Below are 54,897 nucleotides of genomic sequence, written 5' to 3'. Positions count from 1 at the left end.
CACGCCGGTGGCTGACCTGGCCCGCGGCGTCGCGGCCCAACTCGTCGAACCGACCGTGCGCATCCGGATCGGCATCGCCGATGCCGACGCGTCGCGAGCCGTGTGCGAACGCGTGCACGCCGCCGTGCTGCAGCATCTGCTGCAGCAGGCGCCCGAGGGCACTCCGTCGTCGGCGCTGCCCGTGATCGCGGTGAGCGTGGTCGCGATCGGCTGAGGCTCCGGCCGATCGCCGGTCGTAGTCAGATCGTGACGAGCAGCGACGGCCGAATTGCGCATATCGCCAGCTACGGCGGGCAGGATAGACGTATGGCTGTTCTGTTCGTGCACACCGATCGACTCGAGATACGCCTGACCCGCGCAGAGAAGATCCTCTCGCTGCGCCGCACGAATATCGATATCCCGCTCGACCGCATCCGCTCCGCCGTCATCACCGAAGACCCGTGGGTGTGGGTGCGCGGAATCAGGGCGCCCGGCTCGGCGGTTCCGCTGACACTGGCCATCGGCACCTGGAAGGTGCACGACGGCAAGGACTTCCTGCTCATCAAGGGCACGCGCACCTCGGTGGTCATCGACATCGATGGCGACGGGTCGGAGTTCATGCGCGTGATCATCACCACGACGCACGCGCTCGAGCTGCTGCGGGCGCTGCGGCTGCCGCCGGCTATCGAAGACCCGGCCAAGGAGATCGCCACCGACTGATTATGTCGCTGGTCGAGTAGGCCGCTCGCGGCCGTATCGAGACCCTCAAGAGTGGTCTCGATACGACGGCTCCTGCGTCGAGCGTCTACTCGACCAGCGCAGAAATGTGGCTACAGCGTCGGGTAGTCCGTGTATCCCGTGGCTCCGGCCCCGTAGAACGTCTTCGCGTCGGGCTCGTTGAGCTCGGCGTCTTCGCGCCAGCGGCGCACCAGGTCGGGGTTCGCGAGAAGCGCGCGGCCCACGACCACCGCGTCGGCGAGTCCGTCGTTGACCAGGCTGCGTGCCTCCTCGCGGGTGGTCGGCGTCGTGAAGCCGTTGTTCAGAATGATCGCGCCTCCGAAGCGACGGCGAAGGTCCTGAACCAGCTCGGAGCCGGGCTCGGGGTGCAGCACGCTGAGGTACGCCAGGCCGAGCGGTGCGATCGCGTCGACCAGCGTCTCGTAGGTGAGGCGGGTCTCGTCGGCGTCCTTCTCGAAGACGTCCTGGATGTTGCGCTCGGGTGAGATGCGCACGCCGACTCGGTCGGCCCCGATCTCCCGGGCCACGGCCGTGATGACCTCGGCGCCGAAACGGGCGCGCTTCTCGGGGGAGCCGCCGTAGCCATCCGTTCTCGTGTTGCTTGTGGGCGACAGGAACTGGTGCAGCAGGTATCCGTTGGCCGAGTGCACCTCGACGCCGTCGAATCCGGCCTCGACCGCGCGGCGGGCCGCGGTGACGTGCTCCTCGATGATGCGCACGATGTCGTCTTCGGTGGCGGCGGTCGGAACGGGGTAGGGGAACGCTCCGTCGGGAGTGCGCACCTCGCCCTCGATGGCGGTCGCGCTCGGGGCGTAGATCGTGAGCCCGCTGTTGATCAGCGGATGAGTGACCCGACCCGCGTGCATCAGCTGCATCACGATCAGGCCGTCTTCGTCGTGCACGGCGGCGGCGACGCGGCCCCACCCTTCGGCCTGTTCCTCGGTCTCGATGCCGGGCTGGCCGGCGTAGGCCTGGGCGCCGGCCGAGGTGAAGGTTCCCTCGGTTGTGACGAGTCCGGCGGTGGCACGCTGCGCGTAGTGCAAGGCGATGAGCTCGCCGGGAACGCCGTGTTCTTCAGCTCTGAGACGAGTGAGCGGTGCCATCACCACACGGTTGTCGAGATTGAGAGAGCCGAGCGAGACGGGGGAGAAAAGCTGCACGACGATGCTTCTTTCGTTCGATGAGGTGTCTGTCGAGGCTAGAGCGCCTCTCTGGCAAACACGTCAGTGTGACGAAATCATTCCTGACGGTCGGCACACGTTTCTGCCCCCCCGTCTCGATTCAGGCGTGCGGACCGTCGCCCTCGAGTACTTCGGGGTCGTCGTCGTCGAGTTCGACGCGCTCGTCGGGGTCGATCGTGTTCGGCACGTCGAGCTCATCGACCTCGAGGTCGACCTCGCGCTCTGCGTCGGGGTCGCGGGCGGGCTCAAGCAGGGGATCAGGCAGGCTGCTCATGAAGAACTCCTTTCGTCGTCCATCCATCCTGCGCTTGCTCGGCGGTGGCCGCAAGCAGCCTGGCGTGCCCGACGAGTGCGTTGTGCCGTCGTCAGGTGACGTCGCGGCGCCAGCTCGTGAACCAGCCCAGAAGGCTTACGACGACGGCGATGCCGAGCAGCACGAGGCCGCCCTGCCACCACTCGAGGCTGGGTCCTCCGGCGCCCCCGGCAAGGGTGAAGAAGCTCGCCCCGACCAACGCGTCGCTCGCCGCGCCAGGAAGGAACTGGCCGATCTGCGCCGTCCACTCCGCGATCGATGAGGCGAGCCGCAGAATGGGCTCGACGAACTGCGTGAAGGCCAGCACGATGACGATCGCGGCGACCTGACTCGGCACCAGCACTCCGAGACCGACGCCGATGGCCGACCACAGGGCCATGGCCAGAATCGACCGCCCGACGAGCGCCCAGGTTGCGGGGTCGCCCAGCTGCGGATCGATACCGAATGCGAGGAGCAGACCCGCGCCCGCGCCGACCGCCGCGACCATGGCCAGCACTCCGTAGACGGCGCCCGCCCCGGTGAGCGCGGCCAGCTTCGCCACGAGTACTCGACCGCGCCGAGGCGTCGCCAAGAACGTCGGAGTCAACGTCTGGTGACGGAACTCGTTCGTCGTGGCCAGGGCGCCGAGCAGCACCGCGAAGACGTAGCCGAGGGTCGGCCCGAAGCTGTAGATCAGGGGAGCCAGGCTCTCACCCGAGATGGAGGGACCGTTCGTGGAACCACCGAGTGCGCCGAAGAGAGCCCCCGCTCCGCCGGCGCACACGGCGACGTAGGCGACCATGATGATCGCGAGGATCCACCACATGCGGGTGGACGTGATCTTGGTGACCTCCGAGCGGAGGGCTCCGCCGAACCGGCTCACAGCGCTCCCTCCTCTCCGACGAGGTGCAAAAAGCTCTCTTCGAGGCCCACGCGTTTCTGCGACAGTGCGGTGACGGGTATCGCCGCGGCGAAGGCGATACGCCCCACGTCTGCGGCCTCGGCGTTCTCGACGAGCACGCCGCCACGCAGGGGGCTCACCGTGTAGCCGGCCGCCTCGAGCGCTGCGGCCAGAGCGGCGCGATCCGTCGCATCCACGATCACCTGCTTCTGTTCGCTCTGGTCGAGACTGGCCAGCGAACCGCGGTGGATGAGCTTGCCGTGCGACACGATGACGACCTCGTCGACGCTCTGCTGCACCTCGCTGAGCAGGTGCGACGAGATGAGCACGGTGCGCCCCTCGTCGGCGAGCTCGCGCAGCAGCAGCCGGATCCACTTGATGCCCTCGGGGTCGAGCCCGTTGATGGGCTCATCGAGCACCAGCACTCGCGGATCTCCGAGCAGCGCGTAGGCGAGACCCAGGCGCTGACGCATGCCGAGCGAATACCCGCCGACCCGTCGATCGCCGTAGGCGCCGAGACCTACGCGGTGCAGAACGAGCTGCACGCGCTCGCGGTCGAGCCCCGCGGCCTGGGTGTAGGTGAGCAGGTGGTTGGCGGCGCTGCGACCCGGGTGGAAGCTGGCGGCTTCGAGCGCCGAACCGACGGTCGCGAGCGGGGTGGGCAGGTCGCGATAGGCGGTTCCGCCGAAGGTCGCGGTGCCGGATGTCGGCCGCACGAGGCCCAGGAGCATACGCAGCGTCGTGGTCTTGCCGGCGCCGTTGGGCCCCAGAAAACCGGTGACCCGGCCGGGCTCGACGGTGAACGACAGATCGGAGACCGCCTTGACCGCCCCGAAGGTCTTCGTGAGGCCGGAGAACTCGATGGTCACGCCCGCGGTCATGGTCGGACTTCGCGGCGGGTGTCAGGGGCGAGTAGTCGAGGCATCCACACCACCCTATTCGGGTGCGCGTGGGAAGTCACCAGTAATAGAGTGTGCATCCTGAGGCTTGTCGAACGTGAGGGTGCGCGCAATGGTGGATGCGACGGGTTCCGTCGTCGTGATCGGCGACGCATTGATAGACGAGTTCCGCACTCCGGAGGGGTCTGAGGATTTCGTGGGCGGGGCTGCGCTCAACGTGGCCGTAGGCCTCGCTCGCCTGGGCGTCGAGACCACCCTCGTGGCCATGGTCGGCGACGACTCCGACGGCGACAAGATCCGAGAGTTTCTCGCCGAGTACGGTGTCGACCTCATCGCGACTCCCAGCGCTCGCGGCACGGCCCGCGCGATCTCCGATCGCACCGACGGCGAGCCGCGCTACAGCTTCAACGAGGCCTCGGTCGAGCGCTTCATCGAGTTCGACGAGCGAGTGCGACGCGCTGTCGACGAGGCCCCCTTCGTGGTGGTCAGCTGCCTGCGCTTCGACTCGGCCGAACAGGTCGCGCTGCTCGAGGACGCGGTGTCTGATCCGCAGAACCGACTGCTGATCGACCCGAACCCTCGCGAGGGCATGCTGCACTCGGTACACGACTTCGTCACCAACTTCGAGCGCGTCGCGGCCACCGCGCTTCTCGTGAAGGTCGGCGACGAAGACGCCGCGCTGCTCTACAACGCGTCGCTGCTCATGCTCACAGAGGGCCTCACCTCGACCGGCTCGCAGACCGTGCTGTCGACGGCCGGCCGCGAGGGCGCATCCATCGCGACGGCATCCGGCGTTCTCGTGCATCAGCCGATCACCCTGATGTCCGAGCCCGTGGTCGACACGATGGGCGCAGGCGATGCGACGCTGGCGAGCGTCGCGGCCAGCCTTGTCGAGGCTCGTCGAGCGGGCGAACTGCCACAGATCGGCGACGAGTGGCAATTGGTTCTCGAGCGGGCGATGGCCGTGGCTGCCGCGACCTGCCGCACCCGGGGCGCGCTGCTGCAGCTGCCGCCGACCGCCGTTCCCGTCGCGGCTGCGTCGGCCTAGTCATGTCGGCGCCGCTCGACGAACTCGAGGCAGACGAGCGCGACGCGAATCCGGATGCCGCGCGCCAGCGCCTCGGAATCGTGCGGCTCTTCGACCGGGCGTTCTTCGTGTTCGGCACGATAGCCACGGCGTGGCTCGGCTACCTGCTCGTCACCGAGTCGTTCACGCGCGGGTGGCAGAACCTCTGGTTCATCCTGATCTTCTGGGTCGTGCTGGCCTACCTGCTGTTGCCGCGCATCCACACGCTGCTCACCGTGATCTACGTGCCCGACTACTTCATCGGTCGCGCCCGCACCCGAGAGGGTCTGCTCGGCGATCCGGTGAATCTGTCGCTCTTCGGCAGCGCAGAGCAGGTGCACGCCGCCATGGCCGCAGCCGGGTGGACTCGAGCCGACGAGGTGAGCCTGACCTCGGCCTGGCGCATCGTGATGTCGACGATCATGCGCCGCAGCTACTCCGACGCGCCCGTGAGCCCGCTCTATCTCTTCGGCACCATCCAGGACTTCACCTACCAGCAGGAGGTCGCCGGCAACCCGGCGCAGAGACATCACGTGCGGTTCTGGCGAGCGCCTGACGGGTGGCTGCTGCCCGGTGGGATCCCGACCCAGTGGCTCGCGGCCGGCACTTACGATCGCAGCGTCGGGCTGTCGCTGTTCACGTTGCAGGTGACGCACAAGATCGACGCTGATACCGATGTGGAACGCGACCACATCGTGTCGACGGTCACGGCGGCCAATCCGGCCGCGGTCGTGTCCGTCATCCGCAATTTCTCGACCGGGTATCACGCCGTGAACGGCGGCGGCGACGCCATTGCGACCGACGGCGACCTTCCGCAGATCGACCTGAGGCAGGTGCCCGTGGTGTCGGGCGCGGCGTCGGGGTCGGGAGCGGGGTCGACGTCGTGAGGCGGCCCATTTCGATCTACCTCGGCGTGCTGCTGATTCTGCTGCGAACCGTCACCACGATCGTGACGGCGGTGAACATCGCCTTCGATTGGAAGAAGGTCGACATCGCGCTCGACGTGGGCACGGGTGCCGATGCAGCCGAGATCTCGAGCATCGTCTTCGTGGTGCTGATGGTCTTCTTCGGCATCGCCGTGGTCATCGACCTGGTGGTGGCACGGCTCATCTTCATGGGCAGCAACCGGGCGCGGTTCGTGGCGATGATCCTTGCCACGATCCTGGTGCTGGGGTCGGCCGCCGACTTCTTCGCCGACGGCACGTCGTTCACGCTTGAGAACGGAGGGCTGCTCGGTCTCTCGCTCGACATCCTCGTGCTGGTCGCCCTCTCCGACTCGGATGCGCGCGACTTCACGACGAGCAATTCGAACGGGCGACGCGACGCGCGCCGCAGCCGGCGGCTTCTGCGCCGCTCATCACGAGCGGCCTAGCGGCCTCGGCCCCGGATGCCTGCAGCTACCCGGCGTTTGCCGCGGCGGCCTCCCGGGCCAGCAGAGAACGCTTGACGGGAACGCCCCAGGCGAAACCGGCCAGTCCGCCGGCTGTGTTGACGACGCGGTGGCACGGCACGAAGAGTGCCGGAGCGTTGCGGGCGCACGCGCTCGCGGCCGCGCGCACCGCGCGGGCATTGCCGCTTCGGGCGGCGAGCTCCGTGTAGGTGATGGGCTTACCGGGATCGATGAGCCGCAGCTCGGCCCACGAGACGGTCTGCAGGGGTGTGCCGAACTGCAGCACGGGCACGTCGTCGATGGCGTGGATGTCGCCCGAATAGAACGCGTCGACGGCCTGCGTATTCTGCGACTGTCCTGCCAGCGCTACGGGCTGGTTGCGAGGAGCCAGCCGAGCCACCACCTCGTCGAAAGACCCCGTCCACCCCGACGACAGCACTCGGCCCTCGTCGTCTTCGAGGATCGTGAACGGCCCGTCTGGCGTGTCGATGGTGTGGAGGAGGGCTGTCGCGGTCATGCGTGTTCCTTCGGAGAGGGAGGCGGGTGGTGAGCGGAAGCGGGTGCCGGTGCGGCCGCCCGCCAGAGGTGCATAGAGAGGTAGCTGCGCCAGGGGGCGAAGGCGGCGGCCTCGGTGGCGAGCGCCGCAGCGCTGTCGGCAAGGCCCAATGATCGTGCGCCCGACCGAATCGCCACGTCGCCGCGCACGAACACATCGGGGTGGCCGAGCGCGCGCATGACCACGTAGTCGGCCGTCCACGGGCCGATGCCCCTGATCGCGGTGAGCCGGGCCGTCACGTCGTCGCGGGTGTCGGAGACATCTATGGCGAGCGACCCGTCGGCCAGCGCCTCGGCGACGCGGCGCACCGTGTCGGTTCGGGCTGCGGGGCCGCGGAGGATCTCGTGCGCGTGTTCCGCGATCGCGGCCGCCGTGGGAAAGAGGCGGCTGCGAGCCTCAACCCCATCGAGGTCGGTATCGCCGGGGCTGGCACTCGCGGGTGCGATCGAGGGCGGCACCTCTTCTCCGAGGGCGTCGACCAGTCGCGCCAGCTGGGTGCGTGCCGACGAGACCGTGACCTGCTGGCCGAGAAGCGCCCGGATCAGCATCTCGCCCGCGTCGAGAGCACCGGGAACCCGGATGCCGGGCACGCGCGCGACCTCGGCTGAGAGGCGCGCGTCTCGGGAGAGGACGGCGTCGACGGCCTGCGGATCCGCATCGAGGTCGAGCAGCCGACGCACTCTGCTGAGCAGGGCCGGTAGATCCGCGAGATTCTCGAACCGGGCGATCGCATCGATGCGGGGGCGGGCTCCGGCGTGCTGTGGTGCGCTTAGATCGACGTCGGCCGCGCCGTGCGGAAGTCGAACGGTGCGGGCGTAGCGGCGTGGACCCACCGTCTCGACCCCGGGCACCGCCCGGGGCGGGAACCAGCCGAAGAGACCGTCGACGTCGAGCGGCTCCCGGTAGGGCAAGGCGAGACGGATCGAACCGGCGACATCCGGCGCACCGGATGTCGAGGTCGTGCGAGATCGAGACCGCAGCGCGGACGGCGTGAGATCGAACACCTCGGCGACCGTGTCGTTGAACTGGCGGATGCTGGTGAACCCGGCCGCGAACGCCACGTCGGCCATCGGCATGGTCGTTGCCGTGATGAGAGTGCGGGCGTTCTGGGCGCGATGGGCGCGGGCCAGAGCGATGGGTCCGGCTCCGAGCTCGGCCATAAGAATGCGGTTCAGCTGCCGCGCGGAGTAACCGATTCGTCGAGACAGGCCGTCGACCCCGTCGCGCTCGACCACGCCGTCGGCGATGAGTCGCATGGCCCGCGCGGCGACATCCTCGCGGAGGTTCCACTCGGGGCTGCCGGGCGTGGCCTCCGGCAGGCAGCGCTTGCACGCACGGTATCCGGCCAGATGGGCGGCCGCGCTCGTCGGGTAGAAGGTGACGTTCGCCTGCTTCGGGGTGCGCGCCGGGCAGCTCGGCCGACAGTAGATGCCGGTGGAGCGCACGGCGGTCACGAAACGACCGTCGAAGCGCGCGTCGCGCGATTCGATCACGCGGTACCGCTCGCCGAAATCCATGACTCAACCCTGCCGCATCCGGATGCGGGCGGCTAGCGGAAATCGGACACGGCCGTGGGCGCGAGCTTTCCGCCATATCCGCCCTCGATACCGATCTGTCAATGTCTCAGCCCGTAACTGCGGTCGCGCCTAGCGTGGGCGCATGACAGAACTCAGCGGATTACGCATTCTCGTGGTCGGGGCGACCGGAGGTCTCGGGTCGCGGATCTCACAGCGCCTCTCGGATGCGGGCGCCGTTCTCGCGCTCAGCGCCCGTGACGCCGGCAGGCTCGACTCTCTCGACATCGCCGCCGAAACGATCGCAGCGGATCTGCGCAGCGACTCGGCGGCCGTTGTGGCCGAGGCCGAGCGTCGCCTGGGCGGCATCGACGCAGTCATCGTGGCGAGTGGGGTCGTGGCGTTCGGTCCGGCAGCAGAACTCGAATCAGGCACTGTCGCCGAGCTGTTCTCGGTCAATGCCGCGTCTCCGATCGAGCTGATCGGCGCCGCGTTACCCGCCCTGGCGCGCAGCGCAGAGGCCAAGCGCGCACCCGTCGTCGTGACGATCAGCGGCATCGTGGCCGAGGCTCCAACCGCAGGACTCGCCGCCTACTCGGCATCGAAAGCGGCCCTCGCTGCTTTTATGGTGGCCGCTGCTCGAGAGAACCGACGGGCCGGCATCCGTATGCTCGACGCGCGACCCGGCCACACCGAGACCGGCCTCGTGACTCGGGCGATCGCCGGAACCCCGCCGGCATTCCCGGCGGGTCACGACGCCGATCACGTGGCCGACGTGATCGTCGAGGCCATCGCATCCGGCGCCCGTGACCTGCCGAGCAGCGCGTTCTGACCGCTGGTCAGTTGAGCGGCTGAGTGCCCTCGGGCAGGTGGCCGCCGGCCAGCAGCTCGCGGGCGGATGCCTGCAGCGCGGTGAGTGCGACGCGCTGCGTCCATGGTCCGTACGAGATGCGCGCGACGCCCAGCTGCTCGAGCCGCGCCGGCGTGAGTGAGCCGGGAACATTGATGACGCTGACGCGGTGCTCGCCGATTCCCTCGACGAGACGGATCACGGTCTGCTCGCTGAGCAGCCCGGGCACGAAGATGCACGCGGCGCCCGCGTCGAGGTAGGCGCGGCCGCGTTCGATGGCATCGGCGATCACGTCGTCGAGGGGCCGGTCGCCGGCCTTGATGAACGCGTCGGTGCGGGCGTTGAGAACGAAGCCCACCTCTTCGTGCTCGGCGGCCTTCGTGACCTCGGCCACGTTCTCGACCGACTCGATCAGCGGCTTCATCTGGTCTTCGAGGTTCGCGCCCACGATTCCGACTCCGATGGCCCGGCGCACGGTCTCGCCCGGGTCGCCGTATCCGGCCTCGAGGTCGGCCGAGACGGGCAGGTCGGTCGCACTCGCGATGCGCCCGCACATGTCGAGCATGAGTTCGAGCGGGATGTTCTCGCCATCGTCGTAGCCGAAGGTCGCGGCGATGCTGTGGCTGGCCGTGGCCAGGGCGGTCGTACCCGGAAGATCGGCGACCACACGGGCGCTCGCGACGTCCCAGACATTGACGACCTGCAGGATGGCGCGCTGCTCGTGGAGGTGAAGAAGCTGATGAGCCTTGTCTTTGGTGTTCATGAGCTGAGCCTAGGCCGATCGGCCTGTGGATAAGTCTGTGGAAACTATCCGGCTACGATGCTCGCGTGTTCGGCGCAGGCGGGCGGCTGTTCCTCGGCACAGGCGTCGCAGATGACGAGTTGGGTTCGGCAGGAGACCTCGGCGCAGTTCTGCATGCGCTTCGTGGATGCGCCGCAGCGATGACATTCTCCGATCACAGCGGCGTCGGGCGTGAAGTCGATGGAGACGCGGTTGTCGAAGACGTAGAGAGAGCCGTTCCACAGGCCCGAATCGCCGAAAGCCTCGCCGTAGCGCGCGATTCCGCCGTCGAGTTGGTACACCTCTCCGAAGCCCCTCGACGTCATCAGACTCGAGAGGACTTCGCACCGGATTCCGCCTGTGCAGTAGGTAACTACTGGCTTTCCCTTGAGATGGTCGTACGCGCCGGAGTCGAGAACGGCCGCAAATTCGCGCGTGTTCGACACATCCGGCACGATCGCGCCTTCGAATCTGCCGATTTCGGCCTCGAACGAGTTGCGGCCGTCGAAGAAGACCACGTCGTCGCCCGTTTTCGCCTTTTCTTCGACGAGTTCGTGCAGCTCGGCGGGCGTCAACTTCGTTCCGCCGCCGCGAACGCCGGCCTCATCGACGCGTAATTCTGCCGGAGCGCCGAAACTCACGATCTCGTCGCGCACCTTCACGACGAGTTTCGGGAAGTCGACACTGACTCCGTGCGGAGCCTGTGGATAACTCTGTGAAGAATCGAGGCCGGATCCCTCGCTCCACTTGACGTCGAGATGCTTGAATGCCGGGTAGTCGCGGGTTTTGCGCAGGTACTTCTTGACAGCCCCGAGCTCTCCGCCGACCGTTCCGTTGATGCCGTCCTTCGAAATCAGGATGCGGCCACGCAGACCGAGCGACTCGCAGAGGTCTCGCTGCCACAGGCGAATGGCGTCGGGGTCGGCGAGCGGGGTGAACGCGTAATAGAGAAGGACCTTCGAGACTGCCACCCGGCAATTTTACGCCGGGCTGCTCCGAGAGACCTTTTGTGCACGAATACCTCCATTGCGTCGCGGCGACCGTTCACAGATGGAGGCATCAGGGCACAATCGCTCGGCCGCTTTCTGCCATAACCTGCACGAATTGCTGCTAGTTGCCGTAACAATAGGTCAGCGCCCTCAGGAACTCCCTAGGCTGGGGGAGTTGTCCCCTTCTCGTCGTCGAGCTCGCATGAGTTCAGTTAAGGATTTGCCGCCATGCCCAGCATCTACAACGACATCACCGAGGTCTTCGGAAACACTCCGCTGGTTCGCCTGAACCGCGTGACCGAGGGGCTCGGCGCCACCGTGCTCGCGAAGCTCGAGTTCTACAACCCCTCCTCCAGTGTGAAAGACCGCCTGGGTGTCGCCATCGTCGACGCCGCCGAGGCATCCGGCGAGCTTCCCCCGGGCGGAACCATCGTCGAGGGAACGTCGGGCAACACCGGAATCGCCCTGGCCATGGTTGGAGCTGCCCGCGGCTACAAGGTCATCCTCACCATGCCCGAGTCGATGTCGAAGGAGCGCCGTACCCTGCTGCGCGCCTATGGAGCCGAACTCGTTCTGACCCCCGGCCCCGAGGGCATGCGGGGAGCGGTCGAGAAGGCCGAGGAGATCGTCGTCAACACACCCGGAGCCGTGCTGGCCAAGCAGTTCGCCAACGCCGCGAACCCGGCCATCCACCGCGCAACGACCGGACCCGAGATCTGGAACGCCACCGACGGCGCCGTCGACATCTTCGTCGCCGGCATCGGAACCGGCGGAACCATCACCGGCGCCGGCAACTACCTCAAGGAGCAGAAGCCCGGACTGCAGGTCGTGGCCGTCGAGCCGGCCGAGTCGCCGATCCTCAACGGCGGGGCCCCCGGTCCGCACAAGATCCAGGGCATCGGCGCCAATTTCGTGCCCGAGGTGCTCGACCGCGAGGTCTACGACGAGGTCATCGACGTGAACATCACGCAGTCGGTCTCGATGGCCCGCCGCCTCGCCGCAGAAGAGGGAATCCTCGCCGGTATCTCGTCGGGCGCCACGGTCACCGCCGCCCTCGAGCTCGCGGGTCGGCCCGAGAACGCGGGCAAGACCATCGTGGTCGTCATCGCGAGCTACGGAGAGCGCTACCTGTCGACGGTTCTGTACGAAGACCTTCAGGACTGATCGGATGCCGTCGGCCGCGTCTCGCACGTCGGCCGAGTTCCGGGCGTGAGCGCCCGGGGTTCGGCCGCGTTCGCGCGCGCTCGCGAAGACATCACCACGGCACGGCTCCGTGACCCGGCCTCGCGCTCGAGGCTCGAGGTCATGCTCAGCTACTCGGGAGTGCATGCCGTGTGGGGCTACCGCATCGCGCACGCGCTCTGGATGCGCCGCCTGCGGCTGCCCGCGAGGCTCGTCTCGCAGTACGTGCGCTTTCTGACCGGCGTCGAGATCCACCCCGGTGCGGTGATCGGGCGTCGCTTCTTCATCGACCACGGCATGGGAGTCGTGATCGGCGAGACCGCCGAGATCGGCGACGACGTGATGCTCTATCACGGGGTCACGCTCGGCGGCAGGAGCACGGCACGAGAGAAGCGGCATCCGACCCTCGGCAATGATGTGACGGTGGGAGCCGGAGCCGTGCTGCTCGGGCCGCTGGTGATCGGCGCTCACTCCGTGGTGGGAGCGCAGGCCGTGGTGGTGCACGACGCTCCGCCCTACTCCGTGATCACGGGCATCCCTGCGGTCGCCCGCCCGCGCGCGCACTCGGCGGAGCCGACGGCAGAGGCCTTCTACACAGACCCCGCGATCTACATCTGACCGCTTCGGGCCGCCGTGTGCGTCAGGCCTTGTTTCCCGTGAGGGCGAGGCCGCCGCCGAGTCCGATCATGAGAACACCGTCGATGGTAGTGGCGCGACTAGATCAGGAGGAGAGCGCCGCTGACGCCACTATCCACACGAGTCGCCTCTCCTCCTGAATTAGTGGCGGAGGCTACGCCAGCTGCTCTTTCAGGAACGCGATCGCCTGAGTCTCGTCTTCGATACCGCCGCCCTCGTGGCCGTTGAACGCCCATTCGGTGATCTCCTTCGGGCCGGCGTACGCGTTGAACGCGGCGTAGACCGTGGAGGCCGGGCACGTGGCATCCATCAGCGCGACCGAGAAATGCGCCGGAGCCGTCGCCCGACGCGCGTGGAACGCGGCGTCGAAGCTGCCCAGCACCTCGTAGACGGATGCCGCCTGGTCGCGATGGACCCTGAGGTAGTCGACGATCTCGTGGTACGGATACGCGTCGGTGATCAGCGTGGCCCGCCCGAAGTCGCAGAGGAACGGCACGAACGCGACGACCGCGGCGAGATCGTCGCGCAGCCCGGCCACGGCGAGAGCGAGGCCGCCGCCCTGGCTTCCGCCGGCAACCGCGATCCGCGCCGCGTCGACCTGCGGCAGCTGCTTCGCGGCGTCGACGGCACGCACCGCATCGATGAACAGCCGGCGGTAGTAGTAGTCGTCGCGGTTCTGGATGCCCTTGGTCATCACCCCGGGGATCTGCGGGCCGCCGGGGCCGACATCCGGTGTGTCGCCGACGCTCCACGAGGCGCCCTGGCCGCGCGTATCCATGTGCAGATGCGCGAAGCCGGACGCCACCCACGTGAGGGACTCCTCGGGTCGACCACGGCCGCCGCCGTAGCCGACATACGTGACGACCGTGGGCAGGGGCGTGGTCGAACTGGTGGGCACGCGCAGCCACGCCTTCACATCGGTGCCGTCGGCTCCGCGAAAGGTCACATCGAACACGTCGATGACGCTGAGCACGCTCTCGACTCGCTCGACGCGCACGTGGAGGGGAACATCGGCGGCCGCGGCCAGTGTCTGCTGCCAATACGCGTCGAAATCGGCGGGCTCGTCGCCCGCGATCTCGTGACGACGAACGGCGTCGAGGTCGGCTTCGATCAGCATGGGACTCCTTTGTGCGGGCGGCGACTGCATCGAACTTTACCGAGCAACCGCCTCTCGCCACAGGGCATGCAGCTGCTCGGCCGTCTGACGGTTCGCCGCCGCGAGCACGCCGCCGCTCGCCGGAAAGAGGGTCTCGTCTCCATTCTCGTCGAGCACCACGCCTCCCGCCTCGCGCACGATGAGCACCGCGGCCAGGTGGTCGACCGGGCCGAAGCGGCCGATGACCGCCCCGATGCCATGGCCGAGTGCGATGCCGGCGACGGTCAGCGTGCCCGATCCCATGATGCGCATCGTGCAGTACCGCTGCGACAGCGCGTCGAGCATGGGGAGCATTCCGGGCCACGCGGCGTGCGCCGCGAGCTCTGTGCTGACCATGGCGCCACGCAGGGGATCGGGGGCCGGGCCGAAGGTGGGCGCCGACAGGGCCTCGGCATCCGGCTTGTCGAGGCACAGGCGGATGCCGTCGGACCAGGCGCCGCCGCCGGCCTCTGCCTCGACGACGACACCGCGCCAGGGGTCGGCGACCACGCCGACGACCGGCGCCCCGTTGACGACCAGCGCGAGCGAGAAGCTCGTCCACGGCATGCCGTTCGCGAGGTTGGCGGTTCCGTCGACCGGATCGAGGTACCAGCACGGCCTGTCGGCCTGCGCCTCGCCGCCGAACTCTTCTCCGACGAAGCAGTGGTCGGGGAACTGCGCGCTGATCACGGAGCGCACGACGCGCTCGATGGCGAGATCGATCTCGGTGACGTGATCGGCGGGGTTGGCCTTGGTCGCCACGCTCGTCACGTGGTGTTTGCGCACGTACTCGACGGCCCACGTCGCCAGCTCCCGCGAGATCAGCCTGGCCCGAGGCAGCATCTGCACGGTCGCCGCCGCGTCGTTGTTCCGAAGGCACAGCAGCAGAGCCAGCCGGTTGCTCGTGATCGAATCGACTCCGATCGACATGAGCCACGCCATCTGCTCGGCGTCGTCGACGGTCCAGCACGACACTTTGACGCCGAGTGAATGGATGGCGGCGACGAGTTCGCGCCCCACGTAGACATGGGGCAGGTTCACGAAGGTGGGGCGCAACTCGGCGAGATCCAAGGCGCTGGGTGCGGTCGACTCGGCCCACGGCATCCAGATCTCGGCGGCCGCGTCGCGGCGCCGGATCGTTCTCATCGCGTCGATGTGGCCGCACCAGGCGACCCTGGCCTCCGAACCGCAGGTGGCGACGACGCGGTGCGCGGCCGCCGCGGGCTCGGGCGAGTCCATGTCGATGAGCAGAAGCGGCTTCGCATCGTGCATGAGGTGCAGAACGTCGCGCAGCAGCGGGATGCGCAGCTCGCCGCCGCCCAGTCTCTCGACCTCGGCCAGGGTGAGATTCGCGACGTGGGCGTCGACGCCCCAGAGTCTCTGAAGAGTGGCATCGTGCAGCAGCACGACCTCTCCGTCGCCCGTGAGGCGCACATCGATCTCGATCGTCTCGGCTCCCGCCGCGATCGCCGAGCGGATCGCTTCGAGGGTGTTCTCGCGATGAACGGAGGAGTCGCCGCGGTGGGCGACCACCGCGGTCACGCCTTCGCCCCTGCCAGCACGCGCGCCGTGCGGGCGCGGCCGTCGACGAGAATGCCGTCGACGTAGTGCCGCACGTTGTTCAGCGTCACCGTTCCGTGATCGCCCACGGCGGGAGGAACTCCGCCCGCGATCGAGCGCACCTCGGCTCCGCCCGCGTTGAGCACGAGCTCGGAGAAGTGTCCATGGGGAAGCACGCGACGCACCTCGACGGGGGTCGCGCCGACGCGGCGAACGCCCGAGGTGGGCTCGAAGAGAACGTCTTCGGGGCGCACTGCCCAGGCCTCGGCCGGCGGGACGTCTGTCGAGGTGACGGACGTCGACGGGTCGGCCACGGCATCCGGCACCACGTTCGGCACGTGGCTCAGGCTCGCGCTCTCGAAGAGGGTCGGCGCGGGCAGCACGTTCATGCTGCCGATGAACGAGGCCACGAACAGGGTGCGCGGATTGGCGTAGAGCTCGGTCGGGGTCGACACCTGCTCGATGCGACCCGCGTTCATCACGGCGACGCGGTCGGAGATGGCCATCGCCTCGTCTTGGTCGTGGGTGACCATCACCGTCGTGATGCCGAGGCGCTGCTGGATGTCGCGGATCTCCTCGCGCACCTTGACCCGGAGCTTCGCGTCGAGGTTCGACAGGGGCTCGTCGAGCAGCAGCAGATCGGGGCGCTGCACGATCGCGCGGGCGAGGGCGGCGCGCTGCTGCTCACCTCCGGAGATGTGCGCGGGGCGGGAGTGGGCGTGGTGGGCGAGGTTGACCGTCTCGAGGGCTGCCATCACGCGCTCGGTGATCTCGGCACGGGGCACGCGCTTGATACTCAAGGGAAAAGCCACGTTCTTGAACACCGTGAGGTGCGGCCACAGAGCGTAGTTCTGAAAGACCATCGCGCTCGGGCGCTTGTCTGGCCCCTTGTCGGTGACGTCGACTCCGCCGATGCTGACGGAACCCGTGTCTGGCTGGAGAAAGCCGGCCATCATGCGCAGCGTCGTGGTCTTGCCGCATCCGGAGGGACCGAGCAGGGCGACGAGCTCGCCCGCGGCCACGTCGAGTTCGAAGTTCTCGACGATGGTGCGGTTGCTCAACACCTTGGTCAGGGCGGTGACTCTGAGCCCCGACGTCGCGTCGGTCTTGGTGGGTGTTGTCATGGTGGTGCCTAACGAATCTGGAAGCCCTCGGCCAGACGTCCGCCCATGATGAAGCGGCGGGCGAAGAGCAGAAGGGCGACGGAGGGAACGGAGAGCAGGATCGCGAAGACCGCGGCGACCTGCTTGGGGTAGTTCAGAACGAGCGAGTACATCTCGGTGGGCATGGTCATGTACACCGGTGCCCCCACGAGATAGGTGCCCTGGGCCTCGTCGAAGGCGGCGAGGAACGACATGAGGATGGCCACGAGGATGCCGGGCAGTGCGAGCGGCAGGGTCACGCGCACGAAGGTGCGGATGCGCCCGGCGCCGGCATCGCGGGCCGCCTCTTCGAGCGCACGGGGCACCGAGCTGAAGGCCGCCGCGGGAATCCACGTCATGAACACCACCGTGCCCACGAGCTGCACGATGACCACTCCGGCGATCGTGTTCATGAGGTGCAGACCGTAGAACAGCGAGGCCATCGAGACGAAGAGCCCCATCTTGGGGAAGGCGTTCGTGGCGAACAGGCCCACCAGGAAGATGCGGCGGCCCGGGAACTCGAAACGCGAGAAGGCGTAGGCCGCGGGCAGGCACACCACGGCCGAGACCAGCACGGTCAGCGGCGCAAAATAGAGCGAGTTGCGCACGGCGGCACCGAGCTCGGCGTCGTTGAAGACCACCGACCACCAGTCGAGCGTGAGCCCGGCGGGAAGCAGGCTCGGGTAGTCCCACGAGGTCGCGAAGGCGTGCGCGGCCAGCCACAGCAGCGGACCCAGGATGAACACGGCCACCACCACGAGGAGGGCGCCCGTGACGACACCGCGAGAGAGCATGCGTGCGCGCATCAGACCCGACCTTCCTTCTTTGCCGATCGAAAGTTCGCCCACACGTAGAAGAACGCGATTCCGGATGCGAGCACGAAGACCACGACGGCCATCACGATCGCCTGCTGCGGGTGGTTGAACGCCTGGAAGTACTTCGAGATGTCGACGCCCAGCATGCTCGGCGCATTCGGTCCGGTGAAGTACGGAACGGTGAAGGAGCCGAGCACTCCGATGGCCGTGAAGGTCGCGGCGATCACGAGCGGGATCGCGCTCAGGGGAACGAGGATCCGGGTGACGATCGCGAACGACGAGGCGCCGGCATCCCGAGCCGCCTCGATCATGGCGTCGGGAATCGACTGCACGCCCGAGATCGCCATGAGCGTGGCGAACGGCAGGCTCGTCCACACCGAGCCGATGATCACGGCCACGGTCGTGTACCCCCAGGTCGGCCCGGTCAGGCCGACGAGAGCGAAGACCGTGCGCACGAATCCGTCACCCGAGTAGAAGGTCAGGATGGCCCACGACGCGATCACCACGGGGATGAAGAGGGGCACCACGGCCAGGCCGGCGAAGACGCTCGCGAGCCGTCCGCCGCGCAGGCGCAGGTTGAGGGCGATGCCCAGCGCCAGCGCCAGCACGATGACGGTCGAGACCACGGTCACGCCGACGGTCACCCCGAGGTCGCGGGTGAAGCGCGGATCGGTGAAGACGTCGACGTAGGCCTGGGCGGTTCCCCACCAGCTGGTCGCCTCGCGGGTGTTGAGTCCGATCGAGGCGATCGTCGAGTTGAGGCCGCCCGTGTGGCCGAGGCTGAAACCGATAGCGAGCACCACGGGAACGCCCACGAAGAGTGCGAGCAGAATGACGGGTGGCAGCGCCATGGCGAGGCCGATGCCCGAGCGGCGGGCCTCAGGGGAGACCCGCCGCCGAGCACCGACCGGGGCGCGACGCCCCGATCGGATGTCGGTCACTGTCCGGGAACCTTCGCGTCCCAGAGGTTGTTCATGTCGGACGCCATCTGGCTGTAGTACGTGGGGCGCAGCGCCGAGGGGTCGGCCGAGGCGAACTTGTCCTTCAGATCGGCGGGAACGTTGTCGAGCGAGATCACCGGGTAGCCCGCGATGGTCGACGCGATGAGCGCCTGGCCCTCGGAGGAGAGCACGTAGTCGGCCAGCTTCTGGGCGACGTCTTTGTGAGACGCGGTCTTGGGAATGCCGAGGTACGAGGCGCTGCCGGTGAACGAGGGGTTTGAGATCTGCGCGTACTTGATGTTCGCGGGCAGAGTCCCGGTCTTCTGGGCAGTGATGACCTGGTCGCTCCACACGGGCGCCATCTCGATAGCGCCTGTGCCGAGCAACTCGAGCACCTGGTTGTTGCCGTTGGGGTAGACGCCCTGCTGGTACATAGACGCGCCGAGCTTCTTGAGTTCGTCGAAGCCCTTGTCCCACTCGCCCTCGAGCGACTGGTCGTAGCCCGTGGTCATGGCGGTGCGCGATTTGTCCGAGACGTACTTGTCGAGCACGGTGGTCACGAAGGCCGCACCCGATCCGCCGGTGGAGGGCGAGTTGTAGGTGAACTGCCCGGGGTTGGCGGTGATCCATTTGAGGAGCTCGTCGAGGGTGGTCGGCGGCGTCTTCACCTTGGTGGAGTCGTAGGCCAGCAGCACAGAGGAGGCGCGGTAGGGGATACCGAAGCCGGCGCCGGCCTTCACCGTGGTGTCGGGCACCGTGGCGAGGTTGGGCACGTTGTCGGCAGACACGCCCTCGAGCAGGCCCGCCTTGCCGGCGGCCTGGATGAAGCCCGAGTCGATGAGGTCGAAGCCGGGGTCGTCGTTGGCCTGCACCGAGCTGGTGAGCTTGGCCATCGTCTGCGCGTCGTGCTCGCCGTGCAGATCGAGGGTCGTCGTGACGGATGCGCCCGGGTTCGCCTTCTCGAAGGCGGGGATGATGGCGTCGGTCCAGAGGCTCTGCACGTTGGTGTCGCCGGAGATGAAGACGGTCGCGGTGCCGGAGGCATCGGTCACGGCGTGGTTGGTGGCGGCGACGTCGGTGCTGGCGGTCGGAGCGCAGCCAGCCAGCGCGAGCGCGACCGCCGCGGCGGCGGAGAGGGTAAGAAGACAACGACGGGGCATCACGATTGTTCGTCCATTCGGGTCGGGTGTTGATGCGAATCGCATCGTTTCGATAGTGGGCTGCGATGGTTAACGCAACGTTGCGATTGGGAGACATCGTGCCGAACTCGCCCTGGGAGGAACCTGCGCGTGGATAGGGTGAAAAGCATGACCTCGAGCTCGGCGCGCACCTCTGTGACCCTTGCCGACGTCGCTGCGCTCGCGAAGGTGTCGACCTCCACCGCGTCTCTGGCCTACCGTCGAACGGGCTCGATCACCGAGCGCACGAGGGCCCGCATTCTGGCCGCCGCGGCCGAGATCGGCTACGCCGGACCGAACCCGACTGCCCGATCGCTGAAGAGCGGCCGCTCGGGCATCGTGGGCATCATCGTGGCGGGAACCGTGCGCCGGGCCTTCCAGAATCCGGTGGCGATGGCCACCATGGCGGGGCTCAGCGAGGCGCTCGACGAGCTCGATGTGGGCCAGCTGCTGCTGTCGCACCGATCGGAGTCGGGCGATCGCTCGGCACGCCTGCTCGACGGCATGCCGGTCGACGCGGTCGTCTTTCTCACCCGCGGCGAGGAATTCGACGGGCTCTTGCCGAGCATGCGGGCGCGCCACATACCCATGGTCGGCGTCGAGGGTCCGCACGAAGAGGCCGTCACACTCGTCGACATCGACGACGCCAGCGGGATGGCCGCGTTGGCCCGCCACGTGCGAGATCTCGGCCACACGCGAGTCGGGGTGGTGATGCGCTCGACGCGCATCGACGCGAATGGGCCGCCCGGCCCGATCGAGCCGGTCGACGCTCGTCTGGAGACGATCAGCAACCGCACGATCCGCGAGCGGCTGCGGGCGGTCGCATCCGTCTTTCCTGACGCCACGCGTGTCGAGGCCGGGGGCCGCGAGCTCGACTCGGGCGAGATCGCGGCGGGGCGCATCCTCGACCAGGATTCGCCGCCCACCGCGATCCTGGCGCAGAACGACATGCTGGCCGTCGGGGCACTCCGGGCCGCCGCCGCACGGGGACTCCAGGTTCCGCGAGACCTCACGGTGACGGGGTTCGATGGGGCCGACATCCCTCTGCTGGGGCGTCGGCTGACCACGGTGGAGCAGCCGCTGCACGAACGTGGCCTTCAGGCGGGACGCATGGTGGGGGAGCTTCTGGCCGGGGGAGCGCCATCGAGCGTCGTGCTGCCGGTCGTGTTCCGCGAGGGCGACACGTCGGGCCCGCCGCGCGCGAGCTAAGTCAGCACGTTGAGTGTGACGAGCCGAGCACGCGGCTCCGATCTCCGGCATGTGCCCTCAAACGTGCTGACTTAGCTCGACGGCCGCAGTCAGCGCCGGGCGACGAGACCGCCGAGAGCATCTGAGATGACGTCGATCGGGTCTGGCAGGGCTCGGATCTCGTCGCGCAAGTTCTCGCTCGCCGCGCGGTAACTCGGCTCGCGCAGCACCCGTCGCACGGCGTCGCGCACACGATCGGGTCGAGGAGATCCGCTGCGCAGGTCGATGCCGCACCCCGCCCACTGCACCCTTGCCGCCACCTCGGGCTTCTCTTCGGTCGACCCGGCCACGACGAGGGGAACGCCCGCCGCGAGTGCGCGTTGCACTCCGCCGAATCCTCCATTGGTCACGAAGACATGGCAGAGCGGCAGAAGCTCGTCATAGGGCAGAAACTCCGCGATGCGCGCGTTGGAGGGGAGCGCGCCTCCCATCGCTGCCGCCACATCGGCGATCGGACGTCCTCCGGTCGTCGCCACGACGAGTACGTCTTCGTTCGCCAGCGCGCGAAGCGTCGGCACGATCAGGCGCCCGAGATCGACGTTGTCGATAGTGCCCTGCGACACGAGGACAACGGGCCGCCCGGCATCCAGATCGCCCCACCAATCGGGCAGACCGGATGCGTGTGGCCGCGCAGGTCGCAGCGGCCCGACGAAACGCACCGTGCTGGGCAGCTCGCGCCGCGGGTACTCCATGCCCTCGGCGCTGAGCTGGAACAGCAGATCGAAAGACCGGTAGGCGAAGTCGAAGAAACTCACGCCCGTCGGAGAGACCCCGACCTCCGAGAGCGCCTCGGTCACGGCGCGCTCCACGGGTCGGAACGGACCGCGCAAGAGGAACGCATTCAGTGCACGGTTCCGCGCACGAGCGAGGCCGGACGCTCCCGGTTGAAGCGCCGTTCCGAACGGCGCGGCATCGACGCTGGCGAGAATAACCGGCACCGCCGAGACGCCCACCACCGGTAGCCGCCCTTTCCGCGCCCTCGCGAGGTAGGGGGCGAGCCCGGTGAACGATGCCTCGCCGACGATGGCGTCGAATGCCTGCGAGGCGAGCAGCGATTCGACGGCCCGCCACTGCGCGGGAATGACCCGGGCGAACATGCCGATCATGCCGTAGCGCACCGCCGCCAAGCCCCGGAGTTTGTCGCGGCCGGGAAGCCAGGCATCCAGATCGTCGTCGTCGTAATCGACCTCGGCGGGCAGCGGGGCAAACGTGAGGCCCGACTTCACGACGAGGTCTTCGTACTTTCGGCCGGTGAGAACGGTGACGCTGGCACCCCGTTCCCTGAGTCCGCGACCGACGTCGATCAGGGGCGAAACATGGCCGAAGATGGGCGGAGAGCACAGAAGGTACGTGGGCACGAGCTGATGGTAGAGACGCTGTGGGCGGGATAAAGCTGTGAACGATGCGAACTCCCAGGTGTTCCGCACGTCCGCATTCCCCGGTTTCGTCGCCCTGTGCGGCCTAAAGTCGAACAATGACGACTGAGGTTTTTCGCGCTGCCCGTGACCAGCTCGTGGCTCTGCGCGACGACTACGACACCGCCCGCCGAGAGTTCGAATGGCCGGATGTCGGCCCCCGCTTCAACTGGGCCATCGACTGGTTCGACGAGATCGCCAGGGGCAATGACGCCGAGGCCCTCGTGATCGTCGAAGAAGACGGACGCCGCACCACGCGCACCTTCGACGAACTCGCCGCCCGATCCGATCAGCTCGGCCACTGGCTCAGCGCTCGGGGCGTCGCGAAGGGTGACACCGTGATGCTGATGCTCGGCAACCAGGTCGAGCTCTGGGAGGCGATGCTCGCCATCATGAAGCTCGGCGCGGTGATCCTGCCGACGACCACGGCCATGGGCCCGGCCGACCTCATCGACCGCGTCGAGCGCGGGCGGGTGCGTCACGTGATCGTGGATGCCGCTGACGCCGCCAAGTTCGATGCCGTGCCGGGCGAGTACACGCGCATCCGGGTGGGCGAAGCGGCGGCCGCGCCAGCGGCATCCGGGTGGCTGACCTTCGCCGACGCGTTCGCCAGCGATCCGACCGACGAGCCCGCCGCGCACAGCCCCCTGCCGCACCCCGGCAACGCATCGAGCGACGCGCTGCTGCTCTACTTCACCTCGGGCACGACGAGCCGCCCGAAGCTGGTCGAGCACAGCCATGTGTCCTACCCGGTGGGGCACCTGTCGACGATGTACTGGCTCGGTCTGCGACCGGGCGACGTGCACCTGGCGATCAGCTCGCCGGGGTGGGCGAAGCACGCCTGGAGCTGCTTCTTCGCGCCGTGGATCGCCGAGGCCACGATCTTCGTCTACAACTACGCGCGGTTCGACGCGGTGGCTCTTCTCGACCGCATTCGCGAAGAGAAGGTGACCTCGTTCTGCGCACCGCCCACGGTGTGGCGCATGATCATCCAGACCGATCTGAGCGTCGGCGCCGGCGACCTGCGCGAGGCGATCTCGGCGGGCGAGCCGCTGAACCCCGAGGTGATCTCGCGCGTGCGAACGCACTGGGGACTCACCATTCGCGACGGCTACGGCCAGACCGAGATGACCGCGGTCGCGGCCAACACCCCAGGCTCTGAGATCACCGACGGCTCGATGGGCCGGCCGCTTCCCGGCTGCCCGATCGTGCTGGTCGACCCGATGACGGGCCTCGAGGCGAACGAGGGCGAGATCTGCGTCGACGTGCGCTCGCGGCCGGTGAACCTCATGACCGGCTACGTGGGCGACCCCGCAAAGAACACCGAGAGCGAGCACGACGGCTACTTCCACACCGGAGACGTGGCCACGCGCGACGCAGCCGGGTACCTCACCTACGTGGGCCGAACCGACGATGTGTTCAAGGCATCCGATTACAAGATCAGCCCGTTCGAGCTCGAGAGCGTGCTCATCGAGCACCCAGCCGTGGTCGAGGCCGCCATCGTGCCAGCCCCGGATGCGCTGCGGCTCGCCGTTCCGAAGGCGTACGTCGTGCTCGCGGCCGGCTTCGAGCCGACGGATGCGACGGCGAAAGAGATTCTGCGATTCGCGCGTGAGCGGCTGGCCCCGTTTCAGCGGGTGCGCCGCATCGAGTTCTTCGAGCTGCCGAAGACGATCTCGGGCAAGATCCGCCGGGTCGAGCTGCGCGAGCGCGAGGAGCGCGTCGCCGAGGGGGTCGTGGTCGCGGTGGAGTGGCGCGACGATCAGTTTCCTGAGCTGAAGGCCGTGGGCAATACGGGAGGTGCGGCATCGTGACGGATTCTGCAGCTATGACTGCTGAGGGCGACGTTCTCTTCGAGGTTCGCGGCCGGCTCGCGCACATCACCTTGAACCGCCCGCGCGCGATCAACGCGTTGACCCACGACATGGTCGCGGCCATCGGAGAGAACCTCAGAGCGTGGGCGCTCGACGACTCGATTACGACTGTTCTTCTCACGGGAAACGGAGCTCGTGGACTCTGCGCGGGTGGTGACGTGACGCAGTTGCACGGCCGGGTCGCGGCCGACGACGTGGCGAGCGCGGTCGCCTTTCTGCGCGACGAGTACCTGGTCAACGGCCTGATCGCGCGCTACCCCAAGCCGGTCGTGGCGATCATGAACGGCTTCGTGCTGGGCGGCGGCATCGGCCTCTCCGGCCATGCCTCGCATCGTGTGGTCACCGACGACTCGGCGCTCGGCATGCCCGAGGTCAGTATCGGCCTCACCCCGGATGTCGGCGGCAGCTGGCTACTGAGCCGCGCGCCTAGAGAGCTGGGCACCTATCTGGCCCTCACCGCGCGCACCGCGTCGGCGGCCGATGCGATCGAGCTCGGACTCGCGGATACGTTCGTGCCGACGGATCGACTGCCCGCCCTCGTCGCGTCGCTGGAGGAGCTGGCCGCCGACGAGGCCGTGGCCGCCGTGTCTGCCGAGCCGTTTCGGGGCGCCGGCGCATCCGGTCGGCTGACGGCCGACGCGTCGTGGGTCGAGCCGGCTTTCGCGCACGACACCGTCGCCGAGATTCTGGATGCTCTGGCGGCGTCCGACGTCTCCTCGGCGGCCGAGACCGCGGACCTCATCAGAACCAAGTCGCCCACCGCGGTGGCCGTCACCCTGGAGTCGCTTCGGCGCGCTCGCGAGCTGCCCAGCCTCGAGGCCTGCTTCAACCAAGAGTTGCGGATCATGGCGCACGCCTTGGCGCACCCCGACTTCCGCGAGGGAGTGCGCGCGCAGGTCATCGACAAAGACCGCACTCCCCGGTGGGAACCGGCGACCCTCGAGGAGGTGTCGCCCTCGACCGTGGCCTCGTTCTTCGAGGCGACGGATGGCGCGCGCGACCCGTTCCCGCAGGCTGCGGCCCCGCGGTGATCGAGTCTTGTCGCGAGGGCTAGTCAGCGTCGGAGGCCGTGCCTACACTTCGGCTATGAGAGCCGATACCTTCTTTCTTCTGTCAGATGCCGCTCTTCGCAGCGTCATCGATCGTGTGCAGCCGGGCGACTTCGACAAGCCCGTTCCCGCGTCGTGGTCGTCGTTCGAGAACCCCACTGTGAGCCATCTCCTCAGATCGCACGCCTACGACGAGGCGTGGGTTCCCGGGGTGTTGGCCGGTAAGTCGATCGCCGATGGCGACGAGCTGCGAGACAAAGACCTGCTCGGCGACGACCCCATCGCTGCGTATGACGCCCTCAACGACACGGCTACGGCAGTCGTAAAGGCGGGAGTCGACGTCGACTCGACCTTCCATTTTCAGTACGGCGACTACCCGGCCGACGAGGGGCTCTCGCACCTCGCCATGTACCGGGCGACCCAGGCATGGATGATCGCGAAGCACCTCGGAATACCGTTCCACCTCTCACCCGAGCTCATCGAGGGCTTGAACGAGTGGGTCATTCCCCACGCTGACGAGTGGCGCAGCTTCGGGGTTTTCCCTCCCGCGATCGAACCGCCGGCAGATGCCGACGACGAGACGCGGGTGCTGTGCGCGATGGGGTTCTGGGTGTCGTAGCTCGGAGCCACGACGCCGCGTCTGCGAGCATGGCTTCATGCGCGTGTGGCTTACCGATTGGCAACTGGCCGAAGACCACCTCCTGGTCACGACCGGAGACACGGTCGAGTGGCAGCTCTACCCCGCTGATTCCGAGTGGACTGCCCGGCTCTTCGGTGATCGCCTGCAAATCGAGTGGCAATTGGATACCTACGGCGCGGCAGTCGATCAGCCGTCGCTTCACGTGACCGGTGCGGTCGACGCGCTGCAGAGTGTGTGGTGTCGGCAAGAGCAGACGGCTGAGAGCGTGGTACCCGCCCGCGGCGAAGCGTCTCTTCGGCCAGAGCTCGACACCTCGATCTCGTGGGCGAGAAGAGCCGCACCTGCGGGGATTCACGCCGCGGGCTACCCCGTCGTCGACGGCCCAGCCCTCTACGGGTACGTGGTCTCTCTCACCTCGAGCTCAGGGCCACGATGATCACGCGAGGTCGCGAGTCCCTCGATAGCACTCACGACATCACCGGCCGTCGGCAGTGAACTCAGCTGTTCTCCGATAGCTCGCGCGGCCGAGCGGTATCCGGGCGTCGACAGGACGTGTGACGCCATGGCTCCGATCTCGGCCGGCGTCGCCGACTCCGCGATCAACACGGCCCCCGCCCCGACCGCCTCGACGTAGTTGCCGTTGGGCACCTGATCCGCGCCGAGCGGAAGAACGATCATCGGAACGCCGGCGTGCAGCGCCCCGACGACAGAACCAGACCCACCGTGATTCACGACGAGGTCGGCGTGCTGGATGATCTCGGCCTGGGGAACGTACTGCTCTACGCGCACGGTGCTCGGCCCGGTGCTCTCTGCGAGTTCGATCGTTCCGGGGTCGACCCACGGGCCGGTGGTGACCAGGATTCGAGCGGGTAGATCGCCGACTCCCTCGAGAATGCGGGTGAACAGGTCGCCGGAGCTCGTATTGAACTCGGTGCCGAGGGTGACGTAGATGCGAATGGCCTCGTCACCAGCTCGAAACCACGCCGCCGCGGGGTGCGGGGCGTCGATCTCGAGGGGCGTGGGTCGGAGGCGCATCACGGGGCCGCCGAAATCCGTGTCGGGGCGCATCGAAGCTGTGGCGGGCACCACCGTCAGCGCGCCGTCCAACATGCTCAGATGCGGGTCCGCCGCAAGCCCCGCCGCGAAGCGAAGCTGCTGGATCGGTACGCGGATGGAGTCCTTCCACGAGTTGCTCGCGGTGGCGAACGCGGTCACGACGACGCACGGGACCCCCGCCTCCTCGGCCGCGGTCATCGCACCGAAGTCGAACTCGCTGCACACGAGGATGTCGGCGGGCCACTCGGTCAGAAGCTGGTGCACGTCGATCAAGGCGCCATACGCGGCCGTGCCGAGAAAGACCTCTTCCACCCTCTGCAGCACCCGCTTCGGGTCGAACGACCTCATCGAGCCAGTGCCGATCGTGCTCGATGGCAGCCGGATGTCCCGGGGGCAGAGTCGAGTGAATCCCGTCTGCTCGAGCACGGGTTCTCGAGCGCCGATCAGAGCGGTCTGATGACCGGAGGCTTCGGCCTGCCGGGCGATCGGCAGCAGAGGAGCGAGGTGCCCCCTGCCTCGAGGAAACGAGAAAACGATGTGCAGGGGTCGACTCGGGGTTGTCACCATCGCCTGCGCTCCAATCTGGCCGCGGATGTCGAAAGCCTGCGCATCCGATTTTTCACTAGACGATCGTCTGTCGAATCGTCTACCATCATCATGTCGTGTCCCGCAGGATCTGTCGATTCGACAGACCGCACCCCACAAGGAGCCTCATGTCCCGCATCCTCACCCTCACCCGCGCGGCCATCGTCTGCGGCCTCACGGCTGCGGCCATCGTCGTTCCGACGCAGGCGCAGGCCGCTCCGGTCGCTCCGGAACACGCCGCCGTTCACGCTCCGAGCGCCGTCGCCGCAACGCCGTTCACCGTCAAGACCTATGGCGGAAGTGACAAGACGTCCTTCGATGGAATCCGCTTCGCCGGAACCGGAACCCCGGGCTCGCTCGTGTTGGTGTACTACGACGCGCCCGGCAAGTCGAGTGGAATCCTCTCGAACTACCACATCGCCGATGGCGATGGCACGGTGAGCGCCAGCGGCAGTTACTCGTTCACGGCGACGTTCCCCGACCTCCCGCGCGACGCCGATGTGCTTCGCTACCACGCCCGCCTCGTCGACCCGGGCAGCTTCACGGTGATCGGCCGCATCGACGGCGTCCGGTCGCTGACGCGAGGCGAGCAGTAGCGACACGGATTCGCGGAAGGAGTTGGTTTCAGTGAACGAACGAGGCATCCCGGAATCCCAGGCGGCGGACGCGCCGAAGACCGTCGTGGTGATCGGCGCATCCCGAGGTATCGGAGCCGCGATCGCGTCGATCTTCGCGGCCCATGGTCACCATGTCGTCGGCACCCACCGGGGCGGAGGCACGCCGAGCGGGGTCGAAGGATTCGAGCTCGACATCACGGAGCCCGCTCAGATCGCGGAACTCTTCGCCTTCGTCGCCAAGGGCGGCAAGCCGGATGTCGTCGTGGTCGCCTCGGGGATCACCCGCGACGGCCCCCTCGTGCGCATGTCGGACGACGACATCGACGCGGTTCTCGCCACGAACCTCGTCGGCCCGATGCACGTGGTCCGGGCGGCAGCATCCAAGATCGCCCGAGGGGGCTCCATCGTGCTGCTCTCGTCAGTCAGCGCGCGACTCGGACACGTCGGTCAAGCCAACTACACCGCCGCCAAGGCGGGACTCGAGGGCTTCGTGCGTACCGTCTCGCAGGAGTACGCGTCACGGTTCCGAATCAATATCGTCTCCCCGGGGCCCACCCGCACGGACATGTTCACCGACGCCAGCGCCGAAGCCCAAGAGACCATGCAGCAGGCCACCCCGATGCGACGCGTGGCTGAGCCTCAGGAGATCGCCGACGTCGTGTACTGGGTCTCTCAGTCGACGTTCATGACGGGCGCGACAGTGCCCGTCTCGGGCGGAATCGTCATCTGAGCGAGCGTTGGCGCGAGGAGCCTCGGCAGGAGTTCGCTACGCGAACGCGTTCACACCCGTGAGCTCGGCCGACAACGCCCACAGCTTGGCGGCCGCGTCACGATCGATCGCGTGCGCATCCACCCCGGCGAAGCGCGCGGTCGGGCTGCCGGCGACGGTCGGCTCGGCGATGTCGCAGTCCTCGCAGTACACGCCGCCCATTCCCTCGAGCTGCGGTGACGTGGCCGCCCATGTCGAGGTGGCCGCACCCTGCGCCGGTGTCTTGAAGCGCTCGTTCACGGTGCCGTCTTCGGTGATCCAGCCCGAGGCGATCATCTCCTCGCGGGGCAGGTGGCGCTGCAGCTCGGTCATGATGCCGCCCGGGTGCGCCGCGAATGCCCTGACGCCCTGCGATTGACCCAGCGCATCCAGCTGCACGGCGAACAGGCTGTCGGCCGTCTTCGCCTGGCCATAGGCCTGCCACTTGTCGTAGCCCGAGGTGAACTGCGGGTCGTCGAAGCGCATCGGGCTGAGCTTGTGACCGCTCGACGAGAGAGCAACCACGCGGGCGCCTCCGTCAGCGACGAGCGCGGGCCACAGAAGATTCGTGAGCACATAGTGGCCCAGGTGGTTGGTGGCGAACTGCGACTCCCAGTCGTCGCCGACGCGCGCCTCGGGCGACGCCATGATCGCCGCGTTGTTGATGAGGATGTCGAGGCTCCGCCCCGATGCCACGAAGCGCTCCGCGAAGGCTCGAACGCTCGCAAGATCCGAGAGATCGAGCGTGTCGACCTCGACCTCGGAGAGGCCTCGCGCATCCAGGGTCTGCCGCGCCACATCGGGGCGGCGAGCCGGCACGACGACGCGCGCACCGGCATCCGACAGCGCGGCGACCGTCTCGATGCCGAGCCCGGAGTACCCGCCCGTGACGATGGCCGTCTTGCCCACGAGATCGATGCCGGCCAGCACGTCGCTCGCCGTGGAACGGTCGGTGAATCCGGAGGGAAGCGCGTGCTGGGGTGTCGTTGTCATTGATCAAGCGTACGTCTGTTCTGGGAGGCTAGATTCGGGGGATGCACCTCTTCTTCCGCACGGTCTGGTACCAGTGGCGCGCCCGGTCGAGGCGTCGCGTGGGAACGTTCGACGTCGCCTCCACGCCCTTTCGCGTGCTGCCCACCGACCTCGACGTCTTCAAGCACATGAACAACGGGGTCTACCTCTCGATCCTCGATTTGGGGCGGCTCGACATGCTCGTGCGCAGCGGAATCTGGTCGATCGTCAATCGGCGCGGCTGGTACCCCGTCGTCGTCGCCGAGACGATCAGCTTTCGCAAGTCGCTGACCCTCTGGCAACGTTTCGACGTGGAGTCTCGCGTGCTCGGGTTCGACGAGAAGGCGGTCTACGTCGAACAGCGCTTCACGGTCGACGGCGAGATCTACGCGCACGCTTTCATCCGCGGGCGCTTCCTCAAGCGCGCCGGCGGCATCGTTCCGATGCCCGAGCTTCTGGATGCCGTGGGCCCGATTCCCGAGACCGTCACGGTTCCGGAATGGCTGCACGAGTGGGGCCAGACCACGGCGCTGCCCGCGACGAAGGCGCCCGCACCCAGCGAGTGGTGACGCTCGGATCAACAGGTGCCGGCTGTCCGCAAGGGGGACAGTCACGGAGAAGGGTCTCGCCACTATCCTGGGTGGCACATTGCATGTGCTTCGCCAGGGGAGAACGGGGAGAACTATGAGCGCGATTCCAGGAGTCGATCCGACTGTGCCGCCGAGTGGCACCGGCTGTGTGGAGTGTCTCGACACCGACGATCAGTGGTGGTTCCACCTGCGCCGCTGCGTGCAATGCGGGCACGTCGGCTGCTGCGACAGCTCGCCGAACCAGCACGCGTCGAAGCACGGAGCCGCGACGGGCCACCCGATCATTCAGAGCTTCGAGCCCGGCGAGGACTGGGTGTGGAGCTTCGAGACCAACGAGTACTACGACGGGGCTCCGAAGCTCGCCGCTCCCGACAGCCACCCGCTCGATCAGCCCGTTCCCGGGCCGGCGGGGCGTGTACCCGCCGACTGGCAGGAATTGTTGAACCAGTAGAACGGTTCATGATCTCGATACGGCCGCGGGCGGCCTACTCGATCGACGCGTAGGGAGGGCCACATGCAGGACTCGGTTGTCGCGATCATCTGGATCGTGTCCTTCGTGGTCGTGACCGTCGCGGTCAGCGGGCTGACGAAGCGCATCGGCTGGTCTGCTCCCGTGTCGCTCGTGCTGGTCGGGGCTGTGGCCTCGTTCATCCCCGGCGTTCCGCATCTCGAGATCGAACCCGATCTGATCCTCTACGGACTGCTGCCCCCGCTGCTCTTCGCGGCGGCCATCCGCACGTCGTTCGTCGACGTTCGCGCCCGGCGCGACGGCATCCTGCTTCTGTCGGTGGGCCTCGTCGCGTTCACCGTGGTGGTCGTGGGCTTCGCCGCGTGGCTCGTCATTCCGGCGATCTCGCTGGCCGCCGCGTTCGCATTCGGCGCGGTGGTCGCGCCGACGGATGCCGTGGCCGTGACGGCCGTGGCCGGTCGCCTGGGCCTGCCCCGGCGACTCGTGACCGTGCTCGAGGGCGAGAGCCTGCTGAACGACGCCACCGCCCTGGTCGCCCTCAACGCGGCCATCCTCGCGATGGTCAGCATCATCAATCCGTGGATGGTCGCAGCCGACTTCGTGATCGCCGTGGTCGTGGGGGTCGCGGTCGGACTCGGCGTCGGGTGGGTGCTCTCGAAGATCCGGCAGCAGCTGCGTGCGCCCGTGCTCGACACGAGCCTGTCGCTGGTCACGCCCTATCTCGCGTTCATTCCGGCGCAGCTGTTCCACGGCTCCGGCGTTCTGGCCGTCGTCGTCGCCGGCCTCTTCCTCGGATACCGGTCACCGGTCATCCAGACGGCCGAGGCGCGCATCGCCGAGTCGATCAACTGGCGCACGATCCAGTTCCTGCTCGAGAACGCCGTCTTCCTGCTCATGGGCCTCGCCCTGGCCGAGATCTTCGACGGCGTCGTCGACTCGGGCCCGGGCTTCTGGACGACGGTCGGCATCTCCGCGATCATCCTGCTCGCGCTCGTGGTGTCTCGCGTGGTGTGGATGCTCATCACCACCTCGGTGTACCGGTTCGGCCCCCAGTGGTTGCGCGGCCGGGGCTGGAGTTGGCGCACCGGTATCGCGGTGTCGTTCGCGGGCATCCGGGGAGTGGTGACGCTCGCGGCCGCCTTCCTTCTGCCCGAAGAGACGCCGAATCGGGAGTTTTTGCAGTTCTTGGCGTTCGTCGTCGTGGCCGGAACCCTGGTCGAGGGGCTGGCGCTGCCGTGGATCATCCGCAAACTCCGGCTGCCCCCGCCCGATGTCGAACAGGAGCGCGGTGAGACGCAGCGGCTCATGGCGGAGGCGCAGACCGCGGGACTCGACCTCCTCGAGCAGCAGGAGCTCGACGGAGTGGAGCCCGGCGTCGTGGAGCGGCTGCGCACGAACGCGCGATTCCTCGCGGAGGCGCTCGAGAACCCACCTGAGGCCGATCGCGAGACCCGCCCCGCGTCGTACAACAGGCTGCGTCGCATGATGGTGCAGGCCGAACGGCAGGCTGTGCTCGACGCCCGATCCGAGGGTCGCTACCAGGAGCGCGCGGTCAAGACGACCCTCGCGTTCATCGACGCAGAGGAGTCCGCGCTCGACATGCACAAGCCGCCGAAGCCGGGCGAGAACCTCACCTAGTCGCCTGCGCCGCCGCATCCGCGCCTGTTCGGTCTATCCGCGCCAGGTCGACCGGCAGCGGATGCGCCGAACCGGCGCGGATGTCCGCTGGCTCAGCGGCGCAACAGTTCGGAGCGGGCGGCCGCAGCGCCGTGCACCTCGAGCTGCCAGTCGGGGCGAGGGAAGTGCTCGCGATCGAGGCGAAGTTTCTGCATCGTGTTGGGCTCACCGGGCCGGGGCTCGACGACGGTCTGCCCATCTTCGACATAGCCCAGTCGACGCGAGACCCCGAGCGATGCCTCGTTCCAGGTGGCCGCGCTCGATTCGGCGCGCTCGACATCGAGATGGTCGAAGGCGAAGAGCAGGATGGCGGCCCGCATCTCCTTGCCGAACCCCTGTCCCTGCGCAGACCGGGTGAGCCACGACCCAGACGAGACGGCCTTCGTGCGGGCCAGGTTCTCGGCGCGCAGATCCTGCATTCCGATGACGCGGCCCTCGTGCAGAACGACGAAGTCGAGGGTCCAGGTGCCGGGCTGCACCGTCGTGCGCAGGTGCCAGTGGTACTTCGCGAAGTCACGGGCGAGCTGCTCGGGCTCTGCATCGGTCCAGGGCGCGTCGAACGGCATGCGCTCGGGCGGATGAATGCCCGCAAGCACCGCCTCGACGACGGCCGGGAGATCGTCGTCGCGCATCAGACGCAGCTCGAGCCGTGGCGAGCGCAGGCGAAGAGCGAAGAGGGGCCACACGTCATCGAGAGTCAACATGGTGCCTCAGAGTACCCGGATGCCGTCAGGCGGCGGCGCGACGGCGTCGAATGCGCCGGATGACAAGCCACACGACGACTCCCACGATCGCCGCATACACCGCGTAGTTGAGGTAGTCGCTGTACTTCTCGATGATCTCGTATTGGGTTCCGAGTGCTGCCCCGAGGCCGATGAGCAGCCCGTTCCAGATCGCGCTCCCCGCAACGGTGAAGAGAGTGAACGTCAACAGGTGCATGCGCTCGGCTCCCGCCGGCAGCGAGATGAGGCTGCGCACCCCGGGAATGAACCGGCCGAAGAAGACCGCGGACTTGCCGTGCCGCGAGAACCACGACGCGGCCTTCTCGAAGTCCTGCTTGTCGACCAGGGGCAGCTTCGAGAGCCACCCGATCGCGCGGTCCATTCCGAGTTTCGCGCCGAGCCAGTAGAGGATCAGCGAGCCCGCGTAAGCGCCGAGGGTGCTGGTGATGACCACGAGCACGATGTTGAGTTCGCCCCGCTGAGACAGGAAGCCGGCCAGCGGCAGGATGACCTCGCTCGGAATCGGAGGGAAGACCGTCTCGAGCAGGGTGAACAGTCCCACGCCCCACTCGCCGATGCCTTCCATCAGGGTGAGTGCGAAGCCGGCGAGCCCGCCGAGCTCGGTGGGGTTGCCTGCTGTCCGAATCATCCCTTCAAGGGTGGCATGCCTCGCAAAGACATTCCTCCCAAGGGCCTGGGAACCCTCGACGCTCTCAGTTCGAGATCATCGCGATGCGCACTGTGACCCGCGCAGGCGACGGTGCCCCCTCGAGCAGACCGACGATCTGCTCGTGCGCGGCACGCCCTGTCTCGTGCGCCGGACACCGTTCATTGACGCCGATCACGGCCGTGACGCTGATGCCTTCCTCGTCCGTCTCGACGGTGACGAGGGGAGCCTTCTCCACAGAGAGGGCGGCCGCGCCGACCTCGCTTGCGACGGTCTCGACGAGAGGCGCGCTCGCATAGATCTCGGTGATGCCGTCGATGGCCCGGAGAACCGTCTCGATCTCGTCTGCGAGAAGACTCGCGGGGGAATCGGTCATGCGGGTCCTCTGCTTCAGGCACGGGGCGGAAGCCCTCGGCAGTTCGGCATGCAGCTTTTTCTCAGCATTTCGGCACGATCTGGCGTGACGAATCGCCGTCGGCATGCGTCTTACCGGTAAGAGTCCCACACGCGGATTTCTTCGCCGAAGTCTTGACATCGGTCGTCAGCATCATTTCGATGCTCCGGACGATGCTCGAGCGAACACAGAAAGACAGGAACGAATCATGAGCGCAGCAGACAAGATCCAGAACGCCGCCGAAGACCTCAAGGGCAAGGCCAAAGAGGCGCTCGGAAACCTCACCAACGACGACAGCAAGGTCGCCGAGGGCAAGGCCGATCAGGCCAAGGCCGACGCGAAGAAGGCCGGCGAGAACGTGAAAGACGCGTTCAAGCACTAAGCACTCCCCGCCGACCCCGGCCCACGAGGCCGGGGTCGGCCCGCCCCGCGGCATCCCCTCGCACTTCGATTCCACACGTGAAAGGCCACAGACACAGAACGTGAATACACTCATCCACTCCCAGGCCCACCGCTGATGGGCAAGCTCATCTACGGCAACTCGGGCGCTGAGATGGTCCTCGACGATCGGCCGCTCAACCACATTCGCGTGGTCATCCTCGCGAAACTCCGACGAGGCGAGAGCTTCGCCCTCTCATGGGAGAACGATCGCGGCCACCACATGATGTGGCTGCACCCCGCGATCCCTCTCTTCTTCAGCTTCTCCGGTAAGCGGCATCCTTCGCTCAACCGGGCCTGGATCGATGCGCTGATGCGCACGGCGAACTCGCCCAACGGGCTCGAGGTCGTGGCAGAACCAGCCGAGCTCGAGCGATGAGACACCGCCCGCGCAGCGTTTGGTTCGCCCTCGGCACGGGCGTGATCGTCACTGTCATCGTCGCGGCGGTCGTGCTCGTCCCCGTCATCGGGCTCGTCACCTCCGCGGCGGCCGCAGCTCCCCTCGTCGACTTCCCGGTCGGCGGCATGATCGCGACCGTCGTCGGCGGCTACGCGCTGGCAGCCGGATTCCTGGCGCTGATTCTGCGGATCCGTCGGGGTGCGCTCGCCTGGATCTGCTCCGTCGCCGCTGTCATCGCGGCCGTCATCGTATCCATCTACCCCTTGGCCGCCAGCGCCATCGCCGTGGCGAACCAGGCGGGCGAGACGATCCCGACCGTCGTCGAATGGGTCGGCCGCCTGCAGCAGTTGCTGCCCTGAGAAAAGCGGCCCGAAAAAAAGTTTTCACGATTCGCGTGACGAATCCGTCGCTACCGACGACCTATCCATGAAGCACAACGAAGCCCCGGAAGGATCCGGGCATCACAACCCGAAGGAGATCATCATGGCCAGCACCACTCCCGCCACCCCCGCCTCTGTCGCTCCCGCAGGCGTCTCGACCTCATCGACCAGCCTCGGCAAGACCACCATCAACGACTCCGTCGTCGCGAAGGTCGCCGGCATAGCAGCTCGCGAATCGCGTGGCGTGTTCGCCCTCGGTGGCGGAGCCGCCCGCGCCTTCGGTGCCATCCGCGAGGCCGTTGCCGGTGCGGACCAGAGCCAGGGCATCAGCGTCGAGGTCGGCGAGACGCAGGTCGCCGTCGACGTGACCATCGTCGCCGAGTACCCGGCGCCGCTGCAGGATGTCTCGGACGGTGTTCGCGCCAACGTCATCAAGGCGGTCGAATCGATCGTGGGCATGGAGGTCACCGAGGTCAACGTGACCGTGAACGACGTGCACCTTCCTTCGGACGACAACTCCGACGAGGCTGAGGCGCGAGTCCAGTGACCGCCTCGGCAACCCGCACGGGCATCCTGATCGGCGCGGTCCTGGCGCTCACCGGTGTCGCCTTCGGCTTCTGGGCGTTCTTCTTCGTGGCCGTGGCCATGTCCATCGGAGCCCTCATCGGCCGCATCGTCGACGGCAAGCTCGACGTGTCGGGCCTCGTAGACGCGTTCCGCGGAAAGCGATCCTCCTCATGAGTGCCGCCGCGACGACTCCGGCCGGCGCGGCACAGCGCGGTCGCACCCGCATCACGTCGAAAGCTCTGAACCGCGTCGTGTCGGCCGTCACGGCAGACGCGCTCGGAGTCGACTCGAACCACGTGGGGGTCGACCTCGCCGACCGCGACGGACTCCTCGCCCTGACGGTGACGACCCCCATCCGAGTCGTATCGCTCGACCGGATCCAGTCCGACAGCTCGGTCGTGAACCGCTCCGGTGGAACGATTCTCGACCGCGCCGCGCGCGCCCAGGGCGACATCCGGGAGCGGGTGACGACCCTCACCGGCTCGCAGATCGCGCAGGTGATCGTGAAGGTCTCCGGCGTCTCCATCCAGCCAGAAGAGAGAGTGAAATGAGCTCCAGCACGAAGGCTCTCTACGCCCGCATCGGGCGGCGCGAGACCCACTCCTCGCGGTCGATGCTCGCCATCGTCCTCGCGATCATCCTGATCGTGGTCTTCGCCTGGGTGGGAACCGAGGTCGTGATCGCGTTGCTCGGGCTGCCCGCGCTGCTCGTCGCGCCATCCGACATGTTCGCGTCGGCCGTCGGCCTCGCGGAGCAACCCGCGGCGCTCGTGGCGATCGCCGGAATCGTCGCGGCGGTGGTCGGGCTCGTCCTGATCGTCATGTCGCTCTCTCCGGGTCGCCGCGCTCGGCACCTGCTCGACACCGAGCGGTCGGTGACCGTCGTCGACAACGAGGTGATCGCATCCGCCCTCGCCCGCCACGCGTCGTACGCAGGCAACGTCGACCCCGACAACGCGACCGTGTCGGTGTCTCACCGCAATGGCGTCGTCGACCTCACGCCGGCATCGGGCATCCCCGCGGATCGCGAGGCCGTGACCCGCGCCGTGTCCGAGCAGCTCGACTCCTACGGGCTGCGACCCACGGTTCGCGCTCGAGTGCGCATCGCTGAGAAAGGCAAGGTCGGAGCATGACCAGCACCAATCGTTTCGCAAACAGGCTTCTGATCTTCGTCTGCGGCCTCGTACTGTTCGCCGTGGGTAGCGCGGCTGCCGCCGCTGTACTCGTGCCCGGCATCCGGGATGTCTGGAAGGACACCGGCGCGCAGGTCACCGACCAGACCGGGTCGCTGCTGGAGCAGACGCGACTCGCTGGCCTCGAGGTCAGCTGGATCCTCATCGCCGTCGTCGCGCTGCTCGTCATCGCGATCGTCGTTCTCATCGTGTTCATCGCCCGTCACGGGCACGGACACACGTCACGGGCCGTCACCGACTCCAGCGGAGAACACGGAACCACGATCGTCGAGTCCTCTGTGGCCGAGCAGGCCCTGCAGGATGCGCTCGACGGCCACTCCGAGTTCGTCGCGTCGCACGTCTCGACCTACGCGGTGCGTCGCACGCCCGTGCTCAAGGTGTCGATCACCTGCCGCCGTGGAGTGTCGCCGAAAGACGCCGCAGCCATCGTCGAGTCGAAACTGCTCGCACTCGATGGGCTGCTGGGGCGCGAACTGCCCGCGCTGATCCAGGTCAGCGGCGGATTCCGAGCCCGGGTCGGCAAGACGACCCGCCTTCAGTAGAAACGTCTAGAGAGAGAAGAAGCACATGCCGAAACCCATTGTGTGGCTCGTCGTCATCGCCGTCGGAACGACCGCGTACGTCGTCGGAGCCAAGGCCGGACACGGCCGCTACGCCGAGATCAGCGAGACGGCGAAGGCCTTCTGGAACGATCCCGCCGTGAAGAAGGCCCGCGCACGCGCGCAGAAGAAGACGCAGAAGGCGGCCAAGAAGGCCGTGAAGAAGATCACCAAGTAGGTCAAAGCGCCGAGCGAGCTTTCGTGCCCGAATACCTCCATTCGCGATACCCGTACGCGAACAATTGGAGGTATTCGGGCACAGTCATGTGTGCGCAGCGCAGCGCAGCGCCGAGCGAGCAGTCGAGTGTCAAGCCTCGCCGTCGACGTAGACCCACTCGCCCGCCACACGGGTGAACGTGCTGACCTCGTGCTGCACGCCCGAGGTCCGGCCCTCCGGCGCATCCACCCGGTACTTCGCGCGGAATTCCACGACTCCGTCGCGGTCGCGCTCCGAGCCGCGCTCCGTGCGCACGATCTCGAGCCACAGCCAGCGGGTGTCGGAGTCGATCTCGATCGACGCGGGTCGGGTATCCGGATGCCACGACCGCAGCAGGTAGGCAGGGTCGCCCACCGCGAAGGCCGAGAAGCGTGACCGCATCAGTCTCTCGGCCGTCGGTGCGCTCGCGGCCCCGCTGTGCAGCGGTCCGCAGCACTCGCCGTAGCTCAGGCCGGAGCCGCAGGGGCAACGCGCGTCGGGATCCACGCATTCATTATGGGTGAGACCGAACGCGTCAGTGGAACTGCGGAATGATCAGGTACAGCCCGTAGAGCACAGCAGCCACGCACACGGCCAGGCAGGCGAATGCCCCGACCGTCGCGCCGAGGGGGCGGGAACCTCGGGCCGTCGACACGATCGAGCCGTCGGCTCCGGTATCGTCTGTCGATCCGACGGCGAGCAGGCGCAGCCCGAGAGCGTAGAACGAGACGATGACGACGGCTGCGGCGAAAGCCACGGCGAACACGATGCCGAAGGCGGCCCAGTCGACTCCGAGGAACTTGTCCGATGTCATGGGTCAGGCCTTTCCGGTGGTGGCAGGTGTGGCTTCACGCGAGGCGGGATCTTCTTCGTCGATGTCGTTCACGTTGTCATGGGTCACGGGGTGGCGGCGGGCGAGGAACACGAACCCCAGGCCCCCGGCCAGTGCGAGGACAGCGACGATGATGAGTCCGACCGTGCTCGTGCTGGCGATCCACGCGGCGAGGCCGCCCACGAGCGCCGCCGCCGGAAGGGTGAAGAGCCAGGCCATGGCAATGCGGCCGACGACGCCCCAGTGCACCGTCGCGAGCCTCTTTCCGAGCCCGGAACCGACGACGGCGCCCGACGTGACCTGCGTGGTCGAGAGGGCGAAGCCGAGGTGCGACGAGATCAGGATGGTGGCGGCCGAGCTGGTCTCCGCTGCGAAACCCTGAGCGGGCTGCACGTCGGTGATGCGCTTGCCGACCGTGCGCATGATGCGCCATCCACCGAGGTAGGTGCCCAATGCGATGGCCAGACCGCAGGATGCCACGACCCAGAATTGCGGGCCCGTTCCGGCTCCCTGGTAACCGGCGGCGATGAGCGTGAGGGTGATGACCCCCATCGTCTTCTGCGCGTCGTTCGTGCCGTGGGCGAGCGAGACGAGCGAGGCGGAGATCGTCTGACCGTGGCGGAATCCGGCGTCTGCGCCGCGGGATCGGGCCTGCTTCGTGATCATGTAGGCGGCGTAGGTGGCGACCAGCGCCACGAGACCCGCGACGAGGGGCGAGAAGAGAGCGGGCAGCACGACCTTCGACAGAACCACGGCGAAGTCGACGGAGCCGAAGCCAGCACCGATGATCGCGGCGCCGATGAGCCCGCCGAAGAGGGCGTGCGTGGAGCTGGAAGGGAGGCCGAGGTACCAGGTGCCGAGGTTCCAGAGCACGGCGCCGACGAGCCCGGCGAAGATCATCGTGGGCGTGATCTGCACGCCGCCGTCACCCTCCTTGATGATGCCCTGCGAGATCGTCTTCGCGACCTCGGTCGAGAGGAAGGCGCCGACCAGGTTGAGCACGGCCGAGATGGTGACCGCGACCTTCGGCTTGAGGGCGCCCGTGGCCACGGAGGTCGCCATGGCGTTGGCCGTGTCGTGGAACCCGTTCGTGAAATCGAACACGAGGGCGATGTTCACGACGAGCAGAACGGTGATGAGCACATCCACGTGTGTCGTCCCTTCAGATCGGGCACTGCGGTGATGAGAGGCGGTTCGATCGGCGATCGCGGGCGACGGTACGCCGCATCGGTTAAATCGGAATGAACGGCTCAGGGCGGATGCGACCCCCGCAGTTAACCTCTGCGGAGCACGCTTGCAGGCATGTCGATGTCAGAGCCACTCGAACCGCAGATCGAACGCCACCCCGCAGCCCGAGACGAGGATCTCGACCTGCACGACGGTCCGGTGGACGGCCCGGACACGTTGCCGGGAAACGGCGCCGTCGACGACGAAGGCACGCTCCAGGAACACGAGTCCGCAGAGGACATTCCGTTCCGTCGTCCGACGCCGGGCGAACACCTCACCGTTGAGCAGCTCGAAGACGAACTCGACGACTGACTCGGCGTAGAGCCGATCAGCGCAGCGCTGCCGGCACCAGGTCGCGACGCTGCCAGCGGATGGAGATGCTGCGCCTGAAGTCGGCGCGGCCGAACCCCTGCTCGAGTTCAGCGACCACGGCAGCCATCGATGCGGCCAGCCCGGCCTCATCGGGCGCGACGACGTTCAGTGTGAGCGACCGACCCTCCTGCCGAACCAGCACGCGTCCCGCATCCGGAATCGACACGATGAAGCCGTGCGCATCCACGGGCATGCGCCGGTACCGAGCCAATCGGTCGGTGAAGATCGACAGGGCGTACGGGGAATCGAGCGCGGTGAGGGTCGCCGTTGACGTCTGCATGGGGTCACAGTGACAGGCGCCGGTGACGCCGCAGTGAACGGCTTGTGACGAAACGCCTTCACGCGTCGATGCGGCGATTGTCTGAGCCTCGGGTTAGCCTGCCGTCACCATGACTCTCGAAGCGGCCCCCACGGCATCCGATGTCGTCGCCACCGCGCCTGTGCAGACGGTCTACGCGCCGACGCACGAGGTCGACGTAGCGCGCACCATGGGCGTGCACAGTAGGGGCACGGGTGACCCGACCTGTCGGGCGACTGGCGAGGGGTTCTGGCGCACCGTGCGAACGCCCATCGGCCCTGCGACTCTGCTTCTGCGTCAACGCAGGCACGGCATCGAGGCATTCGCCTGGGGCGGCGGCGCGCACTGGGTGATCGAACGGGTTCCCGCCCTTCTCGGCGCAGACGACGACTGGTCCGAGCTGTCACTGCACACCCATCCGGCGCTCGCGGAGGTGCGGCGGCGCAACCCGGGCATGCGGCTCAGCCGCTCGGGACTCATGATGGAGGCCCTCGTACCCGCGATCATTGAGCAGAAGGTCACCACGCTCGAGGCGCACCGGGCCTGGTACAAGCTCATCCGAATCCACGGAGACGTCGCGCCGGGTCCGGCCCCCGCTGGCATGCACGTCGCACCGCACGCCGACATCTGGCGCGGGGTTCCGTCGTGGCAGTGGCATCGTGCCGGTGTCGACCCTCGTCGCAGCCGCACGGTGGTGTCGGCGTGCCAGATCGCCACCGCCCTCGAGCGGGCGGCGACGGTGGATGCGGAGACGGCCGCGAAACGGCTGCAGACACTGCCGGGTATCGGCCGGTGGACGGCCGCGGAGACGACGCAGCGCACCCACGGTGATGCCGACGCGGTCAGCGTGGGCGACTATCACCTCGCCGCTCACGTCGGCTATGCGCTGACCGGCTCACCCGTCGACGACGACGGCATGCTCGAGTTGCTCGAACCGTGGCGCGGACACCGACAACGCATCGTGCGCCTCATTCTGGCCAGCGGCTTCGCCAAGCCCCGGCATGGCGCGCGAATGACGATCCAGGATCACCGGTCGCACTGACCCGGTGAGTCGGTTTGCCAGGTCGGAGCTGCGGCGCTCGGGCGGTGAGCATAGTTGCGGGCTGCGCTCCGCCTCCGGCCGTTGTGGGCACGCACGTCATATCCTCGAAGAGTGACCTCTGCGAACCCGAACTCGCCCGACTTCGAGGCCGATCCGAGCCTTACGCCCGCCGATCTTGCGGCGCAGGCCGTGGCGCTCGTGCGTCGCTGGCTCGACGAGTCGAAAGACGTGGCTCCCGACCCGTCGGCCGAGCGTCTCGCCGGGGTGCTCGAAGACCCCGACGGCCTCGCATTCACCGTGGGCTTCGTCGACGGCGTCGCCCGGCCCGAAGACACTGCGGTCGCCGCCAAGAACCTGCAGGCTCTGGGGAGTCGGGTGCCCGCCTTTCTGCCGTGGTACCTGCGCAGCGCCGTCGTCGCCGGCGGAGTCTTCGGCGAGGTCGTTCCCGGCGTCGTCGTGCCGGCCGCTCGCAAGGTCCTGCGGCAGATGGTCGGACACCTCGTGGTCGACGCGACTCCGGCAAAGCTCGGGCCGGCCATCGCGAAACTGCGCTCCGACGGATCGCGGCTCAACCTCAATCTGCTCGGAGAGGCCGTCCTCGGCTCGGCCGAGGCACGGCGTCGCCTCGAGGGAACCGAGAAGCTGCTGGCCCGACCCGACGTCGACTACGTCTCGGTCAAGGTGTCGGCTGTCGCGAGCGACCTCTCTATGTGGGCGTTCGACGAGACCGTCGAGCGCGTGGCCGAGACCCTGCTGCCGCTGTACCGGATCGCGTTGCCTCAGAACAAGTTCATCAACCTCGACATGGAGGAGTACCGCGACCTCGACCTGACCCTCGCGGTGTTCATGCGAATTCTCGACCGCGAAGAACTGCTCGGCTACACGGGCGGCATTGTGCTGCAGGCCTATCTGCCGGATGCGCTGGGCGCGATGCAGCGCCTGCAGAGCTGGGCGGCCGCGCGTCGTTCGCGTGGCGGGGCCCCCATCAAGGTGCGCGTCGTCAAGGGCGCCAATCTCGCCATGGAACACGTCGATGCGGCCATCCACGGGTGGCCGCTCGCAACCTACGACACCAAGCGCGAGACAGACACGAACTACAAGCGCGTGCTCGAGTGGGCGTTGACGCCCGAGCGCACCGATGCCGTGCGCATCGGGGTCGCCGGTCACAACCTGTTCGACATCGCGCTCGCCTGGCTGCTGGCCAAGAACCGTGGTGTGACCGAGAGCATCGACTTCGAGATGCTGCTCGGCATGGCGACGGCCCAGGCTGATGCGGTTCGCCGCGAGGTCGGCCAGCTGCTGCTGTACACGCCCGTCGTGCATCCCAAAGAGTTCGATGTCGCGATCAGCTACCTCGTGCGCCGCCTCGAAGAGAATGCGAGCGACGAGAACTTCATGTCGAGCGTCTTCGACCTCGCAGCGAGCGACACGGCCTTCGAACACGAGAAGAACCGGTTCTTGACCTCGGTCGATTCCCTGGGCGACGACGTGCCGAGCCGCCGCCGCACCCAGGATCGCGGTGATCTCTCTGAACTGGTGCGCGCCACCGGGTTCGAGAACACGGCAGACACCGACCCGTCGCTGGCTGCGAATCGCAGCTGGGGTCGGCGCATCCTGAGCCTCGTCGGGCCGAGCAACCGCATCGGTATCGAGACGATCGAGGTGGCCAGGGTCACCGACTCCGCCGTTCTGGATGACATCATCCAGTCGGTGCGCGATGCGGGAGCCCGCTGGGGCATGCAGACCGGAGTCGAGCGAGCGGCCGTTCTGCGGCGTGCAGCGCTGGCGCTGGAGGGCAACCGCGACCGACTCATCGAGGTCATGGCCACGGAGACCGGCAAGACCATCGCCGAGGGCGACCCCGAGGTGAGCGAGGCGATCGACTTCGCCAACTACTACGCGGCCCGCGCCGAGGAGCTCGACCGCGTCGACGGTGCCGTGTTCGTGCCGTCGGCGCTCACGGTCGTGACGCCGCCCTGGAACTTCCCCGTCGCGATCCCCGCCGGCTCGGTGCTCTCTGCGCTGGCGGCCGGGAGCGGCGTGATCATCAAGCCCGCGCCGCAGGCGCGACGCTCGGCCGCAGTGCTCGTCGAGTCCCTGTGGGAGTCCGGCATCCCACGCGAGCTCCTCGCGCTTGTCGACATCGACGAGGGCGACCTGTCTCGACAGCTGATCGCCCACGAGAGCGTCGACCGGGTCATCCTCACCGGTGCCTACGAGACCGCGAAGCTCTTCCGCTCGTGGCGCCGCGATCTCTCCCTCCTCGCGGAGACGAGCGGCAAGAACGCCATCGTCGTCACCCCGGCCGCCGACCTCGACCTCGCGGTTGCCGACATCGTGAAGAGCGCCTTCGGTCACGCGGGCCAGAAGTGCTCGGCCGCGTCGCTCGTGATCCTCGTCGGTTCCGTGGCTCGGTCCGAGCGCTTTCACCGACAGCTCGTGGATGCGGTGTCGTCGCTGCGGGTCGGCTACGCATCCGACCCGCTCACCGAGATGGGTCCGCTGATCGAGCCCGCCGACGGAAAGCTGCTCGAGGCCTTGAGCGCTCTCGGCGGCGGTGAGAAGTGGCTGGTCGAACCCGTGCGGCGCAGTTCCGACGGGCGACTCTGGACCCCGGGCGTGCGCGAGGGCGTGCTGCCGGGCTCCGCGTTCCACACCACGGAGTACTTCGGCCCCGTTCTCGGCATCATGCATGCGTCGACGCTGGAGCAGGCCGTCGAGTTCCAGAACGGCACGGACTACGGGCTGACAGCGGGGCTGCACTCCCTCGACGCGGCCGAGATCGAGCAGTGGCTGGCCACCGTCGAGGCCGGCAACCTCTATGTGAACCGAGGCATCACCGGCGCGATCGTGCAGCGGCAGCCCTTCGGCGGATGGAAGCGTTCGGCGGTGGGTGCTGGCGCCAAGGCCGGGGGGCCGAACTATCTGGTGCACCTGGGCTCATGGATGACCGAAGAGGGCACGCCGAGTCAGGGCCTCAGCAACGCGGGGCTCGACGGACGCGTCGGCGCGCTGCTCGACTCCGCACAGGCGGGCCTCGACTGGAACCACTTCGACATCGCCCGCCGTGGAGCAAAGAGCGACGCGGTCGCCTGGTCGGACTCGTTCGCTCCCGTCGACCGCTCGGGTCTCGGAGTGGAGCGCAATGTGCTGCGCTACCGCCCGGTTCCGGTCACGGTGCGCTTGTCGGAAGACGGCGAGCGGCACGAGCTGCTCCGCGTGCTCTCGGCGGCCACGCTCGCGCGCTCGAAGGTCACCCTCTCGTCGGCGCACAAGCTTCCACGGCCGATGCGCGCCCTGCTCAAGGAGTGGGCCGTGCGCGTCACCATCGAGACCGACGAGGCGTGGCTCGCGCGAGTCGCCGCGGAAGGGGTCTCGACCCCGCGCATCCGGCTCATCGGGGGCTCGGCCACGCAGCTCGCCGACGCGCTGGGCGACGAACCGGATGTCGCGGTGTACGCCGGTGAGGTCACCCGCGCCGGCCGCATCGAGCTGCTTCCCTTCGTGCGCGAGCAGGCGGTGAGCATCACGAACCACCGCTTCGGCAACCCGAGCGCGCTCACCGACGGACTGCTGTAGCTGCCGCCGGCCTGCTGCGGCTGCGCGGGGCTGAGGTGACGATTCGGGTGCGCCGGCACCGCTGAGGTGACGATTGCACTCGCCCGAAGTGTCATCTCGTCGCTGCGACACCTGGTGTTCACCTCGGTGCCCTAGCGTTCGCGCGTGATGTCATCCCGCCTCGAACGGCGCCTCGGTCTGGGCGACGCCGTCTTCATCGGTCTCGGGTCGATGATCGGCGCGGGAGTCTTCGCCGCATTCCAGCCTGCAGCGCAGATCGCCGGGGCCGGGATGCTCGTGGGTCTGGTCGTGGCGGCGATCGTCGCGTTCTGCAACGCGTCGTCGTCAGCGCAGTTGGCGGCGCAGTATCCGTCGGCCGGGGGAAGCTACGTCTACGGCCGCGAGGAGCTCGGACCGCGTTGGGGCTTCGCCGCCGGCTGGAGCTTTCTCATCGGCAAGACCGCCAGCTCGGCCGCCATGGCCATGGTGTTCGCGGCCTACGCCGTCCCCTCCGAGTGGGCTCGACCGGTCGCGGTCGCCGTGGTCGTCGTGCTCGTCACGGTGAACCTCTTCGGCATCACCCGCACCGCGCTGCTCACGAAGGTGATCGTGATTCCGGTGCTGGCCCTGCTCGCGGTGGTCATCGCATCCGGAGTGATCGGCGGAAGCTGGGCGATTGTGCCCGAATCCCTCCAATCGTGGTTCGGCGGGGGCGGGGAATGGAGGCTTTCGGGCACAGTTCCTGCGCACGCCGAGGTGGAAAGCGCGATCGGCGGTCCACTCGCCGTTCTGCAGTCGGCTGGGCTGCTGTTCTTCGCCTTCGCGGGGTACGCGCGCATCGCCACCCTCGGAGAAGAGGTGCGCGACCCGGCCAAGAACATTCCTCGGGCTATCGGCATCGCCTTCGCGGTCGTGGTGGTGGTCTACGCCGCGGTCGGCGTGACCGCGCTCGGGGCGCTCGGCGCATCCGGTCTTGCGGCCACCGACAACCCGCTCGTCGACGTCGTGACGACCAATGGATGGGCGTGGGCCGCGCCGTTGGTGCGAATCGGGGCCGCTCTCGCCTCGCTCGGCGCGCTGCTGGCGCTCATCGCCGGGCTCGGCCGCACGGCCTTCGCGATGGCGCGCGAGGGAGATCTGCCGCGTTGGTTCAGCGCGGTGCATGCGCGTTACAAGACGCCCTATCGCGCGGAGCTCGTGGTGGGTGCCGTGGTCGTGGTGCTGGTGCTCGTCGCGGATCTGCGCGGAGTGATCGGGTTCTCGTCGTTCGGTGTGCTGCTGTACTACTTCGTCGCGAACCTGGCCGCGTTTCGGCAGGCCCGGGCGTTTCGGCGATATCCGCGTGCGGTGAGCGTGCTGGGGGCGCTCGGCTGCGCGGTGCTCGTGATCACGCTGCCGCTGCCCGCGGTCGTGACGGGAGCACTCGTCGTCATCGCGGGCTTCGTGTTGCGCGAAGTGCGCACGCGCACGCCGCGACTGAACTAGCGACGGCTACTGCGCCCGAACGAGCCTCGTGCCCTCGCGCCGCACTCGGTTCTCGGAGAGAGCCAGCGCGAGCCCGCGTTCGATCCACGTGCGCGTCTGCTCCGTGAGTCTCGAGTAGCCCAGCACCGAGGCGGTCTCGCGCAGCAGCTCGTCGGAGTCGATGGACAGCGATTCGGCGAGCAGAAGTTCGATCGCGTTCGCGATCTCCTGCGGGCTCACGTCGGTGACGGGTCGAACAGCGCTCGACGAGGTGCGACGTGCACCCCGCCAACTCGACGAGTCGAGGCTCTCCGGCCACACGAAGTCATCGGGGGCGACCGCGAACTCCTTGCGCACGATCTGCTGCAACAGGGCGCGCTTCGCATCGCCGACCCGGGTGTAGTCGAAGCGGTGGGCGATCGTGCCGATCAGGCGGTCGAGCGGGATCGGCCCCTCGGCCTCGAGGATGTCTGCCGCCATCGACCGGATGACAGGCTCGGAGTCGATGTTGTCGAGCGCGGACTGCGGATGGATCGCGCTGTCGTCTGCGGCCTCGAACACGGGCAGCTCGCGCGCGAGCGTCGACGTCGACACGGCGGTCGGGAACGCCTTCTCGGCCGCAGCGTCTGCAGCAGCCCGATCGGCCGCCTTGCCGGCGTCGCGCACGGCCTGGGCCGCATCCGCGTCGGGCAGTCGCGCACTGGCGGGGTGGTCGACAGCGACGACGATGCGAGCGATGAGGGCGCTCCGGTCACGGATCCACGCGGGCAACCAGGCCCGGATCACGGCCGGCCACGACATCACGTCGACGAGCAGGTTCGGCGCGCCGTCGCGGTCGCTGACCGTTGCCCGCGAGGCCCAACCGGGCCCGTCGACCATCACGGCGACAGCCCACGACGTGTTGCCTGGTCGGCGCACGGCGAGATCGACGGTGAACGACGACAGCCCGAGGCCGGTCTCGACCTCGAGGCCGCGATCGCGGAGGGCGGTGGCGATCTCGTCGACGAATCGCCCGTGGTTGCCGGTCACCGCATCCTGTGCTCCGCCCCGACCTCCGCCGGGAAGCGCGCCGACACTGCGGGTCGCGGCGAAGGTCAGATACGCCTTGAGGTCGGCGATGCCCTGAGCGCGCGAGCGGGTGAGTTGGATGTCGGCCGCGTCGAACGAGCTGAACAGCACGACCTGCCGCTTGGCGCGCGTCACGGCCACGTTGAGCCGGCGCTCGCCTCCGGGCAGATTGAGCGGCCCGAAGTTCAGAGGCAGCGTGCCCGTGTCGGGGTCTTTCGAGAAGTCCAACGAGAACAGGATCGTGTCGCGCTCGTCGCCCTGCACGTTCTCGAGGTTCTTCACGAAGAGCTCCGATCCCGGGGCCGCGAGCAGCGCCTTCTGGATGACCGGGTCGGTGCTGTCTTCGAGCTTGTCGAGAATCAGGTCGCGCTGCTGCACGTTGAAGCAGACCACCCCGATCGATTCGCGCATCGTGGCGGGGGCGCGCAGGCGCGAGACGATCTCGTCGACGATGGCCTGCGCCTCGACCTCGTTCGTGCGCGTGCGTCCGCGGTCGAAGACGCCGTCGACGCGGCGCCAGCTGAGACCGGTGGCGGTCGAGCCGGCCGGGGTCGCCTTCGCACCCGCACTGCTGGGCGACGGGAGGCTCACGAGCTTGTTGCCGTAGTACGCGGCGTTCGAGAACGCGATGAGGCTCTCGTCTTGACTGCGGTAGTGCCAGTTCAGCCAGAGCTGCGGCAGCCCCGACTCCACCGACTCGGTGAGGATCGACTCGAGGTCTTCGACGACCAACGGCTGATCGCGGTCGGGGGCGGGTGTGCCGGGACCCGTCGCATCCACCTGCATGATGCGCGTGGGCGGCATCTGCTTCGAGTCGCCGACCACGATCACGGCCTTGCCGCGGCCCATCGCGCCGATGGCCTGCGGAACCCTGATCTGCGAGGCCTCATCGAAGATCACCAGGTCGAACTCGATGCTGTCGGGATCGAGGAAGTGCGCCACCGAGCCGGGGCTCATGAGGAACACCGGCACGATCGAAGTGAGCGCTCGCGGGTAGCGGCGAGCCACCTCGCGGAAAGCGAGGCCACCGCGCTTGCGCTCGATCTGGCGAGCGAGCTCTGCCACCTCGCCGCGCAACTCATCGGCGTCGAAGGGTCGGGCGGCGAGCAGCTCGGAGGCGAGCTCGCTGCGCAGCTGCTCTCGCACCAGGGCACCCTGGTCTCGGTACGCCGAGACGCTTCGGTCCTGGGCGTCGCCATCGAAGCTGTCGAGCTGGGTCGCCGCCAGTCGCTCGTCGAGCGACGCCGTGGCGAGCCCCCGCAGAAGGGCCTCGGATGCGTCGGCCGCCTCGATCTGGCCCGTCGCCAACTGTGTGCTGAAGCCTGCGAGACCCAGTTCGCGCAGGTGCTCGAGCTGGCGCCGCGTCTCAGCGAAGCGCTGAAGCTGCAGCAGTCCGGTGGCGCGCACGTCGATGAGCCAGGCGACCTCGTCGGTGGCCCAGGCAGAGACCCAGTCGCGGCCGTGAGCCCACTGCCGAACCGTCAGACCGGTGGCCCCGACGGCGGCGAGCCAGCGGTTCCAGCTGGCGTCGATGTCGCGAACGATCGCGCCGTCGCGCACCGCGGCGTCGGCCTCGCCGGCGTCGCGCGCGTTCGAGATCCAGCCCCAGGCGCGCGGAGTGCGCTTCGCCAGCCAGACCGATCCGAGTGAGGTGCGCACAGCCGTGTCGAGCACGTTCTTCGCGTCGGGCGCGTAGGGCTGCCAGCCGGTCGGGAGGACGAGTCCCGCCAGAGCGGCCGCCTGGCGCTGGAGCTCCTGCGCATCCGATCGTGCGGCCTGAAGCCCGACGAGCAGCGGCGTGACCGCCTTGCCGCTCGGCTCGAACCCGGCGCGCAGCAGTGGCCGCAGACCCGCGCGGATCGAGCGGCGACGCAGCTCGGGCACGAACCAGGCGGCGTCGAGAGTGCCAGACCGCTCGGCCCACTCGTCGAGCTTGGGCGCCTCGATCGCCGCGGCAGACGCATTCGCGAGCACCGTGGCGTGACGCTCGAGGTAGTCGACGAGCCCGGCGCGCAGGGCATCGGATGCCTCGCGCCAGCTCGATCGGTCGATGGTCGCGAGCGCGTCGGTGGCCGGCAGCAGGCCGCGCGACCGGGCCTCGAGCAGGCGGGATGCGACGGGCAGCTCGGTCGCCGGGCGAAGGTCTCCGAGGGCGAGGCGAGCCTCGGACGAGAGTTCATCGAGACGGGGGCGAACGGCTGCGAGATCACGCAGAGAGTCGGTGACCGGAGCAACCTGCAGCTGGGCCGGATCGGTCGCCCCGGCGATGAGCCATGGGTGGCCCGGGCGCAGCCCGAAGCGCTGCGCGGCGTCGCGGAAGTCGCGGGTGAGAATCGTGGGGCTCTCGTCGGGGGTCGTCGTGAGCCAGTTCGCGGGCACGGCCGCCGTGGGCCCTTCGCCGAGCGTCGCCAGTGCGTCGTATGCCGACCAGACCGTGTAGCCGAGGGCGTTGGGCGAATGCACGCGCGCCGGATGCCGGTCGAGCTCGGCGATCGCCGAACGCAACCGTGTGTCGGCCAGCGCCCACGCGTGCGGATCGGTCGGCACCCGCAGGCGCAACGACTCGCGCAGCTGCTCGCGGATCGTGTTCATCGACTGCTTCGCACCGTGCAGTTCGAGGCTGAACGTACCGAGGCCGATCGCGTCGAGGCGCCTCTTCACGACCTCGAGGGCGGCCTGCTTCTCGGCGACGAACAGCACCGTCTTGCCCTCGGTGAGCGCGTGCGCGATGAGGTTCGTGATGGTCTGCGACTTGCCGGTGCCCGGAGGGCCTTCGAGAACGAACGACTGGCCGCTCGTGGCGCGCACGACGGCGGCCATCTGCGAGCCGTCGGCCGCGATCGGCAGTCTCAGAGCGGCCTCATCGATCTCGGGCCGGGCGTTGCCGGCCGGCTCGACGAAGGTCTCGCCGGGTCGTTCGACCAGGTGCCTGACCACGGGGTTCGAGAGCAGAGAGCGCCAATTGCGCTCGAGATCCTTCCAGATCTGAAAGGTCGAGAACCGCAGGATGGCGAGGCTCACCGACTCCTCGAGTCGGTAGGGCAGCTCGGCTTCCGCGAGCTGGCGGCGGATTCCGTCGAAGACCGCCTCGATCGCGATTCCCGAGTCGTCGATGGCAGGTTCGCGCAGCTCGGAGAGGTCGAGCCCCTGCGTGGTCTCGAACCACTGCAGCAGACACAGGTTGGGAGTGGCCAGATCGTCGCCCTCGGCGGCGAGGAAGTAGGGGGTGAACGACAGGCCGCCGGTGAGCCGGACCGGCATGAGGAACAGGGGAGCGCGCGCCTCGCGCCCATCCGGTCGTGTGTGAATCAGCGTGCCGAGCGTGAGGTACAGGTAATTGCTGCCCGTCTCCTGCTCGAGGGATTCGGCCTCGCGCTTCATGGCCCGCAGCTGCTTGCGGTGCTTCTCATCGTCGACCTGGGAGAAGAGCGTGCGCGAGGTGCGGAAGACGGCGCTCAGCTCGTCGTGCGCGAGCGGCGTGTGCGAGTCGATGCCGTCGACCCGCTTGCGGCCGGATGCGTCGAGGCCGCTCGAGAGGCGCAGCTTGCGGCCCGCGTGCACGGCGTCGTCGATCGAGGGGAGCAGGCCCGGCGGCACGACGAGGTCGAGCACCTTCTGGGTGCGCGGCATGTTGAGCAGCGGATTGCGCAGGGTGAGGTCGAGCAGGTCGCGCTTCCAGTTGCGTACCCGCGCGGGGGAGTCGTCGTTGCGCTCGAGGCGGCTGAGCACGACGGCGTCTTCGGGATCGATGGGGGCGTCGACGGGGGATGCGCCTGGGGACGCGTCGGTAAGGGGAGCGTCTTCGACCGGGGCTTCTTCGAGAGGAGCGTCTTTGAGGGGAGCGTCGCCCGTCGGTTCGTCACCGTCGATCATCGGTGCTGCGTGTCTCGGTGCGCGCCTGACTGGCTCGCCGGTGTTGTTCTCCATGGTGCGTATCTCCCCTTGCATCCAGTGTCGCCGCTGGTGTGCGTGGGGCGTATGTGCCGAGCCGTGCTCGGAGAAATCGGGCGGCCGAATCGAACGATCCCGGACTCATCTACGCGCGTCGACTACTCCTCCACAGGTTGCCTGTTTTGGCACTTATCCACAGCCATATCTCCTGATCAAGCGTTGTTTATGGGTTTCGACCCGGTGTCGGTGGCTGCTGTTTGACTTCTCGTATGACATCAACGATCCCGCTTCTCGAGCCAGACTCGTATGTGGTCGCACTCGAGGAGGTCGCCGCCCTCGACGCGCAGATAGCCCGGCTGTCTGCGGCCAGGGCCAGACGCGTCACCGACGCGAGAAACCACCTGCACCGGCAGGCACCGTCCGACACATCAACGGGTGGGCCGGTCTGGTCGACGGCCCGTGTCGAGAGGGTCGAGTTGTTCACCGAACTCGCCCAGTTCACTCGCCGCACCGAGTACCGGGCCGCGACCCTGATCGACACCAGTACCGCTCTCGTGGATCGCCTCCCTGCCACGCTCTCGGCAGTGGCTGCCGGTGTCGTGTCGTGGGAGCACGCCGAGGTCATCGCAAAAAACGCCGACGGCCTCGAGGGCGACGCATTGGTGTCGTACGACGCCCGGCTCGCAGCGCTGGCGGCGGAGGTGAACCCGAAGCAGCTCGACCGCAAGGCGAGAGCGCAGGTTGAGCTCTCCCAACCGTCCACCGCGGTGGAACGGGCCGAGAAGGCTGCGGCCACCCGGCGTATCTATGTCGATCCGGGGGCGGATGGCATGGCGTATTTGACCCTGTTCGCACCAGCGCCCGAGATCCACGCGATCGCAGATCGGGCGGCACGGTTGGCTGCTGGGCTTAGGGCGGGTGGCGACCCGCGCAGCATGGGACACCTGAAACTCGATGTCCTGTGCGATCTGATGCTCAACGGTGAGACCTCGATCCCCGGAGCCACCCGCGGCATTCGGGGACGGGTTCACGTGATGGTTCCGGCGATGACCCTGCTCGGTGTTGGGCAGGAGGCTGCGATCCTCCGCGGCTACGGTCCGATCGACCCAGCGACCGCGGCGCAGTTGACGGCGGAGGCGACCTCCTGGAGGCGCATCCTCACCGACCCCGTCACGGGACGCATCCTGACAAACGACCCCAGGGACTACCGGCCGACCGCACGCATGATCGACCACGCAAGGCTGGTGCACCCGACGTGTGTGTTCCCGGGGTGCACGGTTCCGTCGGAGCGAGCCGACATCGATCACACCGAAGATCATGCTTTGGGTGGTCACACGACTCCCGAGAACCTGGCCCCGCTAAGTCAGGAGCATCACAAGGTGAAGCACCACACGAGGTGGCAGATCACACAAAACGGAGACGACACCCTCACCGCCACATCACCAGCGGGCTACCGATACACGGTCAGTCCCGAAGGCAAGATGCGACCTGCGCCGCAAGAACTCCTCGATCGCACCGCGGCCACGACGGCCACGACCGCCAATACCGAAGTCGCCACCCCCATCGCCGCACTGGTCGAGATCGCTGCAGCGAGCCCGACGACAGTGATGGGGGGAGGACCTAACGGACTGCCCCTTCTAGCAACTGCGTCCTTCGACAACTGCCCCTTCTAGAGCGGGCTTTGGTCAGGCGATCTAGAGCCGGCGTTGGTCAGGCGATCATGAACTCACTCGGGTCGAGGGCTCGCTCGGTCACCCTGACGTCGCCGATGTTGCCGACGAAGACCTGATCGAGCTTGCCCCCGTAGTTGTAGCCGCCGAGCAGCCAGGGCTGGCCGACCACCGCGAGACCGCTGTTCTTCGTCGACGGGTTTCGCGCTACGGGGCATCCGTCGACGAACATCGTCGTGTGCTTGCCGTTGTTGACGACCGCGACGTGCCACCACGACGCGAGGGGCAGCTCGTGACCCCAGTTCGTGAGCGACCCGTCCTGGCTGGCGGGGTAGACGCACCATTGCAGTTCTCTATCGCTGGAGAGACTCAAGGTGACCGAGGGCTCCTGCGGATCGCCGCTGCTGGAGTGCGCCTTGCCCGCCTCCCCGGCAGACGACGACTGAGACAGAAGGGCGCAGAACCCGTTCGCGCTGCCGTCGAATGTGGTGGGCAGAAACAGAAACGCCTCGACCGTATAGCCGCTGAGGAACTGGTTGCTGTTCAGCGGTGCCTGGTCGACGGTCTTCAGATAGTCGCCTCCGGGGCGACCGCCGGTGAGCGATAGGCTGCCGGCTCCCGGCTGGTCGGGATGATGAGCATCCGACCAGAGAAGGGCGCCAGCCACCGCGCCGGGCCGATTGGCGACGACGAGATCGTTGCCGTTTCCGCTCAGATCGGCGATGCGCGTAGAGCCGCTGACGTTCGCACCATTCGGCTGCCCGTCGAACCGCCAGTACGCGGTGGTGCCGGAGACGAGCATGCTCTGCGCGGAGCGTGCTGGGCGCACGGGCACCGGTGCGAACCCCGAGAACCGTTCGGCGAAATCGATCTGCATGGTGAATCGGTCGATGTCGCCGCTCAGACGCGTCTCCTGCTCGGCGAGCTCGTTCGGTGTCTTCAGTCCACCGTCGATCAGGAAGGGCGAGAGTGTCTCGACGTCGATCACATTGCGCTCCGTGTCGAAGTGGTAGAGCCTGATCATCGCCGCGCCGCCGTAGTAGCGGTTCTGGTAGTTCGTGAGGTGCAGGTCGACGGCGTGACCGGCCGAGTTGACCGCCGTCGTGCGACCCGGTCCCCAGTAGTGGCCGTTGAGGGTCAAGAAGATCTGGTCGTGGCTCGAGACGAACGAGTCCCAGAGCCCCTGCCCATACGCGTCGAACGTCGCAGAGCCGTC

58 protein-coding genes (2 of these 58 cut by a window edge) are annotated in these 54,897 nt (G+C 67.9%); 32 read left to right on the top strand and 26 right to left on the bottom strand.

All coding sequences use genetic code 11. The features are described from left to right. Both ASE64_RS05725 and ASE64_RS05720 read left to right on the top strand, forming a co-directional pair. A protein-coding gene (locus ASE64_RS05725) for a hypothetical protein (RefSeq protein WP_055777008.1) crosses the window boundary here: on the top strand, positions 1-214 show its 3' portion. 107 nt of this gene lie to the left of the window's left edge; only the last 214 of its 321 coding nucleotides appear in the window; the start codon falls outside the window, past its left edge; it ends in the stop codon at positions 212-214. Between the two features lie 92 nt (positions 215-306). Further along, positions 307-699, top strand: a complete 393-nt coding sequence (locus ASE64_RS05720; RefSeq protein WP_055777003.1) for a hypothetical protein — start codon at positions 307-309, stop codon at positions 697-699. A gap of 110 nt (positions 700-809) precedes the next feature. Here the strand turns inward: ASE64_RS05720 and ASE64_RS05715 are convergent, their stop codons facing one another. The 4 genes from ASE64_RS05715 to ASE64_RS05700 all read right to left on the bottom strand — a co-directional run bounded on the left by ASE64_RS05715 (position 810) and on the right by ASE64_RS05700 (position 3,972). Continuing rightward, positions 810-1,877, bottom strand: coding sequence for an alkene reductase (locus ASE64_RS05715; RefSeq protein WP_082465916.1), 1,068 nt, complete (start codon positions 1,875-1,877; stop codon positions 810-812). Positions 1,878-1,998: 121 nt separating this feature from the next. Then, positions 1,999-2,172 carry a hypothetical protein gene (locus tag ASE64_RS05710; RefSeq protein ID WP_156351654.1) on the bottom strand — a complete coding sequence of 58 codons (174 nt, stop codon included), beginning with the start codon at positions 2,170-2,172 and terminating at the stop codon, positions 1,999-2,001. A gap of 91 nt (positions 2,173-2,263) precedes the next feature. Continuing rightward, positions 2,264-3,073, bottom strand: a complete 810-nt coding sequence (locus tag ASE64_RS05705) for an ABC transporter permease (protein ID WP_235480504.1) — start codon at positions 3,071-3,073, stop codon at positions 2,264-2,266. Beyond that, on the bottom strand, positions 3,070-3,972 hold the full coding sequence (locus ASE64_RS05700; RefSeq protein ID WP_055776997.1) for an ATP-binding cassette domain-containing protein: 903 nt from the start codon (positions 3,970-3,972) through the stop codon (positions 3,070-3,072). The genes ASE64_RS05705 and ASE64_RS05700 overlap by 4 nt, the downstream gene beginning before the upstream one ends. A gap of 115 nt (positions 3,973-4,087) precedes the next feature. Between ASE64_RS05700 and ASE64_RS05695 the strand changes: the two genes are divergently transcribed. The 3 genes from ASE64_RS05695 to ASE64_RS05685 are packed head-to-tail and all read left to right on the top strand — an operon-like array spanning position 4,088 to position 6,428. Further along, positions 4,088-5,038 carry a PfkB family carbohydrate kinase gene (locus ASE64_RS05695; protein WP_268750562.1) on the top strand — a complete coding sequence of 317 codons (951 nt, stop codon included), beginning with the start codon at positions 4,088-4,090 and terminating at the stop codon, positions 5,036-5,038. Between the two features lie 2 nt (positions 5,039-5,040). Then, entirely contained in the window at positions 5,041-5,943 is a 903-nt protein-coding gene (locus ASE64_RS05690) for an LssY C-terminal domain-containing protein (RefSeq protein WP_082465915.1), read from the top strand. After that, a complete protein-coding gene (locus tag ASE64_RS05685; RefSeq protein WP_055776991.1) occupies positions 5,940-6,428 on the top strand; it encodes a hypothetical protein in 489 nt (162 codons plus the stop codon). Before ASE64_RS05690 ends, ASE64_RS05685 begins: the two co-directional genes overlap by 4 nt. Before the next feature lie 25 nt (positions 6,429-6,453). Here ASE64_RS05685 and ASE64_RS05680 read toward each other — a convergent pair whose 3' ends face one another. Both ASE64_RS05680 and ASE64_RS05675 read right to left on the bottom strand, forming a co-directional pair. After that, on the bottom strand, positions 6,454-6,963 hold the full coding sequence (locus ASE64_RS05680; protein WP_055776989.1) for a methylated-DNA--[protein]-cysteine S-methyltransferase: 510 nt from the start codon (positions 6,961-6,963) through the stop codon (positions 6,454-6,456). After that, entirely contained in the window at positions 6,960-8,519 is a 1,560-nt protein-coding gene (locus ASE64_RS05675; protein WP_055776984.1) for a DNA-3-methyladenine glycosylase 2 family protein, read from the bottom strand. The genes ASE64_RS05680 and ASE64_RS05675 overlap by 4 nt, the downstream gene beginning before the upstream one ends. 142 nt (positions 8,520-8,661) lie before the next feature. Between ASE64_RS05675 and ASE64_RS05670 the strand changes: the two genes are divergently transcribed. Then, complete coding sequence (locus ASE64_RS05670; RefSeq protein WP_055776981.1) at positions 8,662-9,348, top strand: SDR family NAD(P)-dependent oxidoreductase; 687 nt, start codon at positions 8,662-8,664, stop codon at positions 9,346-9,348. A gap of 7 nt (positions 9,349-9,355) precedes the next feature. Here ASE64_RS05670 and ASE64_RS05665 read toward each other — a convergent pair whose 3' ends face one another. Both ASE64_RS05665 and trhO read right to left on the bottom strand, forming a co-directional pair. Then, positions 9,356-10,129: an isocitrate lyase/PEP mutase family protein gene (locus tag ASE64_RS05665; protein ID WP_055776978.1), complete on the bottom strand. Its 774-nt coding sequence runs from the start codon at positions 10,127-10,129 to the stop codon at positions 9,356-9,358. Positions 10,130-10,173: 44 nt separating this feature from the next. Continuing rightward, on the bottom strand, positions 10,174-11,118 hold the full coding sequence (trhO, locus tag ASE64_RS05660) for an oxygen-dependent tRNA uridine(34) hydroxylase TrhO (RefSeq protein WP_055776975.1): 945 nt from the start codon (positions 11,116-11,118) through the stop codon (positions 10,174-10,176). Between the two features lie 246 nt (positions 11,119-11,364). Here trhO and cysK point away from each other — a divergent pair, with 246 nt between their 5' ends. Together cysK and epsC are read left to right on the top strand one after the other, a co-directional pair. Further along, positions 11,365-12,300: a cysteine synthase A gene (cysK, locus tag ASE64_RS05655; protein WP_055776971.1), complete on the top strand. Its 936-nt coding sequence runs from the start codon at positions 11,365-11,367 to the stop codon at positions 12,298-12,300. 45 nt (positions 12,301-12,345) lie between these two features. Then, positions 12,346-12,936, top strand: a complete 591-nt coding sequence (gene epsC, locus ASE64_RS05650) for a serine O-acetyltransferase EpsC (RefSeq protein ID WP_055776968.1) — start codon at positions 12,346-12,348, stop codon at positions 12,934-12,936. 172 nt (positions 12,937-13,108) lie between these two features. Here epsC and ASE64_RS05645 read toward each other — a convergent pair whose 3' ends face one another. The 6 genes from ASE64_RS05645 to ASE64_RS05620 are packed head-to-tail and all read right to left on the bottom strand — an operon-like array spanning position 13,109 to position 19,707. Beyond that, complete coding sequence (locus tag ASE64_RS05645; protein WP_055776965.1) at positions 13,109-14,071, bottom strand: acetylxylan esterase; 963 nt, start codon at positions 14,069-14,071, stop codon at positions 13,109-13,111. Between the two features lie 36 nt (positions 14,072-14,107). Next, complete coding sequence (locus tag ASE64_RS05640) at positions 14,108-15,631, bottom strand: inositol monophosphatase family protein (RefSeq protein WP_055776962.1); 1,524 nt, start codon at positions 15,629-15,631, stop codon at positions 14,108-14,110. Then, on the bottom strand, positions 15,628-16,773 hold the full coding sequence (locus tag ASE64_RS05635; RefSeq protein WP_055776959.1) for an ABC transporter ATP-binding protein: 1,146 nt from the start codon (positions 16,771-16,773) through the stop codon (positions 15,628-15,630). The genes ASE64_RS05640 and ASE64_RS05635 overlap by 4 nt, the downstream gene beginning before the upstream one ends. Before the next feature lie 8 nt (positions 16,774-16,781). Further along, the gene (locus ASE64_RS05630; RefSeq protein WP_055776956.1) at positions 16,782-17,597 is read right to left on the bottom strand and encodes an ABC transporter permease; all 816 of its coding nucleotides are present in this window, start codon (positions 17,595-17,597) and stop codon (positions 16,782-16,784) included. Next, on the bottom strand, positions 17,597-18,547 hold the full coding sequence (locus tag ASE64_RS05625) for an ABC transporter permease (protein WP_055776953.1): 951 nt from the start codon (positions 18,545-18,547) through the stop codon (positions 17,597-17,599). The genes ASE64_RS05630 and ASE64_RS05625 overlap by 1 nt, the downstream gene beginning before the upstream one ends. Beyond that, positions 18,544-19,707: an extracellular solute-binding protein gene (locus tag ASE64_RS05620; protein ID WP_235480503.1), complete on the bottom strand. Its 1,164-nt coding sequence runs from the start codon at positions 19,705-19,707 to the stop codon at positions 18,544-18,546. The genes ASE64_RS05625 and ASE64_RS05620 overlap by 4 nt, the downstream gene beginning before the upstream one ends. Before the next feature lie 147 nt (positions 19,708-19,854). Here ASE64_RS05620 and ASE64_RS05615 point away from each other — a divergent pair, with 147 nt between their 5' ends. Beyond that, on the top strand, positions 19,855-20,934 hold the full coding sequence (locus tag ASE64_RS05615; protein WP_055776950.1) for a LacI family DNA-binding transcriptional regulator: 1,080 nt from the start codon (positions 19,855-19,857) through the stop codon (positions 20,932-20,934). Positions 20,935-21,023: 89 nt separating this feature from the next. Here ASE64_RS05615 and ASE64_RS05610 read toward each other — a convergent pair whose 3' ends face one another. Continuing rightward, positions 21,024-22,331, bottom strand: coding sequence for a nucleotide disphospho-sugar-binding domain-containing protein (locus ASE64_RS05610; RefSeq protein ID WP_055777548.1), 1,308 nt, complete (start codon positions 22,329-22,331; stop codon positions 21,024-21,026). 116 nt (positions 22,332-22,447) lie between these two features. Here ASE64_RS05610 and ASE64_RS05605 point away from each other — a divergent pair, with 116 nt between their 5' ends. The 4 genes from ASE64_RS05605 to ASE64_RS05590 are packed head-to-tail and all read left to right on the top strand — an operon-like array spanning position 22,448 to position 26,387. Then, a complete protein-coding gene (locus ASE64_RS05605; protein WP_055776947.1) occupies positions 22,448-24,202 on the top strand; it encodes an AMP-binding protein in 1,755 nt (584 codons plus the stop codon). 14 nt (positions 24,203-24,216) lie between these two features. Next, positions 24,217-25,293: an enoyl-CoA hydratase/isomerase family protein gene (locus ASE64_RS05600; protein WP_055776946.1), complete on the top strand. Its 1,077-nt coding sequence runs from the start codon at positions 24,217-24,219 to the stop codon at positions 25,291-25,293. Positions 25,294-25,348: 55 nt separating this feature from the next. Next, on the top strand, positions 25,349-25,930 hold the full coding sequence (locus tag ASE64_RS05595) for a hypothetical protein (RefSeq protein WP_055776943.1): 582 nt from the start codon (positions 25,349-25,351) through the stop codon (positions 25,928-25,930). A gap of 37 nt (positions 25,931-25,967) precedes the next feature. Further along, positions 25,968-26,387: a DUF6578 domain-containing protein gene (locus ASE64_RS05590; protein WP_055776942.1), complete on the top strand. Its 420-nt coding sequence runs from the start codon at positions 25,968-25,970 to the stop codon at positions 26,385-26,387. On the opposite strand, the gene ASE64_RS05585 is transcribed toward ASE64_RS05590, so the two are convergent. After that, positions 26,342-27,574, bottom strand: coding sequence for a glycosyltransferase (locus ASE64_RS05585; RefSeq protein WP_055776939.1), 1,233 nt, complete (start codon positions 27,572-27,574; stop codon positions 26,342-26,344). The two genes, ASE64_RS05590 and ASE64_RS05585, sit on opposite strands and share 46 nt — an antisense overlap. Positions 27,575-27,720: 146 nt before the next feature. Between ASE64_RS05585 and ASE64_RS05580 the strand changes: the two genes are divergently transcribed. After that, positions 27,721-28,188, top strand: a complete 468-nt coding sequence (locus tag ASE64_RS05580) for a hypothetical protein (RefSeq protein WP_055776936.1) — start codon at positions 27,721-27,723, stop codon at positions 28,186-28,188. 31 nt (positions 28,189-28,219) lie between these two features. Next, complete coding sequence (locus ASE64_RS05575; RefSeq protein ID WP_055776933.1) at positions 28,220-28,939, top strand: SDR family oxidoreductase; 720 nt, start codon at positions 28,220-28,222, stop codon at positions 28,937-28,939. Between the two features lie 36 nt (positions 28,940-28,975). On the opposite strand, the gene ASE64_RS05570 is transcribed toward ASE64_RS05575, so the two are convergent. Further along, a complete protein-coding gene (locus ASE64_RS05570; RefSeq protein ID WP_055776932.1) occupies positions 28,976-29,950 on the bottom strand; it encodes an SDR family NAD(P)-dependent oxidoreductase in 975 nt (324 codons plus the stop codon). 41 nt (positions 29,951-29,991) lie between these two features. On the opposite strand from ASE64_RS05570, the gene ASE64_RS05565 reads away from it, so the two are divergent. The 3 genes from ASE64_RS05565 (at position 29,992) to ASE64_RS05555 (ending at position 32,665) form a co-directional block, all read left to right on the top strand. After that, the gene (locus ASE64_RS05565) at positions 29,992-30,537 is read left to right on the top strand and encodes an acyl-CoA thioesterase (protein WP_055776929.1); all 546 of its coding nucleotides are present in this window, start codon (positions 29,992-29,994) and stop codon (positions 30,535-30,537) included. A gap of 115 nt (positions 30,538-30,652) precedes the next feature. Further along, entirely contained in the window at positions 30,653-31,009 is a 357-nt protein-coding gene (locus tag ASE64_RS05560; protein WP_055776926.1) for a UBP-type zinc finger domain-containing protein, read from the top strand. Positions 31,010-31,072: 63 nt separating this feature from the next. Continuing rightward, positions 31,073-32,665 carry a Na+/H+ antiporter gene (locus ASE64_RS05555; protein WP_055776923.1) on the top strand — a complete coding sequence of 531 codons (1,593 nt, stop codon included), beginning with the start codon at positions 31,073-31,075 and terminating at the stop codon, positions 32,663-32,665. 92 nt (positions 32,666-32,757) lie between these two features. Here the strand turns inward: ASE64_RS05555 and ASE64_RS05550 are convergent, their stop codons facing one another. The 3 genes from ASE64_RS05550 to ASE64_RS05540 all read right to left on the bottom strand — a co-directional run bounded on the left by ASE64_RS05550 (position 32,758) and on the right by ASE64_RS05540 (position 34,469). After that, positions 32,758-33,408, bottom strand: coding sequence for a GNAT family N-acetyltransferase (locus ASE64_RS05550; protein WP_055776919.1), 651 nt, complete (start codon positions 33,406-33,408; stop codon positions 32,758-32,760). Positions 33,409-33,433: 25 nt separating this feature from the next. Continuing rightward, positions 33,434-34,075, bottom strand: a complete 642-nt coding sequence (locus ASE64_RS05545; RefSeq protein ID WP_055776917.1) for a DedA family protein — start codon at positions 34,073-34,075, stop codon at positions 33,434-33,436. Positions 34,076-34,139: 64 nt separating this feature from the next. After that, positions 34,140-34,469, bottom strand: coding sequence for a hypothetical protein (locus tag ASE64_RS05540; RefSeq protein WP_055776914.1), 330 nt, complete (start codon positions 34,467-34,469; stop codon positions 34,140-34,142). A 226-nt stretch (positions 34,470-34,695) separates the two neighbouring features. Between ASE64_RS05540 and ASE64_RS17100 the strand changes: the two genes are divergently transcribed. From ASE64_RS17100 to ASE64_RS05500, 9 genes are all read left to right on the top strand, one after another. Beyond that, positions 34,696-34,869 carry a CsbD family protein gene (locus ASE64_RS17100; protein ID WP_082465913.1) on the top strand — a complete coding sequence of 58 codons (174 nt, stop codon included), beginning with the start codon at positions 34,696-34,698 and terminating at the stop codon, positions 34,867-34,869. A 135-nt stretch (positions 34,870-35,004) separates the two neighbouring features. Next, positions 35,005-35,304 (top strand): DUF7882 family protein, encoded by a 300-nt coding sequence (locus ASE64_RS05535; protein WP_055776911.1) that lies wholly within the window; start codon positions 35,005-35,007, stop codon positions 35,302-35,304. Beyond that, the gene (locus ASE64_RS05530; RefSeq protein ID WP_055776907.1) at positions 35,301-35,684 is read left to right on the top strand and encodes a hypothetical protein; all 384 of its coding nucleotides are present in this window, start codon (positions 35,301-35,303) and stop codon (positions 35,682-35,684) included. Before ASE64_RS05535 ends, ASE64_RS05530 begins: the two co-directional genes overlap by 4 nt. Positions 35,685-35,808: 124 nt before the next feature. Continuing rightward, on the top strand, positions 35,809-36,252 hold the full coding sequence (locus ASE64_RS05525; protein WP_055777545.1) for an Asp23/Gls24 family envelope stress response protein: 444 nt from the start codon (positions 35,809-35,811) through the stop codon (positions 36,250-36,252). Then, positions 36,249-36,446 carry a DUF2273 domain-containing protein gene (locus ASE64_RS05520; protein WP_055776905.1) on the top strand — a complete coding sequence of 66 codons (198 nt, stop codon included), beginning with the start codon at positions 36,249-36,251 and terminating at the stop codon, positions 36,444-36,446. Before ASE64_RS05525 ends, ASE64_RS05520 begins: the two co-directional genes overlap by 4 nt. Further along, complete coding sequence (locus tag ASE64_RS05515) at positions 36,443-36,823, top strand: hypothetical protein (protein WP_055776902.1); 381 nt, start codon at positions 36,443-36,445, stop codon at positions 36,821-36,823. The genes ASE64_RS05520 and ASE64_RS05515 overlap by 4 nt, the downstream gene beginning before the upstream one ends. Next, positions 36,820-37,404: a DUF6286 domain-containing protein gene (locus tag ASE64_RS05510; RefSeq protein ID WP_055776899.1), complete on the top strand. Its 585-nt coding sequence runs from the start codon at positions 36,820-36,822 to the stop codon at positions 37,402-37,404. Before ASE64_RS05515 ends, ASE64_RS05510 begins: the two co-directional genes overlap by 4 nt. Next, positions 37,401-38,006, top strand: a complete 606-nt coding sequence (locus tag ASE64_RS05505) for a hypothetical protein (protein ID WP_055776895.1) — start codon at positions 37,401-37,403, stop codon at positions 38,004-38,006. Before ASE64_RS05510 ends, ASE64_RS05505 begins: the two co-directional genes overlap by 4 nt. 25 nt (positions 38,007-38,031) lie before the next feature. Continuing rightward, positions 38,032-38,241, top strand: a complete 210-nt coding sequence (locus ASE64_RS05500) for a hypothetical protein (RefSeq protein ID WP_055776892.1) — start codon at positions 38,032-38,034, stop codon at positions 38,239-38,241. Between the two features lie 129 nt (positions 38,242-38,370). Here ASE64_RS05500 and ASE64_RS05495 read toward each other — a convergent pair whose 3' ends face one another. From ASE64_RS05495 to ASE64_RS05485, 3 genes are read right to left on the bottom strand one after another with little or no spacing between them, the layout of a single operon-like run. Then, positions 38,371-38,766 carry a YchJ family protein gene (locus ASE64_RS05495; protein WP_055776889.1) on the bottom strand — a complete coding sequence of 132 codons (396 nt, stop codon included), beginning with the start codon at positions 38,764-38,766 and terminating at the stop codon, positions 38,371-38,373. Between the two features lie 28 nt (positions 38,767-38,794). Continuing rightward, on the bottom strand, positions 38,795-39,073 hold the full coding sequence (locus ASE64_RS05490; RefSeq protein WP_055776886.1) for a hypothetical protein: 279 nt from the start codon (positions 39,071-39,073) through the stop codon (positions 38,795-38,797). Positions 39,074-39,076: 3 nt separating this feature from the next. After that, entirely contained in the window at positions 39,077-40,240 is a 1,164-nt protein-coding gene (locus tag ASE64_RS05485) for an inorganic phosphate transporter (RefSeq protein WP_055776883.1), read from the bottom strand. Between the two features lie 159 nt (positions 40,241-40,399). Here ASE64_RS05485 and ASE64_RS05480 point away from each other — a divergent pair, with 159 nt between their 5' ends. Next, the gene (locus ASE64_RS05480; RefSeq protein WP_156351652.1) at positions 40,400-40,630 is read left to right on the top strand and encodes a hypothetical protein; all 231 of its coding nucleotides are present in this window, start codon (positions 40,400-40,402) and stop codon (positions 40,628-40,630) included. Positions 40,631-40,646: 16 nt separating this feature from the next. Here ASE64_RS05480 and ASE64_RS05475 read toward each other — a convergent pair whose 3' ends face one another. Next, entirely contained in the window at positions 40,647-40,970 is a 324-nt protein-coding gene (locus tag ASE64_RS05475) for a hypothetical protein (RefSeq protein WP_055776877.1), read from the bottom strand. Between the two features lie 109 nt (positions 40,971-41,079). Here ASE64_RS05475 and ASE64_RS05470 point away from each other — a divergent pair, with 109 nt between their 5' ends. The 3 genes from ASE64_RS05470 (at position 41,080) to ASE64_RS05460 (ending at position 47,073) form a co-directional block, all read left to right on the top strand. Then, entirely contained in the window at positions 41,080-42,030 is a 951-nt protein-coding gene (locus ASE64_RS05470) for a DNA-3-methyladenine glycosylase family protein (RefSeq protein WP_055776874.1), read from the top strand. A 111-nt stretch (positions 42,031-42,141) separates the two neighbouring features. Then, a complete protein-coding gene (locus ASE64_RS05465; protein ID WP_055776871.1) occupies positions 42,142-45,609 on the top strand; it encodes a proline dehydrogenase family protein in 3,468 nt (1,155 codons plus the stop codon). Between the two features lie 147 nt (positions 45,610-45,756). After that, a complete protein-coding gene (locus ASE64_RS05460) occupies positions 45,757-47,073 on the top strand; it encodes an APC family permease (RefSeq protein WP_055776868.1) in 1,317 nt (438 codons plus the stop codon). Positions 47,074-47,079: 6 nt separating this feature from the next. On the opposite strand, the gene ASE64_RS05455 is transcribed toward ASE64_RS05460, so the two are convergent. Next, a complete protein-coding gene (locus ASE64_RS05455) occupies positions 47,080-51,993 on the bottom strand; it encodes a DUF3320 domain-containing protein (protein WP_055776864.1) in 4,914 nt (1,637 codons plus the stop codon). A gap of 287 nt (positions 51,994-52,280) precedes the next feature. On the opposite strand from ASE64_RS05455, the gene ASE64_RS05450 reads away from it, so the two are divergent. Further along, a complete protein-coding gene (locus ASE64_RS05450; RefSeq protein WP_055776861.1) occupies positions 52,281-53,684 on the top strand; it encodes an HNH endonuclease signature motif containing protein in 1,404 nt (467 codons plus the stop codon). Between the two features lie 37 nt (positions 53,685-53,721). On the opposite strand, the gene ASE64_RS05445 is transcribed toward ASE64_RS05450, so the two are convergent. Further along, positions 53,722-54,897, bottom strand: the 3' portion of a protein-coding gene (locus tag ASE64_RS05445) for a LamG-like jellyroll fold domain-containing protein (protein WP_055776858.1). 750 nt of this gene lie beyond the right edge of the window; only the last 1,176 of its 1,926 coding nucleotides appear in the window; its start codon lies off the right edge, out of view; the stop codon is at positions 53,722-53,724.

Origin of the sequence: Agreia sp. Leaf210, assembly GCF_001421485.1 — a bacterium.
Classification (GTDB): Bacteria; Actinomycetota; Actinomycetes; order Actinomycetales; family Microbacteriaceae; genus Agreia.
The sequence above is the reverse complement of the archived record's forward strand: the minus strand, read 5'-3'. Positions and strand labels throughout refer to the sequence as shown.

Bases quoted from the DNA above. Each gene is read 5' to 3' on its own strand.
- ASE64_RS05470 (WP_055776874.1), top strand. From the start codon at position 41,080: ATGACTCTCGAAGCGGCCCCCACGGCATCCGATGTCGTCGCCACCGCG.
- ASE64_RS05545 (WP_055776917.1), bottom strand. From the start codon at position 34,075: ATGATTCGGACAGCAGGCAACCCCACCGAGCTCGGCGGGCTCGCCGGC.
- ASE64_RS05630 (WP_055776956.1), bottom strand. From the start codon at position 17,597: ATGCGCGCACGCATGCTCTCTCGCGGTGTCGTCACGGGCGCCCTCCTC.
- ASE64_RS05560 (WP_055776926.1), top strand. From the start codon at position 30,653: ATGAGCGCGATTCCAGGAGTCGATCCGACTGTGCCGCCGAGTGGCACC.
- ASE64_RS05620 (WP_235480503.1), bottom strand. From the start codon at position 19,707: ATGCCCCGTCGTTGTCTTCTTACCCTCTCCGCCGCCGCGGCGGTCGCG.
- ASE64_RS05505 (WP_055776895.1), top strand. From the start codon at position 37,401: ATGACCAGCACCAATCGTTTCGCAAACAGGCTTCTGATCTTCGTCTGC.
- ASE64_RS05490 (WP_055776886.1), bottom strand. From the start codon at position 39,073: ATGACATCGGACAAGTTCCTCGGAGTCGACTGGGCCGCCTTCGGCATC.
- ASE64_RS05605 (WP_055776947.1), top strand. From the start codon at position 22,448: ATGACGACTGAGGTTTTTCGCGCTGCCCGTGACCAGCTCGTGGCTCTG.
- ASE64_RS05670 (WP_055776981.1), top strand. From the start codon at position 8,662: ATGACAGAACTCAGCGGATTACGCATTCTCGTGGTCGGGGCGACCGGA.
- ASE64_RS05680 (WP_055776989.1), bottom strand. From the start codon at position 6,963: ATGACCGCGACAGCCCTCCTCCACACCATCGACACGCCAGACGGGCCG.
- ASE64_RS05600 (WP_055776946.1), top strand. From the start codon at position 24,217: ATGACTGCTGAGGGCGACGTTCTCTTCGAGGTTCGCGGCCGGCTCGCG.
- ASE64_RS05535 (WP_055776911.1), top strand. From the start codon at position 35,005: ATGGGCAAGCTCATCTACGGCAACTCGGGCGCTGAGATGGTCCTCGAC.
- ASE64_RS05665 (WP_055776978.1), bottom strand. From the start codon at position 10,129: ATGAACACCAAAGACAAGGCTCATCAGCTTCTTCACCTCCACGAGCAG.
- ASE64_RS05710 (WP_156351654.1), bottom strand. From the start codon at position 2,172: ATGAGCAGCCTGCCTGATCCCCTGCTTGAGCCCGCCCGCGACCCCGAC.
- ASE64_RS05550 (WP_055776919.1), bottom strand. From the start codon at position 33,408: ATGTTGACTCTCGATGACGTGTGGCCCCTCTTCGCTCTTCGCCTGCGC.
- ASE64_RS05720 (WP_055777003.1), top strand. From the start codon at position 307: ATGGCTGTTCTGTTCGTGCACACCGATCGACTCGAGATACGCCTGACC.
- ASE64_RS05555 (WP_055776923.1), top strand. From the start codon at position 31,073: ATGCAGGACTCGGTTGTCGCGATCATCTGGATCGTGTCCTTCGTGGTC.
- ASE64_RS05565 (WP_055776929.1), top strand. From the start codon at position 29,992: ATGCACCTCTTCTTCCGCACGGTCTGGTACCAGTGGCGCGCCCGGTCG.
- ASE64_RS05570 (WP_055776932.1), bottom strand. From the start codon at position 29,950: ATGACAACGACACCCCAGCACGCGCTTCCCTCCGGATTCACCGACCGT.
- ASE64_RS05615 (WP_055776950.1), top strand. From the start codon at position 19,855: ATGACCTCGAGCTCGGCGCGCACCTCTGTGACCCTTGCCGACGTCGCT.
- ASE64_RS05590 (WP_055776942.1), top strand. From the start codon at position 25,968: ATGCGCGTGTGGCTTACCGATTGGCAACTGGCCGAAGACCACCTCCTG.
- ASE64_RS05515 (WP_055776902.1), top strand. From the start codon at position 36,443: ATGAGTGCCGCCGCGACGACTCCGGCCGGCGCGGCACAGCGCGGTCGC.
- ASE64_RS05580 (WP_055776936.1), top strand. From the start codon at position 27,721: ATGTCCCGCATCCTCACCCTCACCCGCGCGGCCATCGTCTGCGGCCTC.
- ASE64_RS05525 (WP_055777545.1), top strand. From the start codon at position 35,809: ATGGCCAGCACCACTCCCGCCACCCCCGCCTCTGTCGCTCCCGCAGGC.
- ASE64_RS05595 (WP_055776943.1), top strand. From the start codon at position 25,349: ATGAGAGCCGATACCTTCTTTCTTCTGTCAGATGCCGCTCTTCGCAGC.
- ASE64_RS05475 (WP_055776877.1), bottom strand. From the start codon at position 40,970: ATGCAGACGTCAACGGCGACCCTCACCGCGCTCGATTCCCCGTACGCC.
- cysK (WP_055776971.1), top strand. From the start codon at position 11,365: ATGCCCAGCATCTACAACGACATCACCGAGGTCTTCGGAAACACTCCG.
- ASE64_RS05635 (WP_055776959.1), bottom strand. From the start codon at position 16,773: ATGACAACACCCACCAAGACCGACGCGACGTCGGGGCTCAGAGTCACC.
- ASE64_RS05645 (WP_055776965.1), bottom strand. From the start codon at position 14,071: ATGCTGATCGAAGCCGACCTCGACGCCGTTCGTCGTCACGAGATCGCG.
- ASE64_RS05510 (WP_055776899.1), top strand. From the start codon at position 36,820: ATGAGCTCCAGCACGAAGGCTCTCTACGCCCGCATCGGGCGGCGCGAG.
- ASE64_RS05500 (WP_055776892.1), top strand. From the start codon at position 38,032: ATGCCGAAACCCATTGTGTGGCTCGTCGTCATCGCCGTCGGAACGACC.
- ASE64_RS05460 (WP_055776868.1), top strand. From the start codon at position 45,757: ATGTCATCCCGCCTCGAACGGCGCCTCGGTCTGGGCGACGCCGTCTTC.
- ASE64_RS05455 (WP_055776864.1), bottom strand. From the start codon at position 51,993: ATGATCGACGGTGACGAACCGACGGGCGACGCTCCCCTCAAAGACGCT.
- ASE64_RS05540 (WP_055776914.1), bottom strand. From the start codon at position 34,469: ATGACCGATTCCCCCGCGAGTCTTCTCGCAGACGAGATCGAGACGGTT.
- ASE64_RS05690 (WP_082465915.1), top strand. From the start codon at position 5,041: ATGTCGGCGCCGCTCGACGAACTCGAGGCAGACGAGCGCGACGCGAAT.
- ASE64_RS05585 (WP_055776939.1), bottom strand. From the start codon at position 27,574: ATGGTGACAACCCCGAGTCGACCCCTGCACATCGTTTTCTCGTTTCCT.
- ASE64_RS05700 (WP_055776997.1), bottom strand. From the start codon at position 3,972: ATGACCGCGGGCGTGACCATCGAGTTCTCCGGCCTCACGAAGACCTTC.
- ASE64_RS05675 (WP_055776984.1), bottom strand. From the start codon at position 8,519: ATGGATTTCGGCGAGCGGTACCGCGTGATCGAATCGCGCGACGCGCGC.
- ASE64_RS05480 (WP_156351652.1), top strand. From the start codon at position 40,400: ATGTCAGAGCCACTCGAACCGCAGATCGAACGCCACCCCGCAGCCCGA.
- ASE64_RS05530 (WP_055776907.1), top strand. From the start codon at position 35,301: ATGAGACACCGCCCGCGCAGCGTTTGGTTCGCCCTCGGCACGGGCGTG.
- ASE64_RS05450 (WP_055776861.1), top strand. From the start codon at position 52,281: ATGACATCAACGATCCCGCTTCTCGAGCCAGACTCGTATGTGGTCGCA.
- ASE64_RS17100 (WP_082465913.1), top strand. From the start codon at position 34,696: ATGAGCGCAGCAGACAAGATCCAGAACGCCGCCGAAGACCTCAAGGGC.